Here is a 54482-nt window from a genome sequence, read left to right as displayed (position 1 = left end):
GAGGATACGATCCGCGAAGGTATTCGCCGCTTGGGAACAGTACTTAGGGCCTGAGCGAAGGAAAGGTTCTGTTAACCAGTTTTGGCAATGATGCGGATATGATCCGGATTTTGTCTTTTCTGATGCTGGCAGCATGTTCGGCCGGGACCCCTCACTTTCGCGATGTTCAGGTGACGCGTATCGCTGTGAATGGCAGCGTATTTGATGTTCGCGTGCGCGGAGATCTGGCCGAAGCCGTTCGGGTTAATTCGCAATACGCTCCGCGTCTTGGCCCGATCCGCGAACGAGCGGCCATGGCGATGGCTCAGGTCTCGGGATGCCCGATACTGGATGTCCTGGGCGACGCGGCCGTGACCGTTGGCGTTTTGGGTTGTGACCGCGCCATGGGCAAGCGGTTGCTGCTGACGGCGGTTTCAGTCCCGAATTACGAATGCATTGATACCGGGCTGTTTCAAGACCTTGGTAACGGCGACGGCTATCAGGTCTTTGAGTGTACAGCCTACTGAATCGCGCTTTTTCTTGCGGATTTAGGCAAGATGTTGTGGATAAGTGGGCCATATATCCCATATCCTGCGCGACTCCGTTGACTCACCCCCAATCCGTTGCGCAGACTTCGAAGGTATAGGAATCACGGGACCCATTGCCTTTGCGCTTTAGCAAACTCAAACTCACCGGCTTCAAAAGCTTTGTTGATCCGACCGATCTGATTATCGCGGATGGGTTGACCGGTGTTGTGGGCCCTAATGGTTGTGGCAAATCCAATCTGCTGGAAGCTCTGCGTTGGGTGATGGGGGAAAACCGACCCAAATCCATGCGCGGTGGCGCGATGGAAGATGTGATTTTCGCCGGGGCCGCCACGCGGCCGGCCCGCAATTTTGCCGAAGTTGTGCTGACCATGGACAACTCCGAGCGGCTCGCGCCCTCGGGTTTCAATGACAGCGACCAGCTTGAGATTGTCCGCCGCATCACCCGAGATGTCGGCAGCGCCTATAAGACCAATGGCAAGGATGTGCGGGCGCGTGATGTGCAGATGTTGTTCGCCGACGCCTCAACGGGTGCGCATTCTCCGGCGCTGGTCGGACAGAACCGCATTGCCGAACTGATTAACGCCAAACCCCGCTCTCGCCGCCGCATTCTGGAAGAGGCGGCCGGAATTTCGGGCCTCTATCAGCGCCGACACGAGGCTGAGTTGAAGCTGAAGGGTACCGAGGCCAACCTGACCCGTGTGGATGACGTGCTGGAACAACTGGGCGGACAGCTGGCGCAGCTGGCCCGTCAGGCGCGTCAGGCCGCCCGCTATCGCGAAATCGGAGAGCAGCTGCGCCAAGCCGAAGGCATGTTGCTCTATCGTCGCTGGAAAGAGGCCGACATGGCCCGCCAGCAGGCCGAGGAAAAGCTGCGCGAACGCCTGACCGAGGCGTCGCGCGCCGAAGCTGAAGCACGCTCTGCCGTCGCCAATCGGGCCGAAATCGAAGAAACCCTGCCGCCCCTGCGCGAGGAAGAGGCCATTGCCGCCGCCGTCCTGCAGCGCCAACAGGTGCAGCGGGATCAGCTGTCGGATCAGGAAACCCGCGCCCGTCAGACGATTGAAACATTGACTAATCGCATTCAGCAGCTTGGTAACGATATCGAGCGCGAGGCCGGGCTGAACCGCGATGCGGGGCAGATGATCGAACGGCTGGAATGGGAAGCTCGTGAATTGGCCAAAGCTGCCGATGGCCACGACGAAAAAGTCGCCGAGGCCGCCGAGGTCGCGCGCGAAGCGGCCGCTGTCCTGCAAGACCGCGAAGACCACTTGTCACAAGAGACTGAGGATATGGCGCGTCTGGTTGCGCGCCACCAGTCCGGCCAGCGATTGGTCGACGACAGCCGCAAAACGCTGGCCAGGTCGGAAGGTGAAGAGGAAAAGGCCCGCGCAGCGGTGGATGAGGCGAAAACAGCCCTGACCCGCGCCGCCGAGGCATTTGAGGCCGCGCAAGAGGGTGAAGAAGAGGCTCGCGAGGCCTCTGAAGCCGCCGAAGAGGCACTGGCCGCCGCTGACGAGTTACGCAATGAAACCCAGGGCCGCGAGGCCGAGGCCCGTGCGAAAAGATCCGAAGCTGAAGGTGAGCTGGGTGCGATCCGCGCCGAAACCACAGCTCTGGCCAAGCTGGTTGAACGGGATACCGCAGAAGGCGGGCAGGTGCTCGACATGCTGCGTGTGGCTCCGGGTTATGAAAAGGCATTGGGCGCTGCGCTTGCGGATGATCTGAGGGCACCCTTGGTCGAGGGCGACGGGCCATCAGGCTGGGTACCGGTTGCTGGCTATGATGCCGATCAATCGCTGCCCAATGGGGCCGAGCCGCTGGCCTTGCATGTATCCGGTCCTGATCGCCTCAGCCGCCGGATCGCGCAGATCGGTTTGGTTGACGCGGATCAGGGCGCACGCTTGCAAGCCTCGCTTAAACCCGGTCAACGGTTGGTTTCGCGTTCGGGCGATCTGTGGCGGTGGGACGGATTCCGTGCCTGGGCCGAGGATGCGCCAAGTGCGGCCGCCCTGCGGCTTGAACAGCTCAACAAACTTGAGGCACTGAAACAGGAACTGGCCCGGACTGAGGCGCAGGCCGACGGTGCCCGCGCCGCGCACGAGACGCTGTCGCAACAACTGGCCGACGTGACCGAGGCTGACCGCCGCGCCCGCGAGGCACGCCGCGCCGCCGATCAGCGCATGGCTGAAACCGCGCGTCTGCTCAGCAGGGCCGAGGCCGATCGCAATCTGGCGCAGGGCAGGCTGGAAACGCTGGCGCTTGCCGTTGATCGCCACAAAGAGGACGCCATGTCCGCCCGTGCCCAGCTGCGCGAGGCCGAGGGCGCCTTGACCGGTCTGGGCAATCTCGACAATGCCCGCGCGCAGGTCGAAGACATCAAACAGACGGTCGAGGCGGCGCGGATCACGATGCTGACTCACCGCTCGTCCCATGACGAGCTGCGCCGCGAGGGCGAGGCCCGTACCCGCCGTACACAAGAGGTCACCAAGGACCTCAGCGGTTGGCGGCACCGCCTGGACAGCGCCGAAAAGCGAATCTCGGAACTGGCCGAGCGCAAGGAAAGTTCCGAGGAAGAGCTATCCGAAGCGATGGCTGCTCCGGGCGAAATCGCCGAGGCGCGTGAAGAGTTGAACGAATTGATCGAAACTGCCGAAGCCCGCCGGGCCGAGGCCGCCGACAAGTTGGCTGCCGCCGAGGCCCGCCAGCGAGAGATTGTGCTGGCTGAGCGCGAAGCGGAACGTTTGGCTTCGGAGGCGCGCGAAAGCCGCGCCGCCGCTGAGGCGCGCTGTGATGCAGCCAAAGAGGCCGTATCGGCAGCGGCCGAGCGTATCGCTGAGGATCAACAGCTAACCCCGAACCAGTTGCTGAACCAGCTGGATGTGAATCCCGACCAGATGCCAGCTGCTGATGCTCTTGAGGCCGAGGTCAACCGCCACAAACGCCAGCGAGATGCGATGGGCGCGGTAAACCTGCGTGCCGAAGAGGACAGCAAAGATGTTCAGGAAGAATTCGACACGCTGAACGGCGAAAAGGCCGATCTCGAAGAGGCGATCAAAGCGCTGCGCAGCGGCATCTCCAGCCTCAACCGCGAAGGACGCGAACGGCTACTGACCGCGTTTGAACAGGTGAATTCGAACTTCGCCATGTTGTTCAAGCATCTCTTTGGTGGTGGCGAGGCCAATCTGGTCATGGTCGAAAGCGACGACCCGCTGGATGCCGGCCTTGAAATCATGTGCCAGCCGCCGGGCAAGAAATTGTCGACGCTCAGCCTGCTTTCGGGCGGTGAACAGACCCTGACCGCGACGGCCCTGATCTTTGGCGTCTTTCTGGCGAACCCGGCTCCGATCTGTGTTCTGGACGAGGTCGATGCGCCGCTGGATGATGCCAACGTGACCCGGTTCTGCGACCTTCTGGACGAGATGTGCCGCCAGACCGACACACGGTTCCTGATCATCACCCACCACGCGGTGACCATGGCGCGGATGGATCGTCTGTTCGGCGTCACCATGCAAGAACAGGGTGTCAGCCAGCTGGTCTCGGTTGATCTGAAGAAAGCCGAACAGATGGTCGCCTGACCTCTCACTGCAACGTTATGAGCGGTTTCGTAAGAATTGGGTTAGTCTGCTGCCATGACCCGTTTCCTGATCATCGCCCTACTGACTGCTACCCCTTTAGGGGCCGCGGAATGGACGACCAAGCCCGATGACGTCCCCCTGACCCAACAAGAGTTGACGGCGCTGGCGGGTCGGACGCTGACCTTTTATGATGACGGGCAGTCGCGATATTCGGCTGGCGGGGCCTATTCCTATACCTATGCCAGCGGAGAATCTGCGTTCGGAACCTATTCCATCGCGGAGGATGGCAGTATCTGCGTCCAATACAGAAACGGGTTCGGTCGATGTGATCTTTATGTCCTGAGTGCTGGACGCCTGATCCTGATCACGGAAAAGGGAGAGCGTTTCCCAGTACGGCCCGAGTGACATTCAAGAAACCGGGGCATCTGTTGAAAATGATCTGAAAATTTGGATCTTTGGTGGTCATTTAATCGTAATATTTCAAAATTAGATGGGGATCAGGGGCGAATTCTCACCCCGCGTTGTTGTAAGTTCCCGTATCAACAACGGATCAAAAGAGGCGGGTCGATGTGCAGATTTCTGGCTTGGGCGGGTGCGAAACGGTTTCTGGACGAACTTGTCATGGACCAGGAACAGTCGCTGGTGCATCAAAGCAGAAACGCCCTGATTGGCAAAACGCCGATCAACGCGGATGGTTTTGGGTTGGCCTGGTATTCCGGGCGCGAAACGCCGTGTTTTTACAAAGACACCAACCCGGCTTGGTCGGATGCCAACCTGAAACAGTTGACCCATCACACGAAATCGCACCTGTTCCTGGCGCATGTACGTGCCTCAACTGGGACCGCCACGTCGCGGAACAACTGCCATCCTTTTGGCTGTGGTAAGTGGAGCTTTATGCATAACGGGCAGGCAGGTGGCCATGACCGTATCCGCCAACAGCTTGACGGGATGATACCGGGCCACCTGTACGATCATCGCCTTGGCGCAACTGAAAGCGAGGCGATTTTTCTGATCGCCCATGGCGAAGGGTTGGACGCCGAACCCATCGCCGCGATGGAGCGTGCGGTGCACCGTGTCGAAGTGCTTGCCCGCGCCAAAGGAAGCCTACCCCATATGCGCTTTGCCGCCTGCTGGTCCGATGGAGATCGCCTGTTTGCTGCGCGCTATGCCTCGGACCGTTTCGCACCCAGCCTGCATTACAGGCCCTGCGATGATGGGATCATTATCGCGTCTGAGCCGCTGGATGCGAAGAATGGCGATTGGGCCGAGATCCCGGCAAATACCGCCATCGAGACACGCGGCGATAGGCTGCAGATGCATGTGTTTGAGCCGAACGGGCGATCTTTGGACGCCGAAGTCGCCTAGATCGCCGTATCGAAGAGCGACTAGAGCCGGTTCAACAACTCAGCCGTTGGCCAGGCATCCGCAGGCAGGCCTAGTCGTGCTTGCTCTGACTGGACAGCCGCGCGGGTCCCTGCGCCCAGAATCCCGTCGATCTTGCCCACATTATGGCCGCGCGCCTGCAGCTTGCTTTGCAGCTGCTTCATCTGTGCACCAGATAAGCCTTGGGCCGCGTTGCCCGCGTCATAGACCTGTGCCCCTTCAAGCCGGGTGCCGAAATAGGCGGCGGTCAGCACATAGACAAAGCTCTGATTCCATTCGAAATACACATCAAAATTTGGATAGGCCAGAAAGGCAGGCCCGTTATGCCCTTGCGGTAGGATCAGCGAGGCGGGCAGGTTGGTGAGGGACCCGTTGCGTGCCTGAACGCCCATCGCCTGCCAGTCAGAAACCGAACGCGGTTTGCCCGGGCCCGATAGCGACCAATCCATCCGTGCGGGTACGGTGACCTCTTGCAGCCAAGGCTGCCCCGGTTGCCAGCCCAGATGCGACAGCATCTTGGCGCCCGACATAAGCGCATCGGGCGCAGAGGTTTTTAGCGAAACCTTGCCGTCACCATCGCCATCGACCCCGTTTTCCAGAATGTCTCGGGGCAGCATCTGCACCATTCCAATCTCGCCAGCCCAGGCACCTGACGTGCGGGCCGGGTCGAAATTTCCCCGGCTGTACAGCTCAATCGCGGCGAACACCTGAGGCCGGAACAATTCTGGACGACGGCAATCATGCGCCAGCGTCACCAGCGCGTTGCGGGTGTTGAAATCCCCCTGAAACGCCCCGTAATCCGTTTCGAACGCCCAAAATGCCAACAGCACCCCGCGCGAGACACCATATTGTTGCTCGATCCGGTCAAACACCGCGTCGTATTTGCGCGACATGGCCTGACCCCGGTCGATCCGGTTTTGTGAAATCAGGTGTCGCGAAAAATCAATGAACGGTTTCTGGAACACGCCCTGTGCCCGGTCGGCTTTCAATACCGCGTTGTCTTGTTGCACACCTTTGAAGAAGGCATTGACGGTGGATTTGTCAAAGCCTTGCTGAACGGCCTCGGCCTTCAACCCCTTCACGAAGGAATTGAAACCCCCGCCACATTGGGCAAACGCAGGTGAAGCAAACAAGGCGGCGGCAACAAGGCCGGAAAGAAAACGCATGGACAGGTCCGTCAGATTATGAAGCTGACCCCAACCCACACTGACACGAGGCCAAGCGCAAGCCCCCATATCCTCCAAAGCATGTCGCATGCGCGGAAAACCTCTGGCGCGCCGATGTCGCGCGGGGCCTCGCCGTTGACCCAAGCCAGATCCCTGAGCTGCCCGTCATAGCTGCGCGGCCCGGCAAGGGCCACGCTCAGCGCGCGTGCCATTGCCGCCTCGGGCCAGCCAGCGTTGGGAGAGATATGGCGGCGCGCATCGCCCACCATCTGCTCCCATTTCGCCCATTGGTTTGACAAGATGACGATCAATAGAAAGGTCAGTCGTGCCGGGACCAGGTTCAGGACATCGTCCAACCGCGCAGCTGCCCATCCGAAATCGCGGTATTTATCCGTGCGATAGCCGACCATGCTGTCGGCAGTATTGATCGCCTTGTAAACCAGAAGCCCTGGCAGGCCACCCACCAGAAACCAGAAGGCCGGCGCGATGACTCCGTCGCTGAGGTTTTCAGCCGCGCTCTCGATCGCGGATCGGGCGACCTGTGCTTCGGTCATGTCCTTGGTGTCGCGTGACACGATCATGGCGACCTTCGCGCGCCCATCGACCAGCGAGGTCTGCAAACCCTCGCCAACAGCGCGAACATGTTCCACCAGCGATTTTTGTGCCAACAGCACAGCGCAGATGATGGTGCCGATGATCGGGCCAAGCAAAGACAGAAGCCCCCCAAGTCCAGCGGCACCTGCGACCAGCAGCGCGGCAACAGCTATGCCCTTAAGGCGACGGTACGAGTCATGGTTCAGGCGGTCGTCAAGCCACTCGATGAGTTTACCAATCATAACGGCGGGGTGCCGGATGCGCGACCACAGCCAATCCGGCTCGCCCAGTGCCGCATCCAGACACATGGCGCAGACCAAGATAAAGGCGGTGCTCACAGGGCCGCCTCAAGCCGCGCCCAGCCATCTGCCGGTGGCAGGCCAAGGCGCAGATAGGTTTGCGAATAGGGGAATACACGAGTCCAGATATGTGCGCGGGCCAGACGGTCTTGCCAGGCACTGGCGTCGTCGACCTGATAGAGCCGGAACAGGCTGGTGCCGCCGATCAGCTGCGCGCCTTTCTGCGTTACCATCCGATCCATCCGGGCGGCATCGGCCGCCAAAAGCAGGCGGGTCTCGTCAGCCCAGGCCGTGTCGCGCAGCGCTTGCTCTCCGATCCGCAAGGCGGGACCTGAGACCGCCCAAGGCCCGGTCAGATCGTTCAAACGTGCGATCAGATCAGAGCGTGCGATGGCAAATCCCAGCCGTAGCCCCGCCAGCCCCCAAAACTTGCCAAAGCTTTTCAGCACGATAACTCCGGGCCGGTCGGCAAGATGGATCAGCGAGGCATCGGGCGTGACGTCGCAAAAGCTCTCGTCGATAATCGTCAGGGGGGCATCCACATCGCCCACGCTCCAGATGCGCCCATCTGGGTTGTTGGGGTGCACGATCACGCGTGCCTCAACTGGGCCGGAGTTCTGTAGTGTCCAGCCCTGCGCGGCAAAGGCGGCGGCATGTTCGTTATAGGTCGGAGTGGTAATCTGAACTCGGCCGGTTGCAGCCAGCGCAGGAATGCGGGCGATCAGAGCAGATGCGCCGGGCGCAGGCAGGATCTCTGCACCCTCGGGAACTGACCAGAAACTGCGGGCCGCATCGGCCAGCCGTTCAAATGCGCGATGGTCGGGCAATTCCATCCAATCCGATGGGGTGAGCCCGGCAACCTCGTATGGAACCGGATTGATTCCGGTGGACAGGTCGATCCAATCGGTTCGCTTACCGCCATAAACTGACATGGCCCCATCCAGCCCACCGCCATGGTCCCGAGCGGCCCGCGGATTCAAATCTCTATTTTCGCGCGCCATCGGGCCCCTCGCCGGAATCACCAAATTTTGCCTGTTTCAAGCGGATTTCTGCCAGTTTTACAAGCAAATCCGCGTGATCAGGGGCGTGCTCCGTCTCGGTTAACACTTTGTTAATGAATTGGCGTGAACACAAACCTTAGGGGTCGGCACCACTCACCAATATAAGTGCCGAGGTTGTTGATGATGAATGTACTGATTGTTGAGAGTAACCCTGATTTAGGTCGGGTCTGGAAAAGGCATCTTGAGCGACAGGGTGCCGAGGTCACGCTTGTGACCGGGCAAGAGGATGCGATCCTTGCCCTTTATGGTGCCGAATTTGAGATCATCGTGATGGATCTGGTGCTGGAAACCGGTAGCGCCTTGGCCGTGGCTGACTTTGCCAGCTATCGCAGGCCCGAGGCCCGGGTGATCTTCGTGACCAACACCACTTTCTTTTCGGATGGCTCGATCTTTGCCCATAGCCCGAATGCCTGCGCTTATGTGCAAAGCTGCACGCCGCCAGAGGATCTGGCGGCGATGGTTGAGCATTACGCGGCGGGGCGCTGATCGCGCCCATGGGGCTCCAGATAGTTCAGGATCGGGTTCGTCGGGATGATCCGGTGCGGGTTAATGCTCTCATGGCTGTAGTGATAGTGGCGCACGATATGGTTTAAGTTCACGGTCCGCGCGACACCCGGCCACTGGTACAGCTCGCGGGTATAGGCCCACAGGTTGGGATAGTCGATCAGACGCCGCCGGTTGCATTTGAAATGCAGATGGTAGACCGGATCAAACCGGATCAGCGTGGTGAACAACCGCCAGTCGGCCTCGGTGATGCGGTCGCCCATCAGATAGCGGCTGGTGGACAGCCGGTCTTCGAGCCAGTCCAGCGTGTCAAAGAGCGGGCCAACGGCTGCGTCATATGCCGCCTGGCTGGTGGCAAAGCCGGATTTGTAGACCCCGTTATTGATGTCGGAATAGACGCGGGCATTGACCTGTTCGATTTCGTCACGCATCGCCTCGGGCCAGTAATCATCGGTGTTCCCGGTGATCCCGTCAAAGGCCGAGTTGAACATCCGGATGATTTCCGAACTTTCGTTTGAGACGATGGTTTCCTGTTCCTTGTCCCACAGGATCGGAACGGTTACGCGCCCCGAATAGGTCGGGTCAGCCTTGGTATAGATTTGGTGGGTATAGTCCATTCCGTACAGTACGTCGCCCGCCGCCCCGTGTTCGTCGGTTGCAAATGTCCATCCCTTGGTCAGCATGTCTGGGTGTACGACCGAAACCGGGATCAGATCGGACAGCTCTTTCAGTTCGCGGAATATCAGTGTCCTGTGGGCCCAGGGGCAGGCATGGCTGACATAAAGATGGTACCGGTCAGGTTCGGCTTTGAAGCCGCCCGTGCCGGAGGGTCCGGCACTGCCATCAGCGGTCAACCAGTTGCGAAATTGCGCCGCGCTACGCTTGAAGGCGCCGCCTGTGGATTTGGTATCATACCATGTGTCGTGCCATTTGCCGTCGACCAATAGGCCCATGCTTGGATCCTCCGTAATGCGGTTTCCCGGAACATACGCTTTGAAGGGAACCGATCCTATGCGAGCCGCCGCGCATTGTGCCTGCGTTTTCGCACAGGTTGGAATGGGATTTCCGTGCAACAGGTTTGGATTCGACCGCGTTGAGTGATCGGCTTCACTGGATTTTTACAGTCTACGTTCCAAAATAGAGTCCGCTGCGGGGGAGTTTTGATATGAGTACCTATGTTTCCAAAGAAATCAGCGCCGAATTGGATGCTGCGCGAATCGCGAGTCTGAAGAAAACCAGCCGACTTCGTGTCGAATTGGGTGACAATACCTACAAAATTCTCCGATTGTGGAAGGATGGCTTCACCGTAGAGGCCGCGACCACGCCTCGATTGCGCGGTTTGGTCGATATCTACGATGGCGCGCGTCACTTATATCAATGCCTGATCATTGCCGATGAATGTGAGGCAGGCGAAATGCGCTATGAATTCAAGCGCAGCACGGCCGCCTCCGACAAGGCCCCTTTGGATTTCTATCGATCTCCGGACGCGCCCATCGCGCTGCTTGGAAACAAGGACTAGGCATTTGCCCATCGGGTCTGCCGATGGGCATCCCGCTATTGCAGATCGGAAAACGCGTGTTTCAGCCGTTTGCTGGCCTCTTCAACACGCCCGCGTTGCGTCGCAAGATTGAACCGCTCGAATGTCTCTCCGCCCGCACCAAAGCCGGGGCCGGGCGAGGTGGCGATTTTTGCATCCTCGCGCAGACGTCGGGTAAATTCTGCGTGGTCCATTCCGGTGCCCGAGAAATCAATCCAAGCCAAAAAGGTTGCCTGTAGGGGCATTGACCACAGGCCAGGGATTTCTGCGATTGCAGCGTCAAAGATTTTTCGGTTGCTATCAAGATGGGCGATCTGTTCATCCACCCAAGCGGCCCCTTCAGGCGAATAGGCAGCGGTGATCATTGCGACTCCCAATGCGCTGGGATCATAATCCAGTGTCTGGATTCGGCGGCGCATCGCGGCGCGCAGGTCCGGGTCGGGAATGATCATATTCCCCGTCCGTTGACCTGCGATGTTGAAGGTCTTGGACGCTGCAGTCAGTGTCACGGTCCAGGGCCGCGCATCCAGCGCGGCGACATCCATCGGAACAAAGGTCGTGCCGGGATAGACCAGATCGTGGTGAATCTCATCCGATACCAGAATAAGGCTGTTCCGTTCCGCAAATGCCGCGACTGCGCGCAATTCCTCTGGCGTCCAGACCCGGCCCGAGGGGTTCTGAGGCGAGCACCACAAAAGCATCTTCTCGGTTCCGTCCAGCCGCGACTGCGCGTCTTCCAGATCAAGGCCATAGCCGTCGCCGTCGCGCATCAGGGGGCACTCCACTACGCGCCGACCTGACTTGTTCACCTTATGTGCAAACTCATGGTAGACGGGTGTAAAGATGACCACTCCGTCGCCCGGACTGGTCCAGACATCGAGGCAGAGCGCAATCGCATTTCCCAGACCCTGCGACGTCAGAATCCAATCAGAATCGATCTCCCACCCGTGGCGGTTCTTCATCCACCATTGGACGGAATTCAGGTAGTCCGGGTGCATCCAGGAATATCCGAAAACACCGTGATCCGCCGCGTTACGCACAGCGCCGATCACACAAGGCGCCGTAGAATAGTCGGAATCGGCCGTCCACATTGCCAGACTGTCATCCGGCGAAAGGCCATACAGCTTTTCAAGCTTGTCCCATTTCGAACTGTTAGTGCCGCGGCGGTCGATCAGGTCGTTGAATGTCATATCTGCTCCATCTGTCCGGATGAAAGCTAGCCGCATATTCGGCAGGTGCAAGGGGGGCGTTGCGGCTTAGGGCGTGATGGCCTAAATCAACCTCATGAAACGCAATATACTGATCCATCCCGACCCCCGCCTGAAAAAGATCTGCTCTCCCGTAGTGGATCTGACGGACGAATTGCGCCAGCTGGCTGATGACATGCTTGAGACGATGTATGATGCGCCTGGTATCGGGCTGGCAGCGCCTCAGATTGGGATGCTGGACCGGCTGATTGTTATGGACTGTGTCAAGGAAGAGGGCGAGGCACCGCGCCCGCTGATCATGTTCAACCCCGAAGTGGTCGCGTCGTCTGACGAGACGAATGTCTATGAAGAAGGTTGTCTTTCGATCCCCGAACAATTCGCCGAAGTCACGCGCCCAAAGGTCGTGGATGTGGCTTGGATCGATCGTGACGGTAACGCGCAGCGGGAAACATTCGATGGCCTTTGGGCAACCTGTGTCCAGCATGAGATTGACCACCTGAACGGGAAGCTGTTCATCGACTATCTCAAGCCTATGAAACGCCAGATGATCACCCGAAAAATGCAAAAGCTGAAACGCGAGCAGGCGCGCGAATGACCGTTCGTACCTGCCTGCCATGGCCTGATAAGCGCCTGCGGACCAAAGCCGAAGATATCACCGAAATTACTGACGAGGTTCGTGCCATCTGGGATGACATGATCGACACGATGGAGGCGATACCCGGCGTCGGCCTTGCCGCACCGCAGATCGGCGTGATGCTCCGGCTGGCGGTGGTCGATGGCTCGACCGAGAGGGGGCGGGCCGTGCGGCTGGCAAACCCTGAGATCCTGCACAGATCGGTCGAATTGCGCGAGCATGAAGAAGCCAGCCCAAACTTGCCTGGCGTGTCGGCTAAGGTGAAACGTCCCCGGGCTGTGACGGTAAAGTTTCTCAACGAAAAAGGCATCATCGACCGCCGTGACTTTGTCGGGATCGAAGCCACCAGCGTGCAGCACCAGATCGACCATCTAAACGGGCGGATGTATTTCGACAGGCTCAGCAAGGTCAAACGCGACATTCTGCTGCGCAAAGCTAAAAAGCTGGGGTAGGCATGCGGCTGATCTTTATGGGGACACCCGATTTCTCGGTTCCGGTGCTGGACGCGCTGATTGATGCGGGGCATGAGGTTGCCGCCGTCTACTGCCAGCCTCCGCGCCCAGCGGGCAGAGGCAAAAAGGATCGTCCAACCCCCGTTCATGCTCGGGCCGAGGCATTGGGACTGACCGTTCGGCATCCGGTCTCATTGAAATCGGCGGAAGAACAGGACGCCTTTGCCGCGTTGAATGCGGATGTGGCTGTCGTCGTGGCCTATGGCCTGTTGCTGCCCCAACCGATTTTGGATACGCCATCGCAGGGATGTCTGAACATTCATGCAAGCCTGTTGCCGCGTTGGCGCGGGGCCGCTCCGATCCATCGGGCGATCATGGCGGGTGATGCGCAGACCGGTATTTGCATCATGCAGATGGAGGCTGGTCTGGATACCGGGCCAGTCCTGTTGCGGCGGGCCACCGACATTGGTGCGCAGGAGACCACAGGGCAGTTGCATGACCGGCTGTCTGAAATGGGCGCTTCTCTGATCGTCGAGGCACTGTCCAAACTGCCGAACCTGACGCCCGAGCCTCAACCCGACGACGGCGTGACCTATGCCGCCAAGATCGACAAGGCTGAGGCGCGTGTTGACTGGGCCAGACCCGCGGTCGAAATTGACCGTCAGATCCGTGGCCTGTCCCCCTTTCCCGGCGCCTGGACCGAGATGAATGGCGAGCGGATCAAGCTGCTTGGTTCCAAATTAGCTGAGGGGCAGGGTGTTGCAGGAGAGGTTCTTGACGACCAACTGAAGGTTGCCTGTGACGATGACGCGATCGAGCTGCTGCGCTTGCAACGGGCGGGTAAAGGGGCGCAGGATAGGGAAACTTTTCTGCGGGGGTGGCCGATTGCCGTTGGTACCCGCCTGTCATCGGAGTAGGCCGCCATGTTCATGATCCTGATGGGGACTGTCGTTATTGCTGGGATTGTCGGCTATCTGTCCGAGAAATCCGGCTTTACCCATAATGGCATTCTGCAGTCGATCATCATCTGCTTAGGTGGTGCATTCCTGTTCTATTTCGTGCGCATCATGTTCGGGGTCAGCTTTGGCCCGCCCGGTCTGGATGCAGTGCTGTCCTCTGTCGGGGCGCTGATCATCGTTCCGACCCATTGGAGGAAGTGACATGCCCCTCATCGCCCTGATCGTCATCGGCGCCGCTGCGGGTTTTCTGGCCACCCGCCTGATGCGGATTGAGGCAGATATCCCAACCACCATGCTGATCGGTATCATTGGTGCCTTGGTTGGTGGGTTTCTCCTGCGGGCATTGGTCACGATGATGGGCTGGCTGTCCGGGTTCATCGGCGCTGTGCTGGGCGCGCTTCTGGTGATCTGGATCTGGCAGACCTATATGCGCCGCTAAGCCTTGATCAAGGGCGACTGCGTGGCGGGCGGCTTTTGTAGACGGGCAGTTTCCAGCCGAACAGCAGCGATCCTGCCCGCAATGCCCAGCAGATCAGGGCGCAGGCGACAAGCACGGTCAGTTCCTCGAACCCCATCCGTTTGGCAATAACGGCCGCTACCGAGCCTGCAAGGGCGCAAGACACATAAAGCTCACCCTGTTTCAGCACCAGCGGAACCTCGTTGCAGACCACGTCCCGCATCAGGCCGCCAAAGCATCCGGTGGTGACACCCATCAACACCACGATCGTGCCGGATTGGTCCAAGGATAATGCGACGCCCGTGCCGGCAGCTACTGCAATGGACAGGGCGAAACTGTCCAACCAAACCAGCCAGTTATATCGGCTTTCGACCAGATGGGCTGTAAAGAACACAAGCACCGCCGCACTGCAGGCCATCAGGACATAGCTGGGCTGGCCAACCCAGAACACCGGATTCCGATCCAACAGCAGGTCACGCACCGTGCCGCCGCCAACGGCGGTCAGGCAGGCGATAAAGGCAAACCCTACAAGATCAAGCTGCGCGCGACTGGCGACCAATGCGCCAGTCAGCGCAAAAACCAGAACCGAGGCATAATCGAGCAGGTCCAAACCGCTCATGTCTGTGCCTTCTTTGGTTTGAATGGGGCCATGCCTGCGCGGGCAAGTTCATCGGCCTTTTCGTTTTCCGGGTGACCCGCATGGCCCTTGACCCATTCCCAAGTCACATCATGGCGCATCTGCGCCTCATCCAGCCGTTGCCACAGATCGACATTCTTAACCGGCTTCTTGTTCGAGGTCTTCCAGCCATTCTTTTTCCAGCCGAAGATCCAACCAGTGACGCCGTTTTTCACATAGGCGCTGTCAGTGATTACGGTGATTTTAGAGGCACGTTCAAGCGTTTCAAGCGCGCTGATCGCGGCCAGCAGTTCCATTCGGTTGTTGGTGGTTTCAGCTTCGCCGCCGCTCAGTTCACGCTGTTTCAGGACGGTGTCGCCTTCCATTGCACGCAGCAACACGCCCCAGCCACCCGGGCCTGGATTGCCAGAACAAGCACCGTCAGTATAGGCAAACAGTTCAGGCATGGGCCAGCACCAGAATGAAGCCATCGTAAGAACCCGCCAGACCTTTGCCGATCCCGGTCCTAATCCCGTCGATGGTAAAGCCGGCATCTGCCAGGGCCTCCTCGATCTCGTTCTGCGAGAAGTAGCTATAATAGCGATCCAGATGATCGCGATGTTCGCCCGTGCCCAGTTTGAGGCCCAGGAAAAAAACGCCCTGCGGTTTCAGCGCCCGGTGGATGGCCGCCAAATGGCGTGGGAAATCCTTGCGAGGCGCGTGCAGCAGCGAGAAGCTGGCGTAGATGCCGTCATATGCGGCCACTTCGGTCACGTCGTCGAAAGTACCCAGATGCGCGTCCACGCCATTGGCGCGCGCATAGTCAACAAAAGCGGGCGTCGCATCCAGCGCATGCACGCTCAGGCCCTGGCGTAGAAAGAACGCGCTGTCTGACCCGGGGCCCGAGCCCAGATCCAACACATGCCCCTTACCGACGGCATCGGCAAATTCCTGACGCGATGTCAGCTGCTCCGGTGGTAGAGGAACCTTGAGGTATTCGGCCACGTTGTTGGTATAGGCGTTGATAGTTTTGGGATCGCTCACAGATAGACTCCGACGGCAAGGCAGGCCAATACGACTGCGGTCAGCAAAATGCGCAACCGCATCCACCAGACTGGTGTTAGCCGCCAATACGAAAAGATGGCATCCAACACCAGTAGCCCGCCAAACCCCCACATCAGATTTGTGCCAGTGCTGACAGGCCCGCTGCCGGTTTTCAGAAAGGCCCACAGGGCGGGTAATGTGGACAGCGCATAACAGGTCGCGGCCTTGCTGCCAGAGGTTTTACTGGAAAACCCCCACAGCACGCCGGACATAAAGCTGAGGATGATCGCCCCATAATACAACTGGATATACGGACCGACAAAACGTGCGCCCAGTGCCTGTCGGCCCCAGTCGTTCAGATCGCCGTTCAGATAGGTCAGCGCGCCCCAGATGAAGGGGATCAGCCCGGCCAACCCCAGAAACAGCGGCGCCCTTGGTATGCCACTCATGCGGGTTGGCGCAGGACGCGCGGGACTTTGAACTCGACATTCTCGGTCGCTGTTTCGACCATCTCGACCGTCACATCGTAATGCTGTCTGAACGCATCAATAACTTCGTTGATCAGAACCTCGGGGGCAGAAGCGCCTGCTGTCAGAGCGATCGAAGAGATACCTTCGAGTGCGCGCCAGTCGATGTCGGTCGCGCGTTGCACCAGTTGGGCATAGCTGCATCCCGCGCGTGCCGCGACCTCGACCAAACGGCGCGAGTTTGATGAATTCGGCGCCCCCACAACCAACAGGGCATCGGACTTCCGGGCCACAACCTTGACCGCCTCTTGCCGGTTGGTTGTGGCGTAACAGATGTCTTCTTTGTGGGGGCCGACAATGGACGGGAACCGGGCCTGAAGTGCCTCGATGACATCCTTTGTGTCGTCAACCGACAGGGTCGTCTGAGTGACAAAGGCCAGTCTGTCAGGGTCGCGGACCTGGACGTCGGCGACATCTGCAACGGTTTCGACCAGCAAAACCTCTCCGTCCGGGAGCTGTCCCATGGTTCCGATGGTTTCGGGATGGCCCTTATGACCGATCATGATCATCTGCAGCCCGGCTTCGGCGTGGCGCTGTGCTTCGACATGGACTTTGGAGACCAGCGGGCAGGTGGCGTCGACATAGACCATCTGGCGCTGCGCCGCCGTCGCGGGTACCGATTTGGGAACCCCGTGCGCCGAGAATATCACTGGGCGATCGTCGGGGCAGTCTTCCAGTTCATCGACAAAGATCGCACCTTTGGCGCGCAGTCCATCGACCACGAATTTGTTATGGACAATCTCGTGCCGAACATAGACCGGGGCACCCCATTTCTGCAGCGCCATCTCGACAATCTTTATGGCCCTGTCGACACCAGCACAGAACCCGCGCGGGGCGGCGAGATAGAGGGTCAGGGGGGGCTTGGTCATGTCGCGTTCTCCTTACCGACACAGGTAAGTCTTTTCACGGCCATGGTCCAGTCAGGACAATGTCATTGATCCGACATGGTTCAATGCTAGCCAATAGGTGTTTTCAGCACCTGATCTTTGTTTAAAAAGCGCGGCCAGGGTTTCCCCTGACCGCGCTAATTTTCAACCGAGTTTGCTTTGAGGCCAGGTTATTACCCGCCTGCGGCAACGGTGCGCGGTTCCATCGGCATTTCGCGCGGCGGACGACCGATCACGTCGCGGAGATCTTCCAGCTCAATGAAGTTGTCGGCCTGGCGGCGCAATTCGTCCGAGATCATGGGGGGCTGGCTGCGAATGGTGGACACCACAGAAACGCGTACCCCCTGACGTTGCAGGCTTGCAATCAGCGGGCGGAAATCCCCATCGCCGGAAAACAGCACGATATGGTCTACACGTGGTGCAAGCTCCATGGCATCGACGGTCAGTTCGATATCCATGTTACCTTTGACTTTCCGACGCCCCATGCTGTCGGTGTATTCTTTTGCCGGTTTCGTAACCATGGTGAAGCCATTGTAATGCAGCCAATCAACCAGTGGACGGATGGGCGAATACTCGTCATTTTCAAGTAGCGCTGTGTAATAGAAAGCTCTGAGCATCTTACCGCGGCGCATGAATTCCTGGCGCAGCAGTTTATAGTCAATGTCAAACCCCAGTGCTTTTGCGGCTGCATAAAGATTCGAGCCGTCGATGAACAGCGCTAGCCGTTCGTCTTTATAAAACATAAATAGGTCCTTCCGGTACAAATCAGCGCGCTGCGTGTTACGTGAGTGAGTCTTGGGAAAATACAGCGCATTGATATCTCCATAATTAGGGGTTTTATGGTGTATCGCAAGTATGCAATTCGCCGAATATAGGGAGTAGGATGCGCAAAACCACCTCAAAAGCAGTGCTTGCCCTCGGTGCAAATCTCAAAGTGAGAGGTTTTGAGCCCCATCTGACGCTACGGCATGCCATTGACGCGATTTTGCGCCAGGGGCTGTTGATTCGGGCTGAAAGCCGCTTTTATGCGACCCCATGTTTTCCTGCGGGCGCGGGCCCGGACTATGTGAATGCGGCCGTGTTGATCGAGACTGAAAGGTCACCCATTGAGTTGCTGCAGATATTGCATGGAATTGAACATGATTACGGGCGCGAGAGGATTCAGCGCTGGGGAATGCGGACGTTGGATCTGGACCTGGTCTGTTACGATGATCTGGTTCTGCCCGACCGCGAGGTTTTTCAAAGCTGGTTATCGCTGCCGCCCGAAGATCAGAAACAGCAGGCGCCGGATCAGTTGATCCTGCCGCACCCAAGGGTACAGGATCGTGCGTTTGTGCTTGTTCCCATGGCGGATGTTGCCCCGAACTGGCGGCATCCGATACTGGACCAGACCGTCAGGGAAATGCTTGCGGGACTTCCTTCGGACGATATTGAGGCAGTTACCCCGTTATGATTGGTGCATTTGCAGCATTTCCTGCTTGTCAAGGCAGGGATTCGCCCTTAGATAAACCTCTTCCTGACATGGATTCAGTAACGGAGAGCGCCCCATGGCCCGCGTGACGGTTGAAGATTGCGTAGACAAGGTTCCGAACCGGTTTGAACTGGTGATGCTTGCCGCCCATCGTGCGCGCGAGATTTCCGCCGGTGGTCCGATCACCGTTGACCGTGACAACGACAAAAACCCGGTTGTATCTCTGCGTGAGATCGCTGACGAGACCCAGAGCGCTGATGAGCTGCGCGAGCGGCTGATTGAGGCCAACCAGACCCAAATCGAGGTCGACGAGCCCGAAGAAGACCAGATGGCGCTGCTGATGGGTGCGGAAACAGACAAGCCTGCGGATGACGACATGTCCGAAGAAAAGCTGCTGCGCGCTCTGATGGAGGCTCAAGGCCAGGGGTAATCCCCACAAATGAAGGTGCGGACCGGATGATTTCTGCTGAAGACCTGATTGCGCTGGTCCGCAACTACAATCCCAAGACGAATGCAGACCGCATTGCCAAAGCTTATGAGTTCGGTAAGCAGATGCATGATGGGCAATTCCGCCATTCTGGCGAGCCCTATTTCACCCACCCTGTTGCCGTTGCCGCCATCCTGACCGAACAGCGTCTGGATGATGCGACTATTATCACGGCGCTGCTGCACGATACGATCGAAGACACCAAGGCCAATTACGGCAAAGTGTCTGAGCTGTTTGGCGAAGAAGTCGCCAAGCTGGTTGATGGGGTCACCAAACTGACAAACCTTCAGCTGTCCAGCCGCGAAACCAAACAGGCCGAGAACTTTCGCAAGCTGTTTATGGCGATGTCCAAGGATTTGCGGGTCATTCTGGTCAAGCTGGCAGACCGTCTGCACAATATGCGCACAATCAAGGCGATGCGGCCCGAAAAGCAGATCGTCAAAGCGCGCGAGACGATGGATATCTACGCGCCGCTTGCAGGCCGTATGGGTATGCAATGGATGCGGGAAGAGTTGGAAGACCTCGCCTTCCGCGTTCTCAACTCTGAAGGCCGCCAGTCCATCATCCGCCGCTTCATCACGCTGCAGCGCGAAACGGGTGACGTGATCCACCGGATCACCGGCGACATGCGGCACGAACTTGAAAAGGCCGGGATTGAAGCCGAGGTTTTTGGCCGTGCCAAGAAACCCTATTCGATTTGGCGTAAGATGCAGGAAAAGGACCAGGGGTTCTCGCGTCTGTCCGACATTTACGGGTTCCGCATCATTACGCAAAGCGAAGAAGACTGCTATCGAACCCTTGGCGCGATCCACCAGCGTTGGCGCGCCGTGCCGGGGCGGTTCAAGGATTATATCAGCCAGCCGAAATCGAACGGTTACCGGTCGATCCACACCACCGTTTCAGGCCGTGACGGCAAGCGGGTCGAGGTTCAGATCCGCACTCGTCAGATGCATGATGTCGCCGAAACTGGCGTGGCCGCGCATTGGTCCTATCGGGATGGGGTGCGTTCGGAAAACCCCTTTGCAGTCGACCCGGCTAAGTGGATCGCCAACCTGACCGAACAATTCGACAGCGAAGAGGATCACGAGGATTTCCTCGAGGCGGTCAAGCTCGAGATGTATTCGGATCAGGTCTTTTGTTTCACGCCTAAGGGGGACGTGGTGAAACTGCCGCGTGGTGCGACGCCGATCGACTTTGCCTATGCCATCCACACGCGCATCGGGCACGCCTGTGTAGGGGCCAAGGTTGATGGTATTCGCGTGCCACTTTGGACCCGGATCAAAAACGGGCAGTCGGTGGATATCATAACAGCTGACGGTCAGACTCCCCAAGTCACGTGGTTGGAAATTGCCGTCACCGGCAAAGCCCGTACAGCCATTCGTCGCGCCCTGCGCGAGGTTGACCGAGAGCGGTTCATCAAGCTGGGCAAAGAACTCGCGCGATCGGGATTTGAACATGTCGGGCGCAAAGCGACCGACAAGGCGCTGGACACTGCTGCCAAGCATCTGCGCCTGAAAGACCGGCATGAGCTGCTGGCGCGCCTGGGCAGTGCAGAACTAACTGCCCATGATGTGGTCAGCGCCGTCTACCCGGAACTGACGCAGGATGATGGCGATGCCATCCCGATGCGCCGGGCCGTGATCGGTCTTGAGCCGGGGCAGAAGTTTGACCGCGCCCCTTGCTGCCAGCCATTGCCGGGTGAACGGATCGTCGGGATCACTTATCGCGGCAAAGGTGTTGTCGTGCATGCAATCGACTGTGATCGCCTGAGCGAATACGAGAGTGAGCCCAAACGCTGGGTCGATCTGCACTGGCACTCGGGAACTCACCCGGCTGTTTACGGGGCAACGATTGATGTTACGATTGGCAATGACGCAGGTGTGCTGGGTCGCATTTGTACATTGATCGGCGAGAAAAAGGCCAATATCTCGAACCTAGAATTTGTGGATCGCAAACCGGATTTTTACCGCCTGCTGGTCAACGTAGAACTGCGCGACCTTGAGCAGTTGCATTCGTTGATGTTGATGCTTGAGGCCGAAAGCGATGTTGCAGCGGTTGAACGTTTCAGAGACAGAGCTAAATCCGCAGTTGCGGCTGGCTGAGAAGGGGTGATCAGGAGTGGTATTCAAGCGCCGAGATCGACGCTCGCCTGTCCAGATCGCATCGGAATTCGTCTATCCTCGTGGTGGCTGGACCCGGGCGTTCCACTATGTGAAACACCGCGTCCGGCGATTGCCGGATTCACCTGAACGCATCGCCCGCGGGGTAGGGTTTGGAGTGTTTGCGGCCTTTACACCTTTTTACGGGCTGCATTTTGGCATTGCCGCCCTGGCTGCGCGATTGTTCAACGGCAATATGCTGGCTGCACTCAGCGGTACGTTTTTCGGAAACCCTTTGACCTATGTGCCCATCGGGGTGGTTTGCCTTCAGACCGGGCATTTCCTGTTGGGCACCGAGTTTGAAGAGGGCGACACCCATGGGCTTATGGGGAAGTTTGCCAATGCGATCGGTGATCTCAAAGACAACCTGATTGCAGTATTCACTGACCGGGTAGCTGACTGGCACGGGCTGGGAATTTTCTACGACGAGGTTTTCTTTCCGTACCTGATTGGCGGCATTCTTCCCGGATTGCTGGCTGGGGTGGTTTGCTACTATCTCAGCCTGCCGCTGGTCCACACCTATCAGCAACGGCGTCGCGACAGGATCAAAAAGAAGTTTGAAGAAATCAAACGTCTGGCTGAATCCGAGGCTGCCGTTCCAGAGTCAAACCAACTAGGCTCGAGCCAGGATTTGGGAAAGGAATCAAAGGATGTCTGAGAACCGTTTGCGTCTCGGTGTGAATATCGACCATGTGGCCACAGTGCGGAATGCACGTGGTGGGGTCTATCCCGACCCTTTGCGCGCGGCCACGCTGGCCGAGCAGGCCGGTGCAGATGGCATTACTGCCCATCTGCGCGAAGATCGCAGGCATATTTCGGACGCAGATATTGACGGGTTGATGGAGGTTCTTTCGGTACCTCTGAATTTTGAAATGGCAGCCACGCCCGAGATGCAACAAATCGCTTTGCGCCATAAGCCGCACGCGGTCTGCATCGTCCCCGAAAAGCGCGAGGAACGGACCACCGAAGGCGGGCTGGAAGTCGCGCGCGAAGAAAACAAACTGGCCCATTTCATTGCACCTTTGCGTGATGCGGGCTGTCGCGTGTCGATCTTTATCGCCGCCGACCGTCGCCAGATCGAGGCCGCGCATCGCATCGGCGCCGAAGTGATCGAACTGCACACAGGCGCCTATTGTGACGCCCATGCCGAAGGCAAACTGGATGAGGCAGCGCAAGAGCTGGAAGGCCTGCGCGACATGTCCACCTTTGCCCATTCGCTTGGCCTCGAAGTGCATGCCGGACATGGTCTGACATACGACACGGTCAAACCTGTCGCCGCTTTCCCCGAGGTGCGCGAGTTGAACATTGGTCACTTTCTGATTGGCGAATCGATCTTTTTGGGCATGACCCCCGCCATTCAGGAAATGCGCCGCCTGATGGATGAGGCGCGGGGATGATAACCTCGGGTTTCATAGCAATCTGGATCGCCTGGCTGATGGCCGGAGGCTCACCCGGTCCGGCAACCATGGGCATCGCCGGAACTGCAATGAACGAAGGCCGCCGCGCCGGCCTGGTCTTTGCACTGGGCATCTGTGCTGGGTCCGCTGCCTGGGGCATCGCCGCCGCGCTGGGCCTGTCGGCGATCATGCTGGCCAATGTCTGGGTGTTCGAAGTGATCCGCTATGTCGGTGTAGCCTATCTGGGCTGGCTGGCGCTCAAGGCCCTGAAACGGGCGCTGTCGTCGGAGGAGATGGCGTTGGGCAACCCGGTCACCGGCTCGCTACGCACCATCTTTGCCAAAGGCGCGGCGATCCACCTGACCAACCCCAAGGCGATCCTCAGCTGGGGCTCGATCTACGCCATCGTTGCCCCGAATGACGCCAGCTTGTCGATGCTGCTTGGCTATTTCGGCCTGCTCTACGCGGGCTCGTTGCTGATTTTCATCAGCTATGCATTCCTGTTCTCGTCTAAGCGCACAGTCGGCGCCTACCGCCGCGCCCGCCGCTGGTTCGATTTTGCCTTTGCCGGGTTCTTTGGGGTGGCAAGTTACAAGATTTTGACGGTGCGGTTGTCATGATCCTAGGCATCGGCACAGACCTCGCAAACATAGACCGCATTCAGGGCACGCTCGACAGGTTTGGTGACCGGTTCCGTAACCGCGTTTTTACCGACACTGAACAACGCAAGGCCGAACGCCGTGCAGACACAGCAGGCACATACGCCAAGCGCTGGGCCGCGAAAGAGGCGTGCTCCAAGGCGCTGGGCACCGGGCTTCGTATGGGGATTTCCTGGAAGGACATGGCTGTCACCAACCTTAAAACCGGTCAGCCAGTGATGCATGTGACCGGTTGGGCGGCGGAACGGCTCAACGATATGACCCCCGAGGGTCATGCGGCGATCATCCACGTCACCCTAACCGATGACCACCCCTGGGCGCAGGCCTTCGTGGTGATCGAGGCGCGCCCAATTCGCGAACGCAGCGCTCTGTCTTGACTAACCCCGCCGCGCCGCGCATGTAGCACCCCAACAAACCAAGGACCGGAGAGCAGCATGGCCGAAGACGTCAAAACCGGAAATCCCGTGTGGGAGACGATCAAAACCATCGTCTATGCGCTGTTGATCGCGGGCGTTTTCCGTACCCTGTTCTTTCAGCCGTTCTGGATTCCGTCAGGGTCGATGAAACAGACCCTGTTGATCGGGGATTTCCTGTTCGTCAACAAAATGGCCTATGGCTATTCCTATGCTTCTTGCCCCAGTCTGATCATCCCCAGCGTCGGCCTGAATATCGACGCCGAAGATGTTTGCGGCTGGATGCAAAGCGATGACAACTCGCGTATCTGGGCCGGTGATCCCGAGCGCGGCGATGTGATCGTATTTCGCCATCCGGTGACGGGCCGCGACTACATCAAACGCCTGATTGGCCTGCCCGGTGATCGTATCCAGATCATTGAGGGCCAGATCATCTTGAACGGGACGCCGGTTCCACAGCAGCCCGATGGGGTCTTTACCGAGGTCGCGGCTCCGCAAGGTCCGCAGGGTCTGCGCCCGCGCTGTGAAAACGGCCCGGTTGGCCGTGGTGGCGTGTGTGAGAAATCCCGCATGATCGAAACCCTGCCCAACGGGGTGTCCTATGATGTGCTCAATATCGGTAATCAGGGGTCGGACAATACCGGCGTCTATACAGTGCCCGAAGGCGAATACTTCTTTATGGGCGATAACCGCGACAATTCCAGCGACAGCCGCCTGCCGCAATCGGCCGGGGGTGTCGGATATGTACCCTATGAAAACCTGATTGGTCGTGCAGATCGCATCATGTTCTCCTCCGCTGGCCGGTCGATGCTGTTCTTCTGGACCTGGCGCGGAGACCGTTTCTTTAAGGCCGTGAATTGAAGCTATCCGCCGAAATAAAGGCGTTTCAAAAGCGTCTGGGGTATGAATTTGCCAACCCCGAGCTGTTGGTGCGCGCGTTGACCCATGGATCGGTATCCTCGACTACGCGCCCGGACAACCAGCGGCTCGAGTTTCTGGGCGACCGGGTGCTGGGTCTGGTGATGGCGACGGCCTTGCTGGAGGCGGACAAAAAGGCCAGCGAAGGTCAGCTTGCACCCCGGTTCAATGCGCTTGTGCGCAAAGAGGCCTGTGCAGATGTGGCGCTGCAGATTGATTTGGGTGCTGTACTGAAACTGGGCCGGTCTGAAATGCTGTCCGGTGGGCGGCGCAAACAAGCTTTGCTTGGCGACGCGATGGAGGCGGTCATCGCTGCAGTTTATCGCGACGCCGGGTTCGAGGTCGCCAGCGCCGTTATCCTAAAACTCTGGGGTGATCGCATCCACGATGTCGAGGCCGACGCCCGTGACGCCAAAACGGCGCTTCAGGAATGGGCGCAGGCACGGGGCCAGAAACCGCCCAGCTATGTCGAAGTCAGACGCTCTGGCCCGGACCATGCGCCGGTCTTCACCATTGCTGCGCGTCTTCAGGACGGGGCAGAAGAGCAGGCAACAGCAGGGTCAAAGCGTCAGGCCGAACAGGCGGCTGCCAAGTCGTTGCTGGACCGTTTGCAGAATTAGTCTACCGGGTAAAAACAGCCGATCTCCTGAGGGCTGGCCGGAAATGCCTATCGGTCGAACCCGGGTCATTTCCGGTGACGGGTCGCCCACCATACCCCACCCAATGCCATCCTGAACGCATGTGCCAAAGCTGCAAATCGCTCTGGTCCGCTGCCTCTTTCTGCGATAGGGAGGCCCATCTGCAAACAGGATCAAACCCCAGATGACGACACGCGCCGGATTTATCGCCCTGATCGGAGAGCCCAACGCAGGCAAATCCACCCTTCTGAATCGCATGGTCGGGGCCAAGGTCTCGATCGTGACACATAAGGTTCAGACGACCCGCGCCCGCATCCGGGGCGTGGCGATGGAAGGTGATGCACAGCTGGTCTTTGTGGACACGCCGGGCCTTTTCAAACCGCGTCGCCGTCTGGATCGGGCAATGGTGGCCGCCGCATGGGGCGGGGCCGCGGATGCCGATGTGGTTGTCCTGATGGTCGAAGCGCATCGTGGCATCACCGAGGGCGTAGAGCGCATCCTTGAAGGTCTGAATGAGATCGGTCCGGGCCGCACCGTCGCACTGGCCATCAACAAGATCGACAGGGTGCAGTCCGAAGTTCTGCTGGCCCTGACCAGCGATTTCAACTCCCGCTATTCTTTCGCCGAGACATTCATGATCTCGGCCGAGAAGGGCCATGGCGTTGACGATCTGCGAAAATGGTTGGCGGGCGAATTGCCCGAGAGCCCGTGGCTATATCCGGAAGACCAGATCGCTGATCTGCCGTTGCGTATGATCGCGGCTGAAATGACACGCGAAAAGCTGACCCTGCGGCTGCATCAGGAACTGCCCTATCAGCTGACCGTCGAGACCGAGAATTGGGAAGAGCGCAAGGACGGGTCGGCAAAGATCGACCAGATCATCTATGTCATGCGCGACGGCCATAAAGGTATCGTTCTGGGCAAAAAGGGCGAGACCATCAAGGCCGTCAGCCAGGCGGCCCGTGCCGAGCTGGAAGAGTTCCTAGATCGCAAGATCCACCTGTTCCTGCAGGTCAAAGTCCGGCCAAACTGGCTGGAGGAATCTGAGCGCTATTCGGAAATGGGTCTGGAATTCAAAGACGGAAACGCATGACGCGACTGACGGCAGACTTCTGGGTTCACGCCTATCTGGCACGGTTGCGATTTCAGGAAATACCGGCCTTTGTTGTGGCCCATGGTGACGACACAGCCGGCGCGGTTTTGATCAAGCTCAACACGTTGGACGGTCAGGCCACAGCCTTTCAGCGCAGCTTTGATCTGATGAGCGGTGAGCGCAAGTGGGTTGAACTCTCCTCTGGTCCCGAGGCCGATGTGGACGAGGCGATCCAACGCCAGCGCAGCTTTGACCCTGACCTCTGGGTGATAGAGGTCGAAGACCGGCAGGGGCGCCATTTGCTGGGTGAGGACGGTCTGGATTAGCGGTACTAGCACAGACGCGGTGCAGGCCTCTGCCAAAGTTATGGCATAGGTCTTGGTAAGACGGTCCATTTTGCTATTTGTACGCGTATTTAACGGATGGTGCGGAAACGGGTCGTTGCAGCCTATGACAAGGATAGAGGTCTTACGTTGGCTGAAACAATTGGTCAGAAGTTCATAAAGTCAAACCTTGGTCTTGTGATGAAGCACTTCGAGGGCTTCATGGTATTTGTCGGCATTTTAGGCCCATTTGCCACGCTTCCACAGCTTGTGAAGCTCTTCTTTACCCACTCTCAACATGCGTCGGGCCAATCGCTGTTAACATGGTCGCTCTATGCGGCGTTGTCTTTGCTTTGGTTCATCTACGGTCTGATCGTCAAGAAGTTGCCCATCTATGTTGGCAACGGCATTTCTATGGTGCTGAACCTTCTTATGGTCCTGGGCATCCTGATCCACGCGGGGGTCACGTTCTGACTCAATAGGTCGTCGATTTCCCTGTCTCTCTTGCAGAGGTCCCGGCTTTGCGTTCTTTTGCTCGGGCAGGACTGACCCCACAAGATTGGACACGCTTTGGACTGGCGCGACCACGGCATACTTCTGACCTCACGCCGCCATGGCGAAACGGCGGCAATTATCGAGGTCTTTACCGAAGGCCACGGTCGTCATGCCGGCGTCGTACGTGGTGGAACCAGCCGCAAGATTGCGCCGATCCTGCAGCCCGGGGCGCAATTAGATGTGCTTTGGCGCGCACGGCTCGAGGAGCATATCGGCACTTTTCAGGTCGAGCCCCTGCGGTCGCGGGCGGCGGCGGCGTTTTCGGGTAGGCTTGCGCTGGCTGGATTGAATACGGTGGTGGCCCTGCTCTCGTTCTGTTTGCCTGAGCGCGAAGCGCATCCGCGCATCTATAAACAAACCGAACAGTTGATGGATCTGCTGGGTCAGGACGAAATTTGGGTGCTTGCCTATCTGCGGTGGGAATTGTCGCTGCTGGAAGAGCTGGGGTTTGGCCTTGACCTGACACGCTGTGCCGTGACGGGGGTAACAGAAGGTTTGGATTATGTTTCTCCGAAAACAGGTCGTGCGGTAAGCGCTGATGGGGCAGGGGACTGGGTGGATAGGTTGCTTCCCTTGCCACCTTGCCTGCGTGGCGTGGGCGACGCGCCGGATACCGAAGTGGTGCAAGGATTGCTGACCACCGGACATTTTCTAGAGAACCATGTTGCTCCGTCGTTGGGGAACAACCCTCTGCCCGGCGCACGGGCGCGGTTTATTGATCAGATCAATCGGCAGCTTTGAACACCATTTCCTGCCCGTCCTCATTGCGCAATATCAGCAGGTTCCCTGATACTTCGGATTGGGTCATGGCAAGCAGGGCGGCGAAATAGATCCCTTCTGCCTCAAGCCCGGCACAGGCGGCACGGGTCGCTGTCAGGCCGGTCAGCTCAAACCATGGATAGGGCGCGTTAAGCCTGCCCGTGTAGCTGTTGCAGGGGGCGTTGCCCGTTACTTTGCCTTCTTCCAGAAATCGCAATAAGGCACTTGCATTGTAGGGCTGACCGTTGATCTCTTGCAGGGCCCATTCCCGTTCGGCAGCACCATAGGCCGCAACGGTTTCATCCTTCTGACATTGGAGTAATCCGGAAAGGGAAAGCAGCATTATGTAACGCAACATGGCAGAATTCCTGAAATCAGCGAAGAACAGTTTCCTGGGCTTGGACGCATTGTTTTGAACCGACTAGGTAAAGGATCGGATACAATGGTGACCGTTGACTTGCAAAACATCTTGGACATATTGAAAGCGAATAACGGGCCTTTCCTAAGATTTGGGCAGTTAGGTGGAATTTTTACACCGGTATATACGCCAGGTTTATTTGATTTTGACCTGATAGAATTGGAGCTTCGTAGTGAGCGGAAATGATGATGTTGGCATGGGGCGGATGCGGCCTGTAACCAAGTTTTTTATGATTTTGATCTATGCCCTCTTTCTCTTCCTGCTGGTTGAACTGCTTTCGTATTTCACCGTGGTTTATGTGTATGACAACACGCTGGGCAATACGGCAGAGCGACATCTATATTCTTCGATCCGTGGTCACAAACTGAACCCAGACTATCAGCGAGGATTTGATACTGGCGGACAGCGTATCCATTCCGATCAAGGGTTCCGCCACGATACGCTGATTGAACAGCCAAAACCCGACGACACGCTCCGCATTTTTCTGATGGGTGGCTCAACTGCTTATGCCATCGGATCGCAGGGCAGTATTTATCCTGACTACCCAACGCTCACCAATCAGGAAACGGTTGCGTATTTCCTGCAGCAGGACCTGCGTGAGCGGTTGGGCGATCAGATGCCCGGTGTGACGATTGAGGTGATCAACGCCGGAGTTGTTGCGTATCACAGTTTTCAACATGTGTTGTACCTGTACGAGACACTATATGAGTACAGCCCGGACATGATTGTGTTTCTGGATGGCCACAATGATTTTTACAATGTTGGGGTCGATAATCCGGTCCAAAGTTATGCTTACTCGTCCGCACGCATGATTGACGCCTTGAATGATCGCAAACCCTTCTTTTCAGCCTATGCGTTCCTGCGGTACCCGGCGCAGTATTCCTATACCTTCAAACTGGCTTCGAAATTTACGCAAGGCTTGTTCGACCGCTATGAAATCCCCAAAAATATCACGTATGGGGATGTTACCGCCTTGCAAAGAGACTTTTCAGCAGAGCTTGCGCAGACTGCAAAGGTCGGATTTTTGCGCAATTACAAGCTGATCGAAACATTCGGCGACTACCACGGGTTTTGCTATCACGTCTTTTTGCAGCCTGAGGTCGTCTATGAGGACACCAATGTCCTAAGCGAGACCGACCGCGAAATCGCCCAGCTCACGCGGGATTGGTACAAGCCGGGACGCGAAGATCTGATGCATCGCGCGCGGGTCGATTTCCCTGCTTTGTTTGAAGAGGCCAATGTGCCTTTCACCGATATTGCCGAGATCGGCGGTCCCCTCCACAAAGACAAGGTGCTGTATGTCGATTACACGCATCTGACGCCCGAAGGGTCAAAGCTGGTGGCTGCGCGGATGCTGCCCGTGGTGGCGGAACGGATCAGCCAGTGTAAGACCCCGTCCTGACCTCAGTAGGGTTGCTCTCCGTTTAGCAAAGCGGTGCGCACCTCCATGCGGGTACGCCAGTTGTATCGCGTATCTTCGCGCGTTGGCGCCCATGTCAGCGCGCCACTGTTGCGCCATGGGTCAAGGATGATGCCTTCGAACATCGTGTCGCCCTTTGCGCTGATCACTGCGGAATGGTGGATGATCCTCAGCGGCGTTGGCGGTGATGTAGCCCAGTGCATTTCCAGGGTGCGGAAGTTTTCTGCCCTTAAACGGCTGGTCATCGCTTCGGCCCAGTCGTTGCACAGGCCGCGCTCACGAAATCCGTTAATGACCTTGGCGTTGTGGATGATGGCCGGGTCGGTAACTTGCCATTCTCGGGCCAGACGCTGCGAATAGGTATAGGCAATGGTGGCCGCCTTCTGTGCCTCGGCTGGATCAACCTCAGGGCCCATAGAACGGATGGCGAGCGCCAGCTCGTCTATGTCGTTCTGCGTTGCTGTCGGCTGAGAGGTGGTGGCACAGCCAGCAAGGGCCAAGGCCGCAAGCGTGGCCAGAAGGGCAAGAATGGATCGGGTCATGTGGTTCGCCGCTGGTTCGTGATCGCACGCTGATCTACCGGGAATATCGGCGCTGCGATAGGGGGAAGTTTCTGCCGTGGCTGGTCATGGCTGAACGTAGACAGCAGGGAAGGTAAGGGTAGGATTTCGAGGAACTGAGGGCTGCAGTAGTTTGGGCAAAAAAAGACCCGGCGCGCGCGCCGGGTCAAGTCGGGGAAACAGGGTTGCCGTTACAGGTTAGCTCAGCAAACGCCGCGCGATCACCTGTGCCTGAATTTCGGCAGCCCCTTCAAAAATATTGAGAATACGTGCGTCACACAGCACGCGACTGATCTTGTATTCCAGTGCAAAGCCGTTGCCGCCGTGGATCTGCAGGCCGTTATCGGCAGCAGCCCAGGCCACGCGGGCGCCCAGCAGCTTGGCCATCCCGGCCTCAAGATCGCAGCGATGACCGTTGTCTTTTTCCCAAGCCGAGAAATAGGTCAGCTGTCGTGCGATCATGATCTCGACCGCCATCATCGCCAGCTTGCCGGACACGCGGGGGAAGTTGATCAGCGACTTGCCGAACTGTTTGCGGTCCTGCGCATATTGCATGGCGATGTCCAGCGCGCTTTGGGCCACACCGATGGCGCGGGCTGCGGTCTGGATGCGGGCGGATTCGAAGGTTTCCATGAGCTGCTTAAAGCCTTTGCCTTCTTCGCCGCCCAGTAGGTTCTCACCCTTGACCTTGAAGCCATCAAAGCCCAGCTCGTATTCTTTCATCCCGCGATAACCCAGAACTTCGATCTCGCCACCGGTCATGCCAGGGGTGGGGAAGGGGTTGTCGTCCGTGCCGGGCGTCTTTTCCGCCAGGAACATCGACAGGCCGCGATGATCGGAAGTGTCAGAGTTGGTGCGCGCCAGCAAAGTCATCACATGGGTCCGGGCCGCATGGGTGATCCAGGTCTTGTTGCCGGTGATCTCGTAATCACCTTCGGTATTCTTGACTGCTCGGGCGCGCAAGCTGCCCAGATCAGAGCCTGTGTTGGGTTCAGTGAAAACTGCTGTCGGCAGAATCTCGGCGCTGGCGATCTTGGGCAGCCACTGCGCTTTTTGCTCATCCGTTCCACCGGCAATGATCAGCTCGGCCGCGATCTCGGACCGGGTGCCCAGCGATCCGACGCCGATATAGCCGCGCGACAATTCTTCGGACACCACGCACATCGAGGCCTTGGAAAGGCCAAACCCTCCGAACTCTTCGGGGATGGTCAGGCCAAATACACCCATCTCGGCAAGTTCCTCGATGATTTCCATCGGGATCAGCTCATCCTTGAGGTGCCAATCATGGGCGTTTGGTTCGACTTTTTCCTGGGCATAGCGGCGGAACTGGTCGCGGATCATTTCCAGTTCTTCGTCCAGGCCCGACGTTCCGAACATCGTGGCACCGGCCTGTTCTTCCATCAGTTCAACCAAGCGACTGCGTGCAGCCTGTGAATTGGCCTGTGCCATCAGTGTCTGAACTTCAGCGCATTGGAAACCGGACAGCGCGTCCCAGCCCAGACCCATGTCCTGAAGACGCAAAATCTCACCCTGGTTCATTGGGATGCCGCCCGCGACCTGATGCAGGTATTCACCAAAGGCGATTTGGTGCAGCAGCTGCTCGATCTCGCCGAATTTGCCTTCTGCCTCCAAAGCATCGGCCCAGCGTTGCATTTGCTGCAGCGACTGGTTGTATGTCGCCAGCCATGCCAACCCATGAGCGGCGGTCTGATTGGCCTCGATCAGAGCGCCGGACACGCGACCATCTTCTGTCACCATCGCGCGGACCGACTCGCGGGCGCGTTCGAATACGGTGTCCACAGCCGGCAGAGCCGCACGTGTCAGCGTCAGAAGCTCGGGCAAAATCGCGGATGCAATCATCTGGGTCATATCCTGTCCGTCATGGGCCATGAATCAGCTCTCTCCTAAAGTCGTCTGGTCATATCATGCTGCACGTGCAGCGCAACAAAAATACGAATTATGCGACTAAAAAGTTCTAAAGTTGCTTGATCATTTTTGCAGTGCAGCACCTGTCAGGAGTGATATCAGGGGGACATGACGTTGTTTTCTATGCTCTCTGCCCAAGAACTGCTGCTGGCCTGTGGGGTTGCCTTCATTGCCGGTTGGGTCAAAGGCATGGTCGGGTTCGCCATGCCAATGGTTCTGATCTCTGGGCTGAGCATGTTCCTTTCGCCGGATATGGCGATCGCGGGGCTTATCCTGCCAACCCTGGTGACAAATGGGGTGCAGGCATTGCGCGGGGGTGTTCCGGCCGCCGTGTCCTCGATCCGTCAGTTCCGTGTATTTCTGGTTGTCGGGTTGGTGTTTCTGCTGATTGGTGCTCAGTTGGTCAGCGCAGTGCCAGCATCAACTTTTTTGTTGATGATTGGCATCCCGGTGACAGTCTTTGCATTGATCCAGGTATTGGGGCTGCGTCTGAAATTGGCCAGCCCATCTGCCCGAATAGAGGGCATGATCGCTGCGGTTGCAGGCTTTGTCGGGGGGATGTCTGGAATTTGGGGACCACCAACCGTGGCTTATCTGACCGCCTTAAACACCCCGAAAGCGGTGCAGATGCGTGTGCAGGGGGTCATCTATGGTTTGGGGGCGCTGGCGTTGCTGTTCGCGCATATGGGCTCCGGGATTTTCCGCGCCGAAACCGCTCCGTTCTCGGCTGCTCTGGTGCTGCCGGGGCTGGCGGGCATGTGGGTGGGGTTGCAACTGCAGGCGCGCATAGATCAGGCGCTGTTTCGCAAGATCACCCTGTTCGTGCTGCTTATCGCAGGGCTGAACCTGTTGCGACGCGGGCTGATGGGCTAGGCACGCCGATCTATCGCGCGCAGCGTGAAATAGAGCCCCAGCATCAGAAAGAACAGGCCCGAGATATCGCCGATCAGGAAGGCGATATATTCCAGCCCACCGCTGCCAAAAGCCAGGTTGGTCAGTACGGACACCAATACTGACGTGACGATCCCGACCCCCATCACGCAGGACCAGCATGGTTTGCGGTCCGGGTGGGGAAACAGATCGAAGCCGACCCATTTGCATAGGTAAAATACAGCAGGAACGGTTGTGACGGCGATTGCTATGGCGGCCAGACGGTTGGGCAGGAAGACGTCGCTTCCGCCGAGAAAGGCAAAGACAAGAAAGACACCGGGCAAGAGCGCAAAAATCGCCCGCCACCCCAACAACCAAGCAGAGAGCACACGCACACCATGCGGGAGAAACAGCAGGCTGGCCTTGCTGGGATATTCGGGGAAGAATACGTTCTGCAGTGGCATCAGAACCTCGAACGTAAGGAACGAGGCAATTACGTAGGCCAGTGAGGCAAAGAACGTTTCAGAGGCCCATCTGCGCACGGCGGTCAGCCAGCAATGCGCAGATCAAACGCTTTATTACTTAGGCGCATGCACAACATACCGTCCACGGTTCGCGCTACCGCTTTGTGACAAATACCCCTTCTGCACCAGCGACTTCAGCGCACGAAAAAAGGTCGGGCGCGAGACGCTTTGCACAAGCGTGTGTTCAATCAACCCAAATGTCCGAACTTCCTGGTCAGCTTTGGACAGTTCTTCGGCGGCGTAATAGATATCGCGCTCTACCGGTGAGAGTTGTTCCAGCCCCAACGTGCGCTCCATGCTTTGCATCAGTTTGCGCAGTTCGGTCAGTTTCAAGATTTCAGTCATTTCGTTACCTGTCGTTTCCCATGTCACGCGCTGCGACAAAGCAGCGGTATGAGACGAACTGAAATCTGAATGTTCAGAAAGTCTCATATTGACACTCATCCCCATTGGCATACACTTGCTATCTGATTAGGTTTCTCAATTCGCGAATGTGAGTGCGCGGCTGAGTTACCCAAGGTATTTTTAAACAACGCCCGGCGCGATTGCGTCGGGCGAATTTGTCTTAATGACATCATTGGATAGCTTAAACCGGCAAATCGGGCAACGAATTTGTAAGGACACCTTACGTTAGACGTATAAGGACGATTGCCAACAGATGTGCTGTCCGAAAAAAGGGGAGAGGTTTGCCCCCCCTTTTGCAACATTAACCGATTGCTACGGCTTTGATGTCTTCGTCGATGAAAGGCAGATACTGCTCAAAGTTTTCAGCAAACATCTGAACCAGCTTCTCAGCCTGTTTATCGAAGGCGGCCTGGTCGTCCCAGGTGCGACGCGGATCCAGCAGAACTTCGGCGACACCAGGGACGGAAACCGGCACATCAAAGCCAAAATTCGCATCCTTGCGGAATTCCGCATCCCGAAGCGATCCATCCAGAGCGGCAGTCAGCAAACCGCGGGTCGCACGGATCGGCATCCGGCTGCCAACGCCATAGGCGCCGCCAGTCCAGCCGGTATTCACCAGCCAGCAGGTCGCGCCGTGCTGGGCGATCTTGTCGCGCAGCAGGTTGCCATAGACTTCTGGGCGACGCGGCATGAACGGCGCGCCAAAGCATGTCGAGAATGTGGGTTGGGGCTCGGTCACGCCGCGCTCTGTGCCAGCAACCTTCGAGGTGAAGCCCGACAGGAAGTGGTACATCGCCTGAGCCGGGGTCAGCCGCGCAATCGGGGGCAGAACACCAAACGCGTCACAAGTCAGCATGATGATGTTCTTCGGATGCCCGCCCAACGCGCTTTTCGAGGCATTGGAGATATACTCGAGCGGATAGGCGCAACGCATGTTTGCGGTCAGCGAGTCATCTTCGAAATCCAGCTCCTTGGTCTCGGGATCGAAAACCATATTCTCGATCACGGTGCCGAATTTGCTGGTGGTTGCATAGATCTCGGGTTCGGCCTCGGCGTTCAGGTTGATCGTCTTGGCATAGCACCCGCCTTCGAAGTTGAAAGTGCCACGGTCTGACCATCCATGTTCGTCATCGCCAATCAAGGTGCGGGCCGGATCAGCGGACAGGGTGGTCTTGCCAGTTCCCGAGAGGCCAAAGAAGACCGCGGTATCTACGGGGTTACCGACCGCGTGGTTCGCCGAGCAATGCATCGGCATCACGCCTTTTTCAGGCAGCATGTAATTCAGTAGGGTGAAGACGGATTTCTTGTTTTCACCGGCATATTCTGTGCCGCCGATCAGAATCAATTTGCGGTCGAAGTTCAGTGCGATCACTGTCTCGCTACGGCAGTTGTGCTTGGCCGGATCAGCTTGAAAGCTGGGACAGTTGATGATTGTGAAATCCGCGATGAACTCATCCAGGTCTTCACGATCCGGGCGGCGCAGCAAGTGACGGATGAACAGATTATGCCATGCCAGTTCGGTGACCATGCGCACGTTGATCGAATAAGCGGGGTCGGCGCCGCCGACCAGGTCCTGCACAAAATAGTCACGACCCTTCATGTGCTCGATCATATCGGCATAAAGCGTTTCGAAACCCTCAGGGCTCATCTCGGCGTTGTTTTCCCACCAGATCGAATCGGCGACACTGTCGGTGCGGACAACATGTTTGTCCTTGGGAGAACGGCCAGTGAACTTGCCGGTACTGACAAGAAAAGCTCCGCCATTGCCAAGTGTACCTTCACCCCGCTTGAGGGCTTCTTCAATCAGTGCCGGTTCCATGAAGTTGTAATAGACATTGCCCAGACCCTCGATGCCCTGATCTTCGAGGCGGAATTGCGGGTTCACCCGTCCAGATGTCATGTGTGTCTTCTCCTGTGGCGGCGCGGCGGCAGATTGGCCAAGGTGCGCTCTTGGGGCAGTGTACCGGGAAAACCGGCGATTGGGCGGGTCTTATCATGGTCGTTTAGGGCGTGAACAGGACGGTTTGGCGCAGTTAGCGCAACCAAGTTCAGGTTTAGCGCCACCATGTTTTTTCTGCCGGAAATACAGACACTTTTCGAAGACCATTAACGGCTTTTTTGCCGCATGTGTGTGACAACAATCGCACGATTCGTAGATGGTGATTGATTCGCGGCCATAAAAACGACAAAAATGCCCTACAAATAAGCGAATTGTTTCGTATGAGAGCAGGAATAGGGGTTAACCCGATGTCAAAGATTGCACTGGTGGATGACGACAGGAACATTCTGACGTCCGTATCCATGACGCTCGAAGCCGAGGGTTTCGAGGTAGAAACGTATAACGACGGGCAGGCTGCTCTGGATGCGTTTAACAAGAAGCTGCCCGATATGGCAGTGCTGGATATCAAGATGCCGCGTATGGATGGCATGGATTTGCTGCAGCGACTGCGGCAGAAGACCCAGATGCCGGTGATCTTTCTGACTTCGAAAGATGACGAGATCGACGAAGTTCTGGGTTTGCGTATGGGTGCTGATGATTATGTCAAAAAGCCCTTTTCGCAACGGTTGCTAGTAGAACGGATACGGGCCTTGCTGCGCCGTCAGGAAGCGACCTCGGGTGATCCCGTGGCTGCCAACACAGGCGACGCCAAGGTGATGGAACGGGGCGAATTGCGGATGGACCCCTTGCGCCACGCGGTGAGCTGGAAGGGATCGGATGTCTCTTTGACAGTGACCGAGTTCCTGCTGCTGCAGGCCTTGGCGCAGCGTCCGGGATTTGTCAAAAGCCGCGATCAGCTGATGGATGTTGCCTATGACGATCAGGTCTATGTAGATGACCGCACGATCGACAGCCACATCAAGCGTCTGCGCAAAAAGATGCGCGCTGCTGATCCGGAGTTTTCGGCCATCGAAACGTTGTATGGTATTGGGTATCGGTACAACGAAGAATAAGCGTGGCCTAAGTTAAGGGGTTACTGGGTCTCGTGCGCGATACTGAGCAAGAAAACGAGTTACGCGACGGTGACGTCGTTCTTGGGGATGACTGGGTCATCCCCCAGAGCGACGATTCCGCCGAACTCAGGGCCACACGCGGCCGCCGCAATCTGTTTTCTCTGCGGGGCTCGCCTCTGGCGCGCAAGATCATCACATTCAACATGATTGCATTGGTGATTCTGGTCACCGGATTGCTATATCTGGATAATTCGCGAGAAGAACAGGTGCAGCAAACCGCCCGGAACCTGGTTGGTGATGCGCAGTTGGTCAGCAACGTATTTGAAACCCAACTGCGACAGAATGTGACTGGCATTACCCGCGACGCGGCCATTCTGGATGTCAAAGATACGTTGGCTGGTCTCAGCCTGCCGGTCGGCGGTGAAGTCTTTGTTTACGATGCTCGTGGGACGCTGATTGGTTGGACGCGCGGCGCGCCTGCGGTCTCAGAGATGCCGGTCATGCTGCGCTCAGAAGCTGATGCGCAGACTGGAAGCACACTGATCAGTGATGCCTTGAACGCGGTTTGGACCGGGCTGTCCAAAGTGTTCAAGCAAGATGAAACCAGCGAAGCGCCAACCTTGGCCCAACGCGTTCAGGCCATCATTCCACAGGCGCTGACCGGGCATATTCAGGTTCAGGCGGTTCAGGATGACGCAGGCGAAACGGTTATCGTTGCTGCGGCCCCGATCCAACTGGATGGAAAGCCCGTTGGCGCAGTTGCCATGGCCGGTCCCGCCGGAGAAATCGACGCATTGGCCCGCCGTGATCAAGAGCGGATTCTGCGCATGTTCGTCGTGGCGCTTTTGGTTTCCGTTGGCTTGAGCCTTGTCCTTGCATCGACCATCGCCAACCCGCTGGCCGATCTGGCATCCGCCGCCGAGATGGGCAAAGACCGCGGTGCGGGGGTCAACCCGGGCCGCATCCGCATCCCCGATCTGAGCGCGCGACCGGACGAAATCGGACGACTCAGCCGAGCTTTGCGCGGCATGGTTACAGCGCTGTACAACCGGATTGATGCAAACGAACAATTCGCGGCAGATGTGGCGCATGAGATCAAAAACCCCCTAGCCAGCCTTCAATCTGCTGTGGGCACGTTGCGCATGGTTAAAAGAGACGACCAGCGCGACAAGCTGTTGGGGGTGATCGAACATGATGTCCGTCGGCTGGATCGTCTGGTCAGCGACATTTCGAACGCCTCGCGCCTGGACGCCGAACTGGTCAAGGAGGAAGAGCAGCCATTTGATTTGTTGAACCTGATCGGAAACCTCGGTCAGTATCTGGGCGAGGATGCGCGCGCCAAGGGAATCGATTACATCACTGATCTGCCGCCCGAACCAATCACCGTGACCGGGCTTGAGGCGCGATTGGCGCAGGTGTTCGTAAACCTGATCACCAATGCGATTTCCTTCTGCGAAGAAAGCGATGCCATACGTGTGTGGGTACGCCGGCGCGAGGATCGGGTTCTGGTTGTTGTTGAAGACACTGGCCCAGGCATCCCCGAGCAGGCCCTGACCAAAGTGTTCAAACGGTTCTATTCCCAACGTCCCGTTGAGCATTTCGGCAATAACTCGGGGTTGGGTCTGGCGATCTCGAAACAGATTGTCGAGGCGCATGGCGGGGTGATTTGGGCCGAGAATATCCGCCCGACCGAAGCGGACATAACATCAGACCCTCAGGGCGCGCGATTCGTCGTGGGCCTGCCGGTTTGACGCGGTGAGCACGTCCGCACTCTCCTCTGTTGAACACAAAGATACTGCCATCGTTCACGCCTCTTGCGTCGCGGTAGCAGACCGTGCTGTTTTGATCGTGGGGCCTTCGGGCACCGGGAAGTCAGCGCTGTCTTTGCAGATGATGGCGTTGGGGGCCGATCTGGTCGCGGACGATCGGGTTCGGTTGTATATGGATGGCAATCTCGCCCTGGCAGAGGCGGCTCCAAATATCGGTGGACTGATCGAGGCAAGAGGTCTTGGCCTGTTGCGGGCAGTCTCGGTTGGGCCGGTGCCGGTTGGCTTTGTGGTGGACATGGCGCTAGAAGAACCCGAGCGCCTGCCAGAACCCCGTTCAATTCTTATCCTGAGGCAAACTGTTCCCTTGCTTCGGGGCGCTGGCGTCTCCAATTTACCAGCAGCGCTCTTGCTACTGATGAAAAACGGGTGCGCAGACCCGGAATGGCCCAATCAATGACGACCCAAAGACGCATCGTACTTGTCACCGGCCCATCCGGCGCAGGCCGGTCCACCGCAATCCGTGTCTTAGAGGATCTGGGGTTCGAGGCCATCGACAACCTTCCCATGGGTCTTTTGCTGCGTCTATTAGACGGGCCAAAAACCGACCGTCCCATGGCGCTTGGTATTGATGCGCGCAACCGCGATTTTTCCACGATTGGCGTCATCGAATTGCTGGCTAAGCTTCGGTGGATGGAACAGGTTGACCTGACCACGCTTTATCTCGATTGCAGCGATGAAGTCCTGCTGCGCCGGTATTCGGAAACCCGCAGACGTCACCCGGTGTCTGCGGATGCCAGCCCTGAAACCGGCGTGCGCCAGGAAAAAGAGTCGCTGGCCCCAATTCGTGAACTTGCAGATACGTTGATCGACACCACGCCACTGAATGTTCACCAACTGCGCGAAGAGGTAGAGCGTTGGTTTGCACCTCAGGGTGGGCGGCATCTGGCGGTAACCATCGAATCATTTTCCTATAAGCGTGGTTTGCCTCGCGGATTGGATATGGTCTTTGACTGCCGTTTTCTCACCAACCCGTACTGGCGTCCCGAGCTTCGGGCCGAAGATGGTCGCAATTCGGATGTGGCGAGCTATATTCAAACCGACGCGAACTATGCGCCTTTCTTCGAAAGGGTAGTTGACCTGCTGACTTTGTTGTTGCCCGCCTACCGGGCCGAGGGCAAAGCCTACCTGTCCGTGGCCTTTGGCTGTACCGGAGGGCAACACAGATCGGTTGCAATGGCCGAAGCGGTTGCAAGGGCCCTTGCAGAGGGGGGGCAGCAAGTGGCAATTAGGCATCGCGAAATGGAAAGACGATCGTTGAATGTGAGGCCGGATTGATCGGGATCGTACTCGTAGCACATGGTGGGCTGGCCAAAGAATATTTGGCCGCGATGCAGCATGTGGTCGGCAATCAGCCCGGCCTGGCCGCGATCTCGATCGAGGCCGATCATGATCGCGAAGCGAAGCAATCGGAAATCTGTGCGGCCGCCGACAGTGTTGATGTTGGTGACGGTGTTGTCGTCGTGACCGATCTGTTTGGCGGAAGCCCGTCGAATCTCAGCCTGCGTGCCTGCGCGCCGCAGGATCGCCGTATCCTTTACGGCGCAAATCTTCCCATGTTGATAAAACTGGCCAAATCCCGCCACCTGCCGATTGGCGAAGCCGTGCGGCAGGCAATGGAAGCTGGACGTAAGTATATCAATGCGCAAAATGTGACGTTTGACGAGAACCGGACAGATAAAGAATGACCACCCGAAGCTTGAAAATTATCAATGAAAAGGGCCTGCATGCCCGCGCCTCGGCCAAGCTGGTTGAGTTGGTAGAAGGGTTCGACGCTCAGGCCGAGGTGTCGAAAGACGGGCTTTCCGCATCCGGCGACAGCATTATGGGTCTTTTGATGTTGGCAGCGTCTCGTGGAACGACTATTGACGTCGAGACGTCCGGACCGGATGCTGAGGCGTTGGCTGATGCGTTGGAGACTCTGGTGAACGACAAGTTCGGAGAAGGTTTCTGACCGCACCCGCCGTGATACGAAGAACGGGATAACCAGGAATTGGCGGAAACAACGCACGAGACCAAGACAGGCCCGGTGGTGGATGGGACCAAGGACCAGGGCGAGATCTATGATCGTAAGACCCTGACCTACGCAAACTCGTTCGACGACCCTTGGACTGCAACAGCGATCCGCACCATTGAATGGTGTACGGGTAAGTTGACCATTTTGGGTATGGTTAACAAGTTCGAGAAGCAGAATGAACAATTCCGCGGCCAACGGTTCTGGGCAGGTGCGCTTAATATAATGGGCATCGACCTGACCACACCAGAGGAACAGATCGCGCGTATTCCAAAAACGGGGCCCGTGGTCGTCGTAGCCAACCATCCCCATGGCATGGTCGACGGCATGATTTTGGCAGAGCTGATCGGCAGGGTCCGCAGCGACTATCGGATCTTGACCCGTTCGGTTCTGACAGGTTTGGACGAGGCGGCGACGTCGTTCATGATTCCGGTGCCCTTCCCGCACGATCCCGAGGCACAGGCCAAGATGCTTGAGATGCGCGGCAATGCGATGGAGCATCTGAAAAACGGGGGCGTTGTGGCCTTGTTCCCTTCAGGCGTTGTGATGTCTTCGGATGACTGGTTCGGGCCGGTGATCGAGCGTGAGTGGAACGTGTTCACGGCCAAAATGATCCGTCGATCCGGCGCGCAGGTCCTGCCGATCTTTTTCCCTGGCAGGAATTCGCGTGCCTACCAGATCGCCAACAAACTTTCTGCGATTCTGCGCCAGGGTTTGTTGCTGCACGAGATCGTTCGATCCTGCAACAAACCGCAATCCCCGGTGATCGGAGAACCGATCTCGGATGAGGATATGCAGCTGCTGGAGCGAGATCCGCGCGGCTTTATGGCTTGGCTCAGAAAGCACACGCTGGGTCTTGGGCAGGCAACCAAGCTCTGACCTGCAATTTCACCTGATCAGGACAATCTCGTGGCTGCGCCCGGATGAATTCCGGGCGGTGGCCTTTACCGGGTCGGCACTGGCGCCTCGCCCCGATAGTCATAAAAACCACGCTGCGTTTTACGTCCCAGCCAGCCCGCTTCGACATATTTCGTCAACAGCGGACAAGGGCGATATTTGGTATCGGCCAATCCATCATGCAGCACGTTCATAATGGCCAAACAGGTGTCCAGACCGATAAAGTCAGCCAGTTCTAGTGGTCCCATCGGGTGGTTTGCGCCCAATTTCATCGATTGGTCAATCGACTGAACATTCCCCACGCCTTCATACAGGGTGTATACGGCCTCGTTGATCATCGGCATCAGGATGCGGTTGACAATGAAAGCCGGGAAATCTTCGGCGCTGGCGGCGGTTTTGCCCAGGCGGTCTACAACGGCCTTACAGGCAGCAAATGTTGGTTGATCCGTAGCAATGCCCCGGATCAGTTCAACCAGTTGCATCACCGGAACTGGGTTCATGAAGTGAAAACCCATAAAGCGTTCGGGCCGGTCTGTTCGGCTCGCCAAACGTGTGATCGAAATAGATGACGTATTTGACGTCAGGATTGTATGCGGTTGCAGATGTGGCAGCAAACTTTCGAAAATGGCTTGTTTGACGGTCTCACGCTCGGTTGCGGCCTCGATCACCAGGTCAGTCTGGCCCAGCTGTGGCAGCTCCATTGTGGTCGTGATGCGTTTCAGCGCGGATTGCATCTCCTCATCCGAAATTTTTCCGCGCGATGCCTGGCGCGCCATATTTCCTTCAATCGTCGCCATGGCGCTGTTCAGCGCGTCCTGGCTAACGTCGTTCAGCAGAACGTCATATTCCGCCAAAGCCAGTACGTGGGCGATACCATTGCCCATTTGGCCTGCGCCAATCACTCCGACTGATTTTACATCCATTTTTTGATGCCTCTGTGCCACGGGGTAGGATGACACTATCGGCAGATCGGGGCGGGCGGCAAGGGGATCAGACCGTTCGACTTTGCTTCAAATGCGCACATTAGGAGATTCTCAAGACTTGCGGCTGCAAGATGGCATCCGGGTGAAAATTGGGTGAGTGATATGAGCTATCATCAAGCTGGCTCGGGGCGACTCGAGCATGACGTGTGCCAATACGGTGATTCACGATTGTGGTTTCGTGGGCCAATGCGTTCGCTGGAGACGTCATTTGTGGCCTGCGCAGGTGGGACCGAAACATTCGGGCGATTCGTCGAGCAGCCATTCGCGGCAGTTCTCGAAGAGAGGTTGGACAGACGATGCCTGAATTTCGGAAGTCTTTTTTGCGGCGTAGATGCGCTGTGCGATGACACGGAGTTGAGGGGTTTACTGAACCAAGCAGAGCTCTGCGTGGTGCAGCTTAGCGACATATTGGGGCAGTCCAATCGATTCTACCGGGTTCATCCCCGACGCAACGACCGTTTTCTGGCTCCGACAGAGGATCTGAAATCTCTCTATCCCGAGATCGACTTTGCCGATGTCCATTTCGTACATCACCTGATGATTTTGTTGCAGGGCCGCAATGATGCGCGGTTCGAGGTAATCGCAGAAGAGCTGCGACGGAATTGGATCGACCGCATTGGGGGGCTTGTTGAGGCGCTTGAAGCGCCTGTTGTCTTGTTGAATTTGCAGGTCCTGCGTGAGGCAGAAAGTGATCAGCCCAAGCACGGTGCTGATATTCGGATCACGCCACAGATGATCGAGGCCCTGCGCCCTCTCAGCGCCGAGATCGTTGAGGTGACGGTCAGCGTGTCGGGGCAGTCCGATGAGCTTGAAGATATGCTGTTTGGAACACTGCAACAGCCCATGGCGGAATATATGATAGGTCCTGCGGCACACAGGTCGATTGCTGACGCCTTGGTCGGTCCGATCAGAAACCTGCAATGAAAAGGGCCCGCCGATGGCGGGCCCAATGCAAGATTCTTCGTGGAAAAGTCTAGCCCGTTGATCAGCCGAGTTTCTCGGTCAGTTCCGGAACGGCCTGGAACAGGTCGGCGACCAGACCGTAATCGGCAACCTGGAAGATCGGCGCTTCTTCGTCTTTGTTGATCGCCACGATGATTTTCGAGTCTTTCATACCTGCCAGATGCTGAATCGCACCCGAGATGCCGACAGCGACATACAGATCCGGGGCAACAACCTTGCCGGTCTGACCCACCTGCCAATCGTTCGGAGCATAGCCCGAGTCGACTGCGGCGCGCGATGCGCCAACTGCGGCCCCCAGCTTGTCAGCGAGACCTTCGATCAGCTTGAAGTCCTCTTCAGAACCGACACCACGGCCACCCGACACAACAACGCCAGCCGAAGTCAGCTCGGGGCGGTCGCTTGTAGCTACCTTGTCTTCGACCCAGGACGATAGACCGGGGTTCTCGCCGACCGAGATGGTCTCAACTGCTGCCGAGCCATCTTCGCCCGCAGCATCAAAACTTGCGGTTCGGAAAGTGACGACTTTTTTGGCGTCCACAGATTTGACGGTCTGGATCGCGTTGCCCGCATAGATCGGGCGTTCGAAGGTCGAGCCGTCGACGACACCGGACGCGTCCGAGATGACCATGACGTCCAACAGCGCGGCAACGCGCGGCATAACGTTCTTGGCATCGGTGGTGGCGGGGGCAACGATGTGCTCATAACCATCAGCCAGACCTACGATCAGCGCAGCAGTGGATTCTGCCAGGCGATGGCCCAGCGATTCGTCCTCGGCGACCAGAACCTTTGAGACGCCGGTGATCTTGGCGGCAGCTTCACCGGCAGCAGCAGCGGACCCGCCTGCGGCCAGAACGGTTACATCACCCAGTGCCTTTGCTGCGTTCACAGCTTTGGCGGTTGCGTCCAGCGCCAGTTCACCATTGTTAACTTCGGCGAGAAGAAGAACAGCCATTACACAGCCCCCGCTTCTTTGAGTTTCGCGACAAGCTCGTCTACCGAGCCGACGATGATGCCAGCGGCACGTGCCTGTGGTTCTTCGGTTTTGACGACTTCCAGGCGCGGCGAGACGTCGACGCCGTAATCGGCGGCGGTTTTCTCGTCCAGCGGCTTTTTCTTCGCCTTCATGATGTTGGGCAGCGACGCGTAACGGGGCTCGTTCAGGCGCAGGTCCACGGTCACGATTGTCGGCATTTTGACGCTGATGGTTTGCATGCCACCATCGACTTCGCGAGTGATCTTTGCGCTGTCGCCGTCGATGTCGATGTCGGACGCAAAGGTGCCTTGTGACCAGCCCAAAAGAGCTGACAACATCTGACCAGTTGCATTCATGTCGTTGTCGATAGACTGCTTGCCGCACAGAACGATACCGGGCTGCTCTTCCTCGACCACTTTGGCCAGGATCTTGGCAACGGCCAGGGGTTCGATGTCCTGATGGACATCATCTGCAGCAATGACCAGGATAGCACGGTCCGCGCCCATGGCCAGCGCAGTGCGCAGTGTTTCCTGGGCTTGTTTTACGCCGATAGAAACGACGACGACTTCGTCTGCCTTGCCGGCTTCTTTCAGACGGATTGCCTCTTCGACAGAAATTTCGTCGAACGGGTTCATCGACATTTTGACATTGGCGAGATCGACACCGCTGCCATCCGCTTTGACGCGAACTTTAACGTTATAGTCAATCACGCGTTTGACAGGCACGAGTACCTTCATTTTGCGCTAGCTCCTCACAAAAAACGGCAAGCCGCGTCGCGACTCCACCAATGTTCATGAGGGCTTGAATAGCGATTCAATTCAGGCGGCAACAGGGCAAAATCGTCACGTCATCTGCAACGGACGTCGCGTTTTGCTATTTTTGACGTGACCAAGCACCACACACCCACCCAAAAAGGCAGGAAGCTATCGGTTTGCGCCCGCCCGTCGGGCCGGGGCTTCGCCCTTCCGGTCGCCGCCGCGTCCACTGGACGCAACGCCGCTTTCAGCGGTTCGCGCCCGGAACCCACAGAACATCTTGGGTTCCGTTTTCATTGGCACAACGGGCTGCGACGAAGAACCAGTCGCTCAGACGGTTCAGGTACTTGACTGCGGTTTCGTTAACCGGCTCCATGTTGGTCAGCTCAACCGCAAGCCGTTCGGCCCGGCGCGATACGGTTCGACATACATGCAGATGCGCCGCAAGACGCGAGCCACCGGGCAGGATGAAACTGCGCAGCGGTTCCAAGGCTTCGTTCATCGCGTCGATTTCAACCTCGAGCCGGTCAATCTGCGCGGGCACGATGCGCAGAGGCGGATAGTCTGCTTCGGCATCCTTTTCCATGTCGGGACGACAGAAATCTGCGCCCAGATCAAACAGGTCATTCTGAATGCGGGCGAGTGCAGCTTCGACATCCCCATCTGCCTCGGTCCGGGCGACGCCGACAAAGGCGTTCAACTCGTCCACGGTGCCATAAGCGGTCACGCGGCCCGAGTATTTGGCGACGCGTTCGCCATTGCCGAGTGCGGTTTTGCCATCATCACCGGTGCGGGTGTAAATCTTGTTCAATACGACCATTTACTGACCTCCCTGACCGCGCAGCCAGACGTAAAGCACGATCAGAATCACGGCGATGAACTGAAACAGGATACGCAGGCGCATATACTTGTTGCTTTTCAGTGCCGCGTCCCTGCCGCTTTTGCCGAAATTCGAGATGCCAAGCGCCAATACGACGACAACCGCCGCCATGGCCAAAAGCAAAATGACCATCATTAGGTCCATGAGTACACCGTCCGCGTTTCTGTTTGCCTAGGGCTATCATCTAGCCCCGTGCGTGCCAAAAGCGAACGGGTTATTTCGCCTCAGACCCCTGCAAGGATGCGGTCAATCGCACGTGTCGACAGGATGCGGCGCAAACAACCGGCGATAAATGTAGGTGTTGTCACATAGTATCGGGGGCGCGGGCGCTTGGATTCTACGGCGTGGGCCAGCTTGGTCGTAACCGCTGATGCGGGCAGTTCAAACCGGTCCGGCCCCGACGATTCATACAGTCTTTTCAACAAAGAGGACTCATAACGCTCGCGCAGGGCCGAGTCTTGCCAGTTGATGAACCGCTCGAAGAACGGGATCGAGTTTTCGCGGATTTTAGATGTGATCGGGCCGGGTTCGATCAAAATGACCTTGATCCCCGTATCAGCCAGTTCTAGGCGCAGTGTATCCGTCAGCCCTTCGATTGCATATTTCGTGGCCACATAGGCGCCGCGCCACGGATAGGCCACCAGACCCAGCACCGAAGAGTTCTGAACGATTCGCCCGTGTCCTTGATTGCGCATAATCGGGATGACCTGCCTGGTCAGTTCGTGCCAGCCAAAGAAGTTCGCCTCGAAAATCTGACGCAGGCCTTCGGTCGGCAGGTCCTCGACCGCGCCGGGCAGGCCATGTGCGCCATTGTTGAACAGCGCGTCCAGGGTGCCTCCGGTGGCCTCCAACACTTCGTTCAAACCCGACGATATGCTGGCCGTATCGGTATAATCAATGCGCGGGCTTTCAAACCCCTGCGCCCGCAACCGGTCGCAATCGCGCTGTTGTTTGCACGAGGCAAACACGCGCCAACCCCGCGCGCGCATCCCATGCGCCGCATCCAGTCCGATGCCCGATGAGCAGCCAGTAATTAGAATGGTTTTCTGCATGATTTTCCCGATTCTGAACCAGCCCCAAGCTAGGGTGCACAGAGTATGGGAACAATCATTGCTCCACGTCAGTCTGGTGTTTTTCTGACCAAAGAGGTCGAAATCCACCCCACCTGTTGCTGCGGCAACACGCGCAGTCGCAACCATCCGGTGCCCGAGTCACTTAGCACCTCGACCTTCTGGCCGATGCGCGCTTTGCCAACAATCGGGTAGATCGTTCCAGGGCCGTCACGCATGTTCACGCGGGTCCCGGAGATTTCCCGGATATCTTTCCTGGGGTCAGGCTGGGCGGCGGGTTCAGGCTGCACGTCCTTGGTGATTTGCTTCAGGCCAGTTACACCGTCTTCCAGAGACGCAAGCGTGATGCTGGCAGTCTGATCGTCAAACACCGAAAGCGCGTTGAAAGTGTCCAGACTGGCGGGTTCTGCGACAATCGCTGCGACTGCTGGCTGGGGATCAATCGGGCGCTCGCGCACGACCGGCGAGCGCATAGCGACATTTGTCACAAGCTCTTTTGCCGGAGACGGTGCTACGGTTTTGGAGGCCGCTTTCGAGGCGACTCGCACGGGCTGTTCCGACCGCACACCGCGCGGTTCGAAATTAGGCCCGCCACTCATGACGTAAAAGCACCAGCCAAGTGCAGCGAAACTCATTACAATCAGGCGCGTCATGGCGCATCCCCCGGTCGATCAATCAAAACAAAAAAAGGCAGCAGACTAATGTCAGACATCCTAGCATAATTCGCGACCCAAGTCGAAAAACGGGGGAAATCGGGGGGTTGCCTCCCCCTGTTGCAAAAAGCGCCACTTGTCCCCAGTAAAATATGTCTTGCTTGCTTTACCCGCGCGCCCTTGCGTCGTATCACATCATCTATGAATGATACGATCGACGACCCCAATATGGTGGCCCCCGGAAACGGGGGCGAAGTAGCCGAACCGCTGCGCCGCGCGATTGGTGAACGTTATCTGACCTATGCGCTGTCCACCATCATGCACCGGGCCTTGCCCGATGCACGGGATGGTCTGAAGCCGGTGCATCGGCGAATCCTCTATGCGATGCGCGAACTGCGACTCAGTGCAACGGGCGGGTTCCGTAAGTCGGCGAAAATCTCGGGCGATGTGATGGGTAACTATCACCCGCACGGCGATGCCGCGATTTATGACGCGATGGCGCGTTTGGCGCAGGATTTTAATGTGCGCTATCCGCTGGTCGACGGGCAGGGGAATTTCGGCAATATCGACGGCGATAACCCGGCGGCCTCTCGTTATACCGAAGCTCGGATGACCATCGTGGCCGAGGCTCTGCTTGAGGGTCTGAACGAGGATGCTGTCGATTTCCGTGACAACTATGACGGCACGCTGACCGAACCGGTGGTTCTGCCCGCGCTATTTCCGAATCTGCTGGCCAATGGCTCCAGCGGTATTGCGGTGGGCATGGCGACGAATATCCCGCCACATAACATCTCGGAACTGTGTGACGCCTGTTTGCATCTGATCAAGACGCCGGATGCGCGCGACGATACGCTTCTGAACTACGTGCCCGGACCGGATTTCCCAACCGGCGGCGTAATCGTTGAACCGCCTGCGAATATCGCGCAGGCCTATCGCACCGGGCGCGGGTCATTCCGCCTGCGCTGTAAGTTCGAGGTCGAGGATCTGGGCCGCGGTCAGTGGCAGATCGTCGTCACCGAGATTCCCTATCAGGTTCAGAAATCGAAGCTGATCGAAAAGATCGCCGAGCTGATTCAGACCAAGAAAATCCCGATCCTTGGCGACGTTCGTGACGAATCCGCAGATGACATTCGCCTGATCCTTGAGCCGCGTTCCAAGAACGTAGACCCCGAGGTGCTGATGGGAATGCTTTATCGTAACTCAGACCTTGAGGTGCGATTCAGCCTGAACATGAACGTGCTGATCGACGGGGTGACACCCAAAGTCTGCTCGATGAAAGAAGTGCTTCGCGCTTTCCTGGATCACCGGCAAGAGGTTCTGCTGCGCCGGTCGCGCCACCGGATGGCCAAGATCGACCATCGGCTGGAGGTGTTGGAGGGCTTTATCGTTGCCTTCCTGAATCTTGACCGCGTGATCGACATTATCCGCTATGACGATGACCCCAAGGCTGCGCTGATGCGCGAAGACTGGGGCATCGACCATGTCCGCGCCACCAATGAGGCCGACTATGTCTCGCCCAAACCGGGCGAGGGCGAGCTGTCCGAGGTCCAGGTCGACGCAATTCTCAACATGCGTCTGCGCAGCTTGCGTCGTCTGGAAGAGATGGAGCTGGTTCGCGAACGCGATGAGCTGATGTTGGAACGTGCCAATCTCGAAGATCTGCTAGCCGATGAAAGCCTGCAATGGGCCAGTATCGCCGAGCAGTTGAAAGAGACCAAGAAAACCTTCGGCAAGGACTATGAGGGCGGCGCGCGGCGCACCCAGTTTGCCGAAGCCGGTCAGGTCGAAGAGGTCCCGCTTGAGGCGATGATCGACCGCGAACCGATCACGGTTGTCTGCTCTCAGATGGGCTGGATTCGCGCCATGACCGGCCATATCGACCTGAACCGCGAGTTGAAATTCAAGGATGGCGATGGGCCACGGTTTATCTTCCATGCGGAAACCACCGATCGGCTGCTGGTCTTTGCCTCGAACGGTCGATTCTATACGATCAGTGCCGCGAATCTGCCCGGCGGTCGGGGTATGGGCGAGCCGCTGCGCCTGATGGTCGACCTGCCGAATGAGGCGCAGATAATCGACATCCTGATCCACAAGCCGGGGCGCAAGCTGCTGGTGGCCTCGGATGCGGGTAACGGCTTCACCGTGCCCGAGGATGATGTGCTGGCACAGACCCGAAACGGCAAACAGGTGCTGAACGTCAAAGGCGACGAAACAGCGATTATCTGTAAGCCGATCGAAGGTGACCACGTTGCAGTGGTTTCTCAGAACGGCAAGTTTCTGGTCTTCCCGACCGAGGAACTGCCTGAAATGACCCGCGGCAAGGGCGTTCGCCTGCAGAAATACAATATGGCGCGCGGGCGGCAGGGGACGCTGGAATTGGACGGCGGGCTGTCAGATATCACCACCTTCAACTGGGAAGAGGGCCTGAAATGGTCCATGGGTGGCGACAAGACCCGGCACGAGGCAGATCTTTCGCAATGGCTGGCCAAGCGTGCCAGCGTCGGGAAAAAGCCGCCATACGGCTTCCCGCGTGATTTTAAATTCTCCTGATCAGGCCCGGTCACAGAGGATTTATGCCGATACGGCTTGGCACAAGCCGTATCGGTGCGTTAGATCAAAGAAAAACAGGCCTATCGAGACGAGATATGTTGCGCATTTTGACACTGATCACCGGATTGGCCCTGATGGGCGCCTGCACCCAAACGCAGGTTTACGAAGAGCCTGAGACGCTGGGCGAATTCAAGTTGCGGGTAAACTATGCCTTTGCCGATAAGGCGGTGCAGGGGCCGGTAAGCCGGGATGCGACGCCCGACGAATGGACTGCTGCCATTCAAAACGCGGTGGACATCCGCCTTGGGCGCTATACAGGCGCTCAGGAATACGACATCGGCATCAGCCTCGAGGGCTACATGCTGGCCCCTCCCGGAATTCCGGTGATCTACAACCCCAAGAGCACTGCGATTGTTCTGGTCAACGTTTATGACGTGAACAAGAAAGAGTTTCTTGCCAAAGGTAAGCAATTCCAGGTGCTGGAAGACACAACCGGCGGCAGTGCCCTGAAAGGTTCGGGCCATGAACGGACGAAACAAGAGCAAATGAGCGGGCTGGCTCTGAAAGTTGCGGACCGAGTCGAAGAATGGTTGGCCGAGGAACATTTGGAAAACGGTTGGTTCGACCGGCGTCCCGAACTGATCCAGCCACTCGATTCAGGTGAAGCAACGCAAAATCCGGCTTAAAGAACGGCATTTCCCGCAGGATGTGCTTGATTTTCTCCTTTGAACCCAATATCTCGCGCGCGCAGATGTAACCACGGGACCAAGGGTCCCCCAAAGCACAAAAGGGCGCCTGAGGAATGGCAAAGGAAAAGTTTGAGCGTAATAAGCCGCACGTCAACATCGGCACGATTGGCCACGTTGACCACGGCAAGACGACGCTGACCGCAGCAATCACCAAGTATTTCGGTGACTTCAAAGCGTATGACCAGATTGACGGCGCGCCTGAAGAAAAAGCACGTGGCATCACCATCTCGACGGCCCACGTGGAATACGAGACCGATGCGCGTCACTACGCCCACGTTGACTGCCCCGGCCACGCCGACTACGTCAAGAACATGATCACCGGTGCGGCGCAAATGGACGGCGCGATTCTGGTTGTGAACGCGGCTGACGGCCCGATGCCTCAGACCCGCGAGCACATTCTGCTGGGCCGCCAGGTTGGTATCCCGACCATGGTCGTGTTCATGAACAAAGTTGACCAGGTTGACGACGAAGAGCTGCTGGAGCTGGTTGAAATGGAAATCCGCGAGCTGCTGAGCTCGTATGATTACCCTGGCGACGACATTCCGATCATTGCCGGTTCGGCACTGGCCGCGATGGAAGGCAACAACCCGGAAATCGGCGAAGAATCGATCCGCAAGCTGATGGCTGCCGTGGACGAGTACATCCCGACGCCTGAGCGTGCTGTTGACCAGCCGTTCCTGATGCCGGTCGAAGACGTGTTCTCGATCTCGGGCCGTGGTACAGTTGTGACCGGTCGTGTTGAGCGTGGCGTGATCAATGTTGGCGACGAGATCGAAATCGTCGGCATCCGCGACACCAAGAAAACCACCTGTACCGGTGTTGAAATGTTCCGCAAGCTGCTGGATCGCGGCGAAGCGGGCGACAACATCGGCGCGCTGCTGCGTGGTATCGACCGTGAAGGTGTTGAGCGTGGCCAGGTTCTGTGTAAGCCGGGTTCGGTTACACCGCACACCAAGTTCGAAGCCGAAGCCTATATCCTGACCAAGGAAGAGGGTGGCCGTCACACGCCGTTCTTCGCGAACTACCGTCCGCAGTTCTACTTCCGTACAACTGACGTGACCGGCACCGTGACCCTGGCAGCTGGCACCGAGATGGTTATGCCCGGCGACAACGTGTCGTTCGAGGTTGAGCTGATCGCACCGATCGCGATGGAAAACGGCCTGCGTTTCGCCATCCGCGAAGGCGGCCGCACCGTCGGCGCCGGCGTTGTGTCGAAGATCGTCGAGTAATTCGCGCAAGCGAATGATCAAATGGAAAGGGCGCCCATTCGGCGCCCTTTCTCGTTTGATCTCGACAAGCCCGCGACGCACCCATGTCGTACACCAATGAGTGTTGAGTGATCGGAGGCGGTGATGAGATCGTTCGTCGAATAGTCTCAGACCTAACCGTCGAAACAAAAAAGCCCGCCCCAAACGGGGGCGGGCTTTTTCTGTTTGAATTTGGTAATTCAAGACGGGGAATTCCTAAAGAAGCAGCATGCTTTAGTCGTATGCGGCGTCCACTATGAATTCCACCTTCAGTTCGGGCCGCGCTAGTTTTGCTTCGCCACACGCCCTCGCAGGTGCGTATCCTGCAGGAACCCAAGCATTCCAGACCTCGTTCAAACCAGCAAAGTCCTTCATATCGGCCAGCCAGATGGTCACACGCAGCATTTTTTCCCGTGATGAACCTGCGCGCTCTAGAAGGTCGTCAATTTTCCCAAGGCAAATACGCACCTGTTCCTGAATGGTATCACCTTCGGCGACTTGCCCGGTCAAATAGGCCACACCATTATGTTTAACGATTTTGGACGATCTCTCGCCGGTTTCGATGCGTTCTATCATTGGAGTGATCTCGCTGTTTCCTGTTTGATGCACGCGTTCATGGTCATAAGATGCCCCGCATGGCAAACGGAAACCGCTTGAGTAACTTTCAGAAAAGTTGAACTGGTCGGAGACGCCGCGGGTCGACTGCATTTCGCCGCGCCTAGGCTAGCTTGCCAGCGACACAGTATACCAGATTGCGCTTTTGCCGTTGAAGTGCTCTCTAGTTGGTTTCAGTGGATTGCATCGGGCGAAACCGCAAGAAGGATACTTCGACATGGACGAAACCGTAGAACGACTGTCCAAACGCCTGAAGCGGCGAGGATATCAGGTTTCGCCAATGAAGGAGACGGGTGCCTATATCGGTAATCTGGGTTTTGAGGTCGAGACAGTATTCGATGTCGGGGTGGCCTCGGGAACCGAGCATTTGTACGAGGCTTTCCCCGCAGCCAAGTTTGTGTTGGTCGAGCCCATTTCGGATTACGAAACCAAAGTACGGAAAAACTGGGGCGACAAGATCGATTTTGATTTCCATGCTTGCGGAGTTGGTGCCGAAAGCGGACAGACGACTCTTCGAATTCCAACAGTTGGCGATCGTTGGCTCGGCACACGGGCAACGATGCAGGAGTTTGACGAAGCGGCAATCCAGCACACCTCGCAAGTTGAAGAGCGACAAGTCCCGGTAAAAACACTGGATGAGATTGCGTCTTCCTACAAGGAACCTTTCGGATTGAAAATCGACACGGAAGGTTTTGAAATCGAGGTTATTAAAGGTGCATCGGAGATGCTAAAAAAATGCACCTTTGTATTGGCTGAAGTCTCTGTACGGCGTCGGTATCACGGCGGTTATAGGTTCAGCGATTTTGTCGCCGCGATGGCAGATCACGGGTTTGAGCTACACGAATTCGTCAGGCCACCGTCTGCAGAAGCGACCGATTGCGATGCCATTTTTGCCCCATTCGAAAGCTCAGTGTTCGACTATCAGGATAC

64 protein-coding genes (2 of these 64 running past the window's edge) are annotated in these 54482 nt (G+C 57.5%); 39 read left to right on the top strand and 25 right to left on the bottom strand.

The genetic code is table 11. The features are described 5' to 3' along the window. The 5 genes from AC2FGB_RS11715 to AC2FGB_RS11695 form a co-directional block, all read left to right on the top strand. Nucleotides 1-54, top strand: partial view of an aminotransferase-like domain-containing protein gene (locus AC2FGB_RS11715; protein WP_496694509.1) — the 3' end only. It extends 1137 nt beyond the left edge of the window; only the last 54 of its 1191 coding nucleotides appear in the window; the start codon falls outside the window, past its left edge; it ends in the stop codon at nt 52-54. Nucleotides 55-98: 44 nt separating this feature from the next. Next, nucleotides 99-506 (top strand): hypothetical protein, encoded by a 408-nt coding sequence (locus AC2FGB_RS11710; protein ID WP_281995869.1) that lies wholly within the window; start codon nt 99-101, stop codon nt 504-506. A gap of 140 nt (nt 507-646) precedes the next feature. Then, the gene (locus tag AC2FGB_RS11705; protein ID WP_496678756.1) at nt 647-4102 is read left to right on the top strand and encodes a chromosome segregation SMC family protein; all 3456 of its coding nucleotides are present in this window, start codon (nt 647-649) and stop codon (nt 4100-4102) included. A gap of 54 nt (nt 4103-4156) precedes the next feature. Beyond that, nucleotides 4157-4507 (top strand): hypothetical protein, encoded by a 351-nt coding sequence (locus tag AC2FGB_RS11700; protein WP_281973514.1) that lies wholly within the window; start codon nt 4157-4159, stop codon nt 4505-4507. Between the two features lie 162 nt (nt 4508-4669). Further along, entirely contained in the window at nt 4670-5467 is a 798-nt protein-coding gene (locus AC2FGB_RS11695; RefSeq protein ID WP_142639195.1) for a class II glutamine amidotransferase, read from the top strand. A 20-nt stretch (nt 5468-5487) separates the two neighbouring features. On the opposite strand, the gene AC2FGB_RS11690 is transcribed toward AC2FGB_RS11695, so the two are convergent. From AC2FGB_RS11690 to AC2FGB_RS11680, 3 genes are read right to left on the bottom strand one after another with little or no spacing between them, the layout of a single operon-like run. Next, nucleotides 5488-6651: a lytic murein transglycosylase gene (locus AC2FGB_RS11690; RefSeq protein ID WP_496690329.1), complete on the bottom strand. Its 1164-nt coding sequence runs from the start codon at nt 6649-6651 to the stop codon at nt 5488-5490. Nucleotides 6652-6662: 11 nt separating this feature from the next. Then, entirely contained in the window at nt 6663-7583 is a 921-nt protein-coding gene (gene cbiB, locus AC2FGB_RS11685; protein ID WP_271951399.1) for an adenosylcobinamide-phosphate synthase CbiB, read from the bottom strand. Then, complete coding sequence (locus tag AC2FGB_RS11680) at nt 7580-8545, bottom strand: threonine-phosphate decarboxylase (protein WP_496690327.1); 966 nt, start codon at nt 8543-8545, stop codon at nt 7580-7582. The genes cbiB and AC2FGB_RS11680 overlap by 4 nt, the downstream gene beginning before the upstream one ends. 183 nt (nt 8546-8728) lie before the next feature. Between AC2FGB_RS11680 and AC2FGB_RS11675 the strand changes: the two genes are divergently transcribed. Beyond that, nucleotides 8729-9091, top strand: coding sequence for a response regulator transcription factor (locus AC2FGB_RS11675; RefSeq protein WP_281995887.1), 363 nt, complete (start codon nt 8729-8731; stop codon nt 9089-9091). Here the strand turns inward: AC2FGB_RS11675 and AC2FGB_RS11670 are convergent. Next, nucleotides 9073-10062: a glutathione S-transferase family protein gene (locus AC2FGB_RS11670; protein WP_281995873.1), complete on the bottom strand. Its 990-nt coding sequence runs from the start codon at nt 10060-10062 to the stop codon at nt 9073-9075. The two genes, AC2FGB_RS11675 and AC2FGB_RS11670, sit on opposite strands and share 19 nt — an antisense overlap. A gap of 212 nt (nt 10063-10274) precedes the next feature. Here AC2FGB_RS11670 and AC2FGB_RS11665 point away from each other — a divergent pair, with 212 nt between their 5' ends. Then, nucleotides 10275-10628, top strand: a complete 354-nt coding sequence (locus AC2FGB_RS11665) for a hypothetical protein (protein ID WP_142639206.1) — start codon at nt 10275-10277, stop codon at nt 10626-10628. 35 nt (nt 10629-10663) lie between these two features. Here AC2FGB_RS11665 and AC2FGB_RS11660 read toward each other — a convergent pair whose 3' ends face one another. Next, entirely contained in the window at nt 10664-11836 is a 1173-nt protein-coding gene (locus AC2FGB_RS11660) for a MalY/PatB family protein (RefSeq protein WP_281995874.1), read from the bottom strand. Between the two features lie 94 nt (nt 11837-11930). On the opposite strand from AC2FGB_RS11660, the gene def (AC2FGB_RS11655) reads away from it, so the two are divergent. From def (AC2FGB_RS11655) to AC2FGB_RS11635, 5 genes are read left to right on the top strand one after another with little or no spacing between them, the layout of a single operon-like run. Then, a complete protein-coding gene (def, locus tag AC2FGB_RS11655) occupies nt 11931-12449 on the top strand; it encodes a peptide deformylase (protein ID WP_271951383.1) in 519 nt (172 codons plus the stop codon). Then, nucleotides 12446-12940: a peptide deformylase gene (gene def / locus AC2FGB_RS11650; protein ID WP_496694507.1), complete on the top strand. Its 495-nt coding sequence runs from the start codon at nt 12446-12448 to the stop codon at nt 12938-12940. Before def (AC2FGB_RS11655) ends, def (AC2FGB_RS11650) begins: the two co-directional genes overlap by 4 nt. 2 nt (nt 12941-12942) lie before the next feature. After that, nucleotides 12943-13857, top strand: coding sequence for a methionyl-tRNA formyltransferase (fmt, locus tag AC2FGB_RS11645; protein ID WP_496694506.1), 915 nt, complete (start codon nt 12943-12945; stop codon nt 13855-13857). A 6-nt stretch (nt 13858-13863) separates the two neighbouring features. Then, nucleotides 13864-14100 (top strand): hypothetical protein, encoded by a 237-nt coding sequence (locus AC2FGB_RS11640; protein WP_496690325.1) that lies wholly within the window; start codon nt 13864-13866, stop codon nt 14098-14100. A gap of 1 nt (nt 14101) precedes the next feature. Beyond that, on the top strand, nt 14102-14338 hold the full coding sequence (locus tag AC2FGB_RS11635) for a GlsB/YeaQ/YmgE family stress response membrane protein (RefSeq protein ID WP_271951375.1): 237 nt from the start codon (nt 14102-14104) through the stop codon (nt 14336-14338). 7 nt (nt 14339-14345) lie between these two features. Here AC2FGB_RS11635 and AC2FGB_RS11630 read toward each other — a convergent pair whose 3' ends face one another. The 6 genes from AC2FGB_RS11630 to AC2FGB_RS11605 form a co-directional block, all read right to left on the bottom strand. Next, nucleotides 14346-14975 carry a trimeric intracellular cation channel family protein gene (locus AC2FGB_RS11630; RefSeq protein WP_496694505.1) on the bottom strand — a complete coding sequence of 210 codons (630 nt, stop codon included), beginning with the start codon at nt 14973-14975 and terminating at the stop codon, nt 14346-14348. Beyond that, the gene (gene rnhA, locus AC2FGB_RS11625; protein WP_142639217.1) at nt 14972-15439 is read right to left on the bottom strand and encodes a ribonuclease HI; all 468 of its coding nucleotides are present in this window, start codon (nt 15437-15439) and stop codon (nt 14972-14974) included. The genes AC2FGB_RS11630 and rnhA overlap by 4 nt, the downstream gene beginning before the upstream one ends. After that, nucleotides 15432-16016 carry a class I SAM-dependent DNA methyltransferase gene (locus AC2FGB_RS11620; protein ID WP_496690323.1) on the bottom strand — a complete coding sequence of 195 codons (585 nt, stop codon included), beginning with the start codon at nt 16014-16016 and terminating at the stop codon, nt 15432-15434. Before AC2FGB_RS11620 ends, rnhA begins: the two co-directional genes overlap by 8 nt. Next, nucleotides 16013-16465 (bottom strand): DUF3429 domain-containing protein, encoded by a 453-nt coding sequence (locus AC2FGB_RS11615; RefSeq protein WP_496678771.1) that lies wholly within the window; start codon nt 16463-16465, stop codon nt 16013-16015. Before AC2FGB_RS11615 ends, AC2FGB_RS11620 begins: the two co-directional genes overlap by 4 nt. Further along, nucleotides 16462-17412 (bottom strand): 4-hydroxy-3-methylbut-2-enyl diphosphate reductase, encoded by a 951-nt coding sequence (gene ispH, locus AC2FGB_RS11610; protein ID WP_496690322.1) that lies wholly within the window; start codon nt 17410-17412, stop codon nt 16462-16464. Before ispH ends, AC2FGB_RS11615 begins: the two co-directional genes overlap by 4 nt. 191 nt (nt 17413-17603) lie before the next feature. Further along, on the bottom strand, nt 17604-18173 hold the full coding sequence (locus tag AC2FGB_RS11605) for a LabA-like NYN domain-containing protein (RefSeq protein WP_142639223.1): 570 nt from the start codon (nt 18171-18173) through the stop codon (nt 17604-17606). A 140-nt stretch (nt 18174-18313) separates the two neighbouring features. Between AC2FGB_RS11605 and folK the strand changes: the two genes are divergently transcribed. The 13 genes from folK to recO all read left to right on the top strand — a co-directional run bounded on the left by folK (nt 18314) and on the right by recO (nt 28284). Further along, nucleotides 18314-18883 carry a 2-amino-4-hydroxy-6-hydroxymethyldihydropteridine diphosphokinase gene (gene folK / locus AC2FGB_RS11600; protein WP_496694504.1) on the top strand — a complete coding sequence of 190 codons (570 nt, stop codon included), beginning with the start codon at nt 18314-18316 and terminating at the stop codon, nt 18881-18883. Nucleotides 18884-18977: 94 nt separating this feature from the next. After that, on the top strand, nt 18978-19331 hold the full coding sequence (rpoZ, locus tag AC2FGB_RS11595; protein ID WP_142639234.1) for a DNA-directed RNA polymerase subunit omega: 354 nt from the start codon (nt 18978-18980) through the stop codon (nt 19329-19331). A 26-nt stretch (nt 19332-19357) separates the two neighbouring features. Continuing rightward, nucleotides 19358-21490: a RelA/SpoT family protein gene (locus AC2FGB_RS11590; protein WP_142639236.1), complete on the top strand. Its 2133-nt coding sequence runs from the start codon at nt 19358-19360 to the stop codon at nt 21488-21490. 16 nt (nt 21491-21506) lie between these two features. Then, nucleotides 21507-22205 (top strand): DUF2062 domain-containing protein, encoded by a 699-nt coding sequence (locus AC2FGB_RS11585; RefSeq protein ID WP_142639238.1) that lies wholly within the window; start codon nt 21507-21509, stop codon nt 22203-22205. After that, the gene (locus AC2FGB_RS11580) at nt 22198-22944 is read left to right on the top strand and encodes a pyridoxine 5'-phosphate synthase (RefSeq protein ID WP_281995877.1); all 747 of its coding nucleotides are present in this window, start codon (nt 22198-22200) and stop codon (nt 22942-22944) included. Before AC2FGB_RS11585 ends, AC2FGB_RS11580 begins: the two co-directional genes overlap by 8 nt. After that, nucleotides 22941-23564, top strand: a complete 624-nt coding sequence (locus tag AC2FGB_RS11575) for a LysE family translocator (protein ID WP_282027895.1) — start codon at nt 22941-22943, stop codon at nt 23562-23564. The genes AC2FGB_RS11580 and AC2FGB_RS11575 overlap by 4 nt, the downstream gene beginning before the upstream one ends. Then, a complete protein-coding gene (acpS, locus tag AC2FGB_RS11570; RefSeq protein ID WP_142639245.1) occupies nt 23561-23980 on the top strand; it encodes a holo-ACP synthase in 420 nt (139 codons plus the stop codon). The genes AC2FGB_RS11575 and acpS overlap by 4 nt, the downstream gene beginning before the upstream one ends. 57 nt (nt 23981-24037) lie before the next feature. After that, entirely contained in the window at nt 24038-24877 is an 840-nt protein-coding gene (lepB, locus tag AC2FGB_RS11565; RefSeq protein ID WP_496694503.1) for a signal peptidase I, read from the top strand. Beyond that, entirely contained in the window at nt 24874-25554 is a 681-nt protein-coding gene (gene rnc / locus AC2FGB_RS11560) for a ribonuclease III (RefSeq protein WP_496694502.1), read from the top strand. The genes lepB and rnc overlap by 4 nt, the downstream gene beginning before the upstream one ends. 202 nt (nt 25555-25756) lie before the next feature. After that, on the top strand, nt 25757-26665 hold the full coding sequence (gene era, locus AC2FGB_RS11555) for a GTPase Era (protein WP_496694501.1): 909 nt from the start codon (nt 25757-25759) through the stop codon (nt 26663-26665). After that, nucleotides 26662-26991, top strand: coding sequence for a DUF1491 family protein (locus AC2FGB_RS11550; RefSeq protein ID WP_496690317.1), 330 nt, complete (start codon nt 26662-26664; stop codon nt 26989-26991). Before era ends, AC2FGB_RS11550 begins: the two co-directional genes overlap by 4 nt. A gap of 147 nt (nt 26992-27138) precedes the next feature. Continuing rightward, on the top strand, nt 27139-27462 hold the full coding sequence (locus tag AC2FGB_RS11545; protein WP_271951337.1) for a SemiSWEET transporter: 324 nt from the start codon (nt 27139-27141) through the stop codon (nt 27460-27462). Between the two features lie 96 nt (nt 27463-27558). Next, nucleotides 27559-28284, top strand: coding sequence for a DNA repair protein RecO (gene recO, locus AC2FGB_RS11540; protein ID WP_496690316.1), 726 nt, complete (start codon nt 27559-27561; stop codon nt 28282-28284). On the opposite strand, the gene AC2FGB_RS11535 is transcribed toward recO, so the two are convergent. Further along, complete coding sequence (locus AC2FGB_RS11535) at nt 28268-28660, bottom strand: META domain-containing protein (protein ID WP_496690315.1); 393 nt, start codon at nt 28658-28660, stop codon at nt 28268-28270. The two genes, recO and AC2FGB_RS11535, sit on opposite strands and share 17 nt — an antisense overlap. Nucleotides 28661-28892: 232 nt before the next feature. Here AC2FGB_RS11535 and AC2FGB_RS11530 point away from each other — a divergent pair, with 232 nt between their 5' ends. After that, nucleotides 28893-30122 (top strand): SGNH/GDSL hydrolase family protein, encoded by a 1230-nt coding sequence (locus AC2FGB_RS11530; protein ID WP_496694500.1) that lies wholly within the window; start codon nt 28893-28895, stop codon nt 30120-30122. A 2-nt stretch (nt 30123-30124) separates the two neighbouring features. Here AC2FGB_RS11530 and AC2FGB_RS11525 read toward each other — a convergent pair whose 3' ends face one another. Both AC2FGB_RS11525 and AC2FGB_RS11520 read right to left on the bottom strand, forming a co-directional pair. Next, on the bottom strand, nt 30125-30682 hold the full coding sequence (locus tag AC2FGB_RS11525; protein ID WP_496690313.1) for a hypothetical protein: 558 nt from the start codon (nt 30680-30682) through the stop codon (nt 30125-30127). A gap of 216 nt (nt 30683-30898) precedes the next feature. After that, nucleotides 30899-32590, bottom strand: a complete 1692-nt coding sequence (locus AC2FGB_RS11520; protein ID WP_496694499.1) for an acyl-CoA dehydrogenase family protein — start codon at nt 32588-32590, stop codon at nt 30899-30901. 144 nt (nt 32591-32734) lie between these two features. On the opposite strand from AC2FGB_RS11520, the gene AC2FGB_RS11515 reads away from it, so the two are divergent. Next, the gene (locus tag AC2FGB_RS11515; RefSeq protein ID WP_496694498.1) at nt 32735-33499 is read left to right on the top strand and encodes a sulfite exporter TauE/SafE family protein; all 765 of its coding nucleotides are present in this window, start codon (nt 32735-32737) and stop codon (nt 33497-33499) included. Here AC2FGB_RS11515 and AC2FGB_RS11510 read toward each other — a convergent pair. The 3 genes from AC2FGB_RS11510 to AC2FGB_RS11500 form a co-directional block, all read right to left on the bottom strand. After that, nucleotides 33496-34038 carry a hypothetical protein gene (locus AC2FGB_RS11510; RefSeq protein ID WP_271951321.1) on the bottom strand — a complete coding sequence of 181 codons (543 nt, stop codon included), beginning with the start codon at nt 34036-34038 and terminating at the stop codon, nt 33496-33498. The two genes, AC2FGB_RS11515 and AC2FGB_RS11510, sit on opposite strands and share 4 nt — an antisense overlap. Before the next feature lie 36 nt (nt 34039-34074). Beyond that, nucleotides 34075-34365 carry a hypothetical protein gene (locus tag AC2FGB_RS11505; protein WP_142639308.1) on the bottom strand — a complete coding sequence of 97 codons (291 nt, stop codon included), beginning with the start codon at nt 34363-34365 and terminating at the stop codon, nt 34075-34077. Between the two features lie 361 nt (nt 34366-34726). Then, the gene (locus AC2FGB_RS11500; protein WP_142639267.1) at nt 34727-36325 is read right to left on the bottom strand and encodes a phosphoenolpyruvate carboxykinase; all 1599 of its coding nucleotides are present in this window, start codon (nt 36323-36325) and stop codon (nt 34727-34729) included. 347 nt (nt 36326-36672) lie between these two features. On the opposite strand from AC2FGB_RS11500, the gene AC2FGB_RS11495 reads away from it, so the two are divergent. From AC2FGB_RS11495 to AC2FGB_RS11465, 7 genes are read left to right on the top strand one after another with little or no spacing between them, the layout of a single operon-like run. Continuing rightward, nucleotides 36673-37377, top strand: a complete 705-nt coding sequence (locus AC2FGB_RS11495; RefSeq protein WP_142639269.1) for a response regulator transcription factor — start codon at nt 36673-36675, stop codon at nt 37375-37377. A 32-nt stretch (nt 37378-37409) separates the two neighbouring features. Continuing rightward, nucleotides 37410-39128: a sensor histidine kinase gene (locus AC2FGB_RS11490; RefSeq protein WP_281973490.1), complete on the top strand. Its 1719-nt coding sequence runs from the start codon at nt 37410-37412 to the stop codon at nt 39126-39128. Between the two features lie 4 nt (nt 39129-39132). Next, complete coding sequence (locus AC2FGB_RS11485; RefSeq protein ID WP_496694497.1) at nt 39133-39603, top strand: HPr kinase/phosphorylase; 471 nt, start codon at nt 39133-39135, stop codon at nt 39601-39603. Continuing rightward, nucleotides 39588-40481 (top strand): RNase adapter RapZ, encoded by an 894-nt coding sequence (rapZ, locus tag AC2FGB_RS11480; protein ID WP_246097304.1) that lies wholly within the window; start codon nt 39588-39590, stop codon nt 40479-40481. Before AC2FGB_RS11485 ends, rapZ begins: the two co-directional genes overlap by 16 nt. After that, nucleotides 40478-40891 (top strand): PTS sugar transporter subunit IIA, encoded by a 414-nt coding sequence (locus AC2FGB_RS11475; RefSeq protein ID WP_142639275.1) that lies wholly within the window; start codon nt 40478-40480, stop codon nt 40889-40891. Before rapZ ends, AC2FGB_RS11475 begins: the two co-directional genes overlap by 4 nt. Next, nucleotides 40888-41157, top strand: a complete 270-nt coding sequence (locus tag AC2FGB_RS11470) for an HPr family phosphocarrier protein (protein ID WP_142639277.1) — start codon at nt 40888-40890, stop codon at nt 41155-41157. Before AC2FGB_RS11475 ends, AC2FGB_RS11470 begins: the two co-directional genes overlap by 4 nt. A gap of 39 nt (nt 41158-41196) precedes the next feature. Continuing rightward, nucleotides 41197-42096 carry a lysophospholipid acyltransferase family protein gene (locus AC2FGB_RS11465; RefSeq protein WP_271951305.1) on the top strand — a complete coding sequence of 300 codons (900 nt, stop codon included), beginning with the start codon at nt 41197-41199 and terminating at the stop codon, nt 42094-42096. 65 nt (nt 42097-42161) lie between these two features. Here AC2FGB_RS11465 and AC2FGB_RS11460 read toward each other — a convergent pair whose 3' ends face one another. Next, nucleotides 42162-43037, bottom strand: coding sequence for a 3-hydroxybutyryl-CoA dehydrogenase (locus AC2FGB_RS11460; RefSeq protein ID WP_142639281.1), 876 nt, complete (start codon nt 43035-43037; stop codon nt 42162-42164). Nucleotides 43038-43199: 162 nt separating this feature from the next. Between AC2FGB_RS11460 and AC2FGB_RS11455 the strand changes: the two genes are divergently transcribed. Beyond that, a complete protein-coding gene (locus tag AC2FGB_RS11455; RefSeq protein WP_496694496.1) occupies nt 43200-44021 on the top strand; it encodes a DUF6473 family protein in 822 nt (273 codons plus the stop codon). Between the two features lie 61 nt (nt 44022-44082). Here AC2FGB_RS11455 and AC2FGB_RS11450 read toward each other — a convergent pair whose 3' ends face one another. The 6 genes from AC2FGB_RS11450 to AC2FGB_RS11425 form a co-directional block, all read right to left on the bottom strand. Beyond that, nucleotides 44083-45012 carry an electron transfer flavoprotein subunit alpha/FixB family protein gene (locus AC2FGB_RS11450; RefSeq protein WP_142639283.1) on the bottom strand — a complete coding sequence of 310 codons (930 nt, stop codon included), beginning with the start codon at nt 45010-45012 and terminating at the stop codon, nt 44083-44085. Then, nucleotides 45012-45770 (bottom strand): electron transfer flavoprotein subunit beta/FixA family protein, encoded by a 759-nt coding sequence (locus tag AC2FGB_RS11445; RefSeq protein WP_271951297.1) that lies wholly within the window; start codon nt 45768-45770, stop codon nt 45012-45014. Before AC2FGB_RS11445 ends, AC2FGB_RS11450 begins: the two co-directional genes overlap by 1 nt. 265 nt (nt 45771-46035) lie before the next feature. Continuing rightward, nucleotides 46036-46608: a cob(I)yrinic acid a,c-diamide adenosyltransferase gene (locus AC2FGB_RS11440; RefSeq protein WP_496694495.1), complete on the bottom strand. Its 573-nt coding sequence runs from the start codon at nt 46606-46608 to the stop codon at nt 46036-46038. Continuing rightward, the gene (locus tag AC2FGB_RS11435) at nt 46609-46812 is read right to left on the bottom strand and encodes a twin transmembrane helix small protein (RefSeq protein ID WP_142639289.1); all 204 of its coding nucleotides are present in this window, start codon (nt 46810-46812) and stop codon (nt 46609-46611) included. 80 nt (nt 46813-46892) lie between these two features. Next, a complete protein-coding gene (locus tag AC2FGB_RS11430) occupies nt 46893-47720 on the bottom strand; it encodes an SDR family NAD(P)-dependent oxidoreductase (protein WP_496694494.1) in 828 nt (275 codons plus the stop codon). Nucleotides 47721-47788: 68 nt separating this feature from the next. After that, the gene (locus AC2FGB_RS11425; RefSeq protein ID WP_496694493.1) at nt 47789-48391 is read right to left on the bottom strand and encodes an SH3 domain-containing protein; all 603 of its coding nucleotides are present in this window, start codon (nt 48389-48391) and stop codon (nt 47789-47791) included. Nucleotides 48392-48592: 201 nt separating this feature from the next. Between AC2FGB_RS11425 and AC2FGB_RS11420 the strand changes: the two genes are divergently transcribed. The 3 genes from AC2FGB_RS11420 (at nt 48593) to tuf (ending at nt 52919) form a co-directional block, all read left to right on the top strand. Beyond that, nucleotides 48593-50941, top strand: coding sequence for a DNA topoisomerase IV subunit A (locus AC2FGB_RS11420; RefSeq protein ID WP_496690306.1), 2349 nt, complete (start codon nt 48593-48595; stop codon nt 50939-50941). 95 nt (nt 50942-51036) lie between these two features. Further along, nucleotides 51037-51627: a hypothetical protein gene (locus AC2FGB_RS11415; protein ID WP_496690305.1), complete on the top strand. Its 591-nt coding sequence runs from the start codon at nt 51037-51039 to the stop codon at nt 51625-51627. A gap of 116 nt (nt 51628-51743) precedes the next feature. Beyond that, nucleotides 51744-52919: an elongation factor Tu gene (gene tuf / locus AC2FGB_RS11410; protein WP_142640426.1), complete on the top strand. Its 1176-nt coding sequence runs from the start codon at nt 51744-51746 to the stop codon at nt 52917-52919. 252 nt (nt 52920-53171) lie between these two features. On the opposite strand, the gene AC2FGB_RS11405 is transcribed toward tuf, so the two are convergent. Next, nucleotides 53172-53513, bottom strand: coding sequence for a RidA family protein (locus AC2FGB_RS11405; protein ID WP_142639802.1), 342 nt, complete (start codon nt 53511-53513; stop codon nt 53172-53174). Nucleotides 53514-53769: 256 nt separating this feature from the next. Here AC2FGB_RS11405 and AC2FGB_RS11400 point away from each other — a divergent pair, with 256 nt between their 5' ends. After that, nucleotides 53770-54482: the 5' portion of an FkbM family methyltransferase gene (locus AC2FGB_RS11400; protein WP_271951961.1), read on the top strand. 40 nt of this gene lie beyond the right edge of the window; 713 of the gene's 753 nt are visible here — the first part of the coding sequence; the start codon lies at nt 53770-53772; the stop codon falls past the right edge of the window.

Source organism: Ruegeria sp. CDSC021 (assembly GCF_059610845.1).
This window is presented reverse-complemented; position numbering and strand designations above follow the sequence as displayed.

Bases quoted from the DNA above. Each gene is read 5' to 3' on its own strand.
- AC2FGB_RS11700 (WP_281973514.1), top strand. From the start codon at position 4,157: ATGACCCGTTTCCTGATCATCGCCCTACTGACTGCTACCCCTTTAGGG.
- AC2FGB_RS11440 (WP_496694495.1), bottom strand. From the start codon at position 46,608: ATGGTCGTATTGAACAAGATTTACACCCGCACCGGTGATGATGGCAAA.
- AC2FGB_RS11695 (WP_142639195.1), top strand. From the start codon at position 4,670: ATGTGCAGATTTCTGGCTTGGGCGGGTGCGAAACGGTTTCTGGACGAA.
- AC2FGB_RS11425 (WP_496694493.1), bottom strand. From the start codon at position 48,391: ATGACGCGCCTGATTGTAATGAGTTTCGCTGCACTTGGCTGGTGCTTT.
- AC2FGB_RS11580 (WP_281995877.1), top strand. From the start codon at position 22,198: ATGTCTGAGAACCGTTTGCGTCTCGGTGTGAATATCGACCATGTGGCC.
- AC2FGB_RS11630 (WP_496694505.1), bottom strand. From the start codon at position 14,975: ATGAGCGGTTTGGACCTGCTCGATTATGCCTCGGTTCTGGTTTTTGCG.
- AC2FGB_RS11525 (WP_496690313.1), bottom strand. From the start codon at position 30,682: ATGACCCGATCCATTCTTGCCCTTCTGGCCACGCTTGCGGCCTTGGCC.
- rapZ (WP_246097304.1), top strand. From the start codon at position 39,588: ATGGCCCAATCAATGACGACCCAAAGACGCATCGTACTTGTCACCGGC.
- AC2FGB_RS11550 (WP_496690317.1), top strand. From the start codon at position 26,662: ATGACGCGACTGACGGCAGACTTCTGGGTTCACGCCTATCTGGCACGG.
- AC2FGB_RS11495 (WP_142639269.1), top strand. From the start codon at position 36,673: ATGTCAAAGATTGCACTGGTGGATGACGACAGGAACATTCTGACGTCC.
- AC2FGB_RS11710 (WP_281995869.1), top strand. From the start codon at position 99: ATGATCCGGATTTTGTCTTTTCTGATGCTGGCAGCATGTTCGGCCGGG.
- AC2FGB_RS11535 (WP_496690315.1), bottom strand. From the start codon at position 28,660: ATGTTGCGTTACATAATGCTGCTTTCCCTTTCCGGATTACTCCAATGT.
- AC2FGB_RS11675 (WP_281995887.1), top strand. From the start codon at position 8,729: ATGAATGTACTGATTGTTGAGAGTAACCCTGATTTAGGTCGGGTCTGG.
- ispH (WP_496690322.1), bottom strand. From the start codon at position 17,412: ATGACCAAGCCCCCCCTGACCCTCTATCTCGCCGCCCCGCGCGGGTTC.
- rpoZ (WP_142639234.1), top strand. From the start codon at position 18,978: ATGGCCCGCGTGACGGTTGAAGATTGCGTAGACAAGGTTCCGAACCGG.
- AC2FGB_RS11405 (WP_142639802.1), bottom strand. From the start codon at position 53,513: ATGATAGAACGCATCGAAACCGGCGAGAGATCGTCCAAAATCGTTAAA.
- AC2FGB_RS11470 (WP_142639277.1), top strand. From the start codon at position 40,888: ATGACCACCCGAAGCTTGAAAATTATCAATGAAAAGGGCCTGCATGCC.
- fmt (WP_496694506.1), top strand. From the start codon at position 12,943: ATGCGGCTGATCTTTATGGGGACACCCGATTTCTCGGTTCCGGTGCTG.
- AC2FGB_RS11520 (WP_496694499.1), bottom strand. From the start codon at position 32,590: ATGGCCCATGACGGACAGGATATGACCCAGATGATTGCATCCGCGATT.
- AC2FGB_RS11690 (WP_496690329.1), bottom strand. From the start codon at position 6,651: ATGCGTTTTCTTTCCGGCCTTGTTGCCGCCGCCTTGTTTGCTTCACCT.
- AC2FGB_RS11635 (WP_271951375.1), top strand. From the start codon at position 14,102: ATGCCCCTCATCGCCCTGATCGTCATCGGCGCCGCTGCGGGTTTTCTG.
- def (WP_496694507.1), top strand. From the start codon at position 12,446: ATGACCGTTCGTACCTGCCTGCCATGGCCTGATAAGCGCCTGCGGACC.
- AC2FGB_RS11500 (WP_142639267.1), bottom strand. From the start codon at position 36,325: ATGACATCTGGACGGGTGAACCCGCAATTCCGCCTCGAAGATCAGGGC.
- AC2FGB_RS11460 (WP_142639281.1), bottom strand. From the start codon at position 43,037: ATGGATGTAAAATCAGTCGGAGTGATTGGCGCAGGCCAAATGGGCAAT.
- AC2FGB_RS11430 (WP_496694494.1), bottom strand. From the start codon at position 47,720: ATGCAGAAAACCATTCTAATTACTGGCTGCTCATCGGGCATCGGACTG.
- AC2FGB_RS11660 (WP_281995874.1), bottom strand. From the start codon at position 11,836: ATGACATTCAACGACCTGATCGACCGCCGCGGCACTAACAGTTCGAAA.
- AC2FGB_RS11615 (WP_496678771.1), bottom strand. From the start codon at position 16,465: ATGAGTGGCATACCAAGGGCGCCGCTGTTTCTGGGGTTGGCCGGGCTG.
- AC2FGB_RS11515 (WP_496694498.1), top strand. From the start codon at position 32,735: ATGACGTTGTTTTCTATGCTCTCTGCCCAAGAACTGCTGCTGGCCTGT.
- AC2FGB_RS11605 (WP_142639223.1), bottom strand. From the start codon at position 18,173: ATGTTTTATAAAGACGAACGGCTAGCGCTGTTCATCGACGGCTCGAAT.
- AC2FGB_RS11455 (WP_496694496.1), top strand. From the start codon at position 43,200: ATGAGCTATCATCAAGCTGGCTCGGGGCGACTCGAGCATGACGTGTGC.
- AC2FGB_RS11665 (WP_142639206.1), top strand. From the start codon at position 10,275: ATGAGTACCTATGTTTCCAAAGAAATCAGCGCCGAATTGGATGCTGCG.
- AC2FGB_RS11420 (WP_496690306.1), top strand. From the start codon at position 48,593: ATGAATGATACGATCGACGACCCCAATATGGTGGCCCCCGGAAACGGG.
- tuf (WP_142640426.1), top strand. From the start codon at position 51,744: ATGGCAAAGGAAAAGTTTGAGCGTAATAAGCCGCACGTCAACATCGGC.
- AC2FGB_RS11670 (WP_281995873.1), bottom strand. From the start codon at position 10,062: ATGGGCCTATTGGTCGACGGCAAATGGCACGACACATGGTATGATACC.
- AC2FGB_RS11505 (WP_142639308.1), bottom strand. From the start codon at position 34,365: ATGACTGAAATCTTGAAACTGACCGAACTGCGCAAACTGATGCAAAGC.
- era (WP_496694501.1), top strand. From the start codon at position 25,757: ATGACGACACGCGCCGGATTTATCGCCCTGATCGGAGAGCCCAACGCA.
- AC2FGB_RS11415 (WP_496690305.1), top strand. From the start codon at position 51,037: ATGTTGCGCATTTTGACACTGATCACCGGATTGGCCCTGATGGGCGCC.
- def (WP_271951383.1), top strand. From the start codon at position 11,931: ATGAAACGCAATATACTGATCCATCCCGACCCCCGCCTGAAAAAGATC.
- folK (WP_496694504.1), top strand. From the start codon at position 18,314: ATGCGCAAAACCACCTCAAAAGCAGTGCTTGCCCTCGGTGCAAATCTC.
- AC2FGB_RS11575 (WP_282027895.1), top strand. From the start codon at position 22,941: ATGATAACCTCGGGTTTCATAGCAATCTGGATCGCCTGGCTGATGGCC.
- AC2FGB_RS11435 (WP_142639289.1), bottom strand. From the start codon at position 46,812: ATGGACCTAATGATGGTCATTTTGCTTTTGGCCATGGCGGCGGTTGTC.
- AC2FGB_RS11445 (WP_271951297.1), bottom strand. From the start codon at position 45,770: ATGAAGGTACTCGTGCCTGTCAAACGCGTGATTGACTATAACGTTAAA.
- rnhA (WP_142639217.1), bottom strand. From the start codon at position 15,439: ATGCCTGAACTGTTTGCCTATACTGACGGTGCTTGTTCTGGCAATCCA.
- AC2FGB_RS11680 (WP_496690327.1), bottom strand. From the start codon at position 8,545: ATGGCGCGCGAAAATAGAGATTTGAATCCGCGGGCCGCTCGGGACCAT.
- lepB (WP_496694503.1), top strand. From the start codon at position 24,038: ATGGCCGAAGACGTCAAAACCGGAAATCCCGTGTGGGAGACGATCAAA.
- AC2FGB_RS11450 (WP_142639283.1), bottom strand. From the start codon at position 45,012: ATGGCTGTTCTTCTTCTCGCCGAAGTTAACAATGGTGAACTGGCGCTG.
- AC2FGB_RS11640 (WP_496690325.1), top strand. From the start codon at position 13,864: ATGTTCATGATCCTGATGGGGACTGTCGTTATTGCTGGGATTGTCGGC.
- AC2FGB_RS11590 (WP_142639236.1), top strand. From the start codon at position 19,358: ATGATTTCTGCTGAAGACCTGATTGCGCTGGTCCGCAACTACAATCCC.
- acpS (WP_142639245.1), top strand. From the start codon at position 23,561: ATGATCCTAGGCATCGGCACAGACCTCGCAAACATAGACCGCATTCAG.